Below are 57671 nucleotides of genomic sequence, written 5' to 3'. Positions count from 1 at the left end.
TAGCGAAAATGAAGGAATTACGCGCGGCTCCATGGACGGATATCGGCATTGCAGCATGCCTGATGGCAGTCTGGAGCTATGGAAATCGAACATCGCACGCCTGGGCAGACGATCATCTGTCGACAACTGATAGGTATACATCATTTGCAGCCTGGTATCCATGATATACTGCAGCTGCTCATAATAAGGGCAATCCTCATAAGTCTCGTGCATACACCTTTGTAGCGTATTCAGGCTTATTTCCCATATTTGATTCAGCTCTGGATCCGAACAAGCGAAAGCCCCTTCTATTTCAAGTGGGTACCCCGTATCCCTGAATGTAATCCCAATTAGATGAATTGGTGCATCTCCAGCATGCACTTCAAGCCGTACGAAACGAGCCGTACGGAACGTGAATGGTTCATAAATCTCTGGATTTTGCTCGGTTCCAACTCCAGCCACCGTATACTGATCGTATTCGCCCAGCAAACAGCCACCTTCAGCTTGATCGCGAATTCCTTTTTCTCGGTTACCAGACATCGACGGTAGGGGTTCATAGCATTCTGCACAAAGTAGGCGGATTAGGCTGCTGCCTCCTCCACCCATCGAAAGCTGAATATAGCCGGTTGCGAGCATGCCCACATCGAACTCTGCCCATACCTTGCCTCCAGCTGGTACGGTTAAGACATCTAAACCTTCAATCAGCCGTTGCACTTTCTCAGCTTCGATCCCTTCGACCCGTACAAGCTTTGCCCAGTCAGTATCCGTTTCATAAAGCGGGGGAATTGGCCTTGCTTTCAAATTCCATGGCTGGAACAACCCCCAATTATCCCTCGTGGCCATAAAGGCTACTGCTGGTTTCCAATCACCGTCATGGTAGGCAATCTGCTGCCAGCCATGTGGCAGGTACTGGCCTTCGACACGCTCTAAGCCTCCCAGCCACGAAGTTACCTTCGTAGGCTCAAGATGGAAACCCTGATCCTCCATGCATTTCCATTGGTGGTCCGTATGCAGTGAAGTTACGAGGGTTTCATCCCTCTTAACCAATGCCCCATCCAACCAGAAACCACCTAACTCGGCACGGGTTACAGACATTGGCCCCGCCTTACCCTCGCCATGCCACGGAGATGCGTAGTAATAGTGCAGTACCTTTGCTGCCAGCACGTTTTTTCCTCGTTTTAACTTATCGGTCAGATCAACTGTTTCATAATAATGATTCCAGGTATCCCCTTTGCAAGGACCAACGGAGACCGACTCTCCATTTAAATAAAGACGGTATCGGCTATCTGCTGATATTTGTACGATGAGATTAGCATCTGAAGAATCTTCAACCTCGAATTCACGTCGAAAATAGACGAGTTCATGGTCTCTTATTGATCTGCTTCGCTCCATGCCATTGGCCCAGATCCACATGCCCTGCCAACGTTTGCTTTCTTCCCTATAAGCCATGTTGTTGACTATCCTCCTCATTCATGTGATTCAGCCAATTGCGCTGTTCTCTGTGATGCATCACAGACATGTACCCGAACATTAGAGCCGCAACAAGAGCTAATAACGATCCCACTGCATACAAAGTATTGAAGTTAAAACGATCTATGATCCAGCCCCCACCGTTGCTGGATATCAGGCTTGCCAAATTGACTGAAATAACGGCAAACATCGTTTGTCCCGTCGTTTTAAGTCCATCATGAGTCATTTCATAAATAAAAGTGATACCAGCCGCTGTATATAGTCCAAACGTTATGCCGTGCAGTACTTGATTTATAATCAGCCAACCGAACGTTGGCTCTAGAGACATCACGAACCAGCGCAGAGCGGCTGCGAGAGCGCATAAAGCGAGAATGTTGAAAAAACCAAATCGTTTAAGCAAGTAACCCGATAAAATTAAGAAAGGTAACTCACTGATTGCCGAAACCGTATTGAGCAGGCCAATGTTCTGTGATACTGCACCCCCCAGCTCGCTGACGAGCATAGGGAAAAATACATTGTAAAAGTTGCTTGCGATGCCAAGTAGAAACGCACACACAAGAAATAAGATAAAATTGCGATTTCCCATTAACTGCCGAAATCCGGAAGCCATCGCTTTCGTCTGCGGTGTCCCGGAGCTTACCGGCTTGACGATTAGCAGCGCAGCGTACGAGAGCGCCATCATGAGCATATGGACGACAAACATCGTATTAATGCCATATGTATTGTACAAGATGCCTAATGGCGTCACTGCAAGCGCAAAGCTGATCGACCCTAGCACGCGGATGTTACCGTAGCTTTGTCCATGCGCCTTGGCATGACCTACAGTCAGCTGTTCCATATTCGGTCGAACAACGGAGAACAAGAACGTGTAAAAGGCGGACACGATGATATACAAGTAAAACCGATCCCCAGCCAGCAGGAAACAGAAGGCAACGAGGGGAGTCAATAAAAGACTAGCCAAGACTAATCGCTTGCCAATGTTAAATCGGTCACTTAGTAGCCCCCATACTGGCTGAGCCGCGAGTCCGATCATGGGTCCTAGTGAATATAAAAGACCAATTTGGCTGTTACTCAAGCCCTGTTGGGAGAACCAATAACTCAAAAATGGTTGATAAGAAGAAACCGCCATATAGTACAGCAAAATATAGAGGTGCATGGCATATTTAGTTAAATGGTTGCTCTTCAGCACCGACATCGACGCGGGCCCTGGTGCTGATTGCTTTTCAAGTTTGGATGCCATTAGATTGGGATCATCGTAGATTTGGATTCAGCGAGGATTTCGTCCGCTCCAACTTCTCGACCTAATCGATCGGACATATAAATCCCTTCGCTGATCAGCATCGTCTGCAAAGCAAGCTGCGCCGTCGGAAGCAGCGGTACGCGACTCTGCAGAGCTGCAATCCAATGACTCTGCGAGGAATCGTAAGCATCCTCATTCTCAAATAGCTTGTGACGGCGGAAATCCATCGCATCCAGTTTCACGGTAGAATCGATCTCCAAATCGCTGAGCGTCGTATGATAACTGAATGGCGACAGTCGAATTCCTCCTTGCGATCCTACGATGCTGCTACCCTCGAATTCGTTCATATGAATCGCCCAAGCCTCGATAATATCCAGTGAGGCACCACCAGCGAACTTGATGAACCCAAGACCTAGCTCTTCTACATTGTAGCCGCTCTCCTCACGACGCTTCGGATCCATGTCGGTTTCCTGATATATTTTCCCGCTCACCCGCTCCACTTTTTGCTGACCCAACAAGTACAGCATTTGTGAAATATGATAGATCCCCATATCGAAAAGTGCTCCACCTGCAGATTCCTGCTTGCGCACAAATGTCGGCGTACCATAGCCGTCGACGTAAGGACGACCCCGACGACGGTATCCTGTCGAGCGTGCATGGTACAACCGGCCCAGCTTGCCGTCTTCGATGAGCAGCTTCGCAGCCTTTGTCTCTTTCGTGTACAGCTGTCCGAGCTGCACATGCAGCATGCGACCGGTGTCCTCCGCAGCCTGAAGCATCTTGACTCCGTCTGTGTAGGAGCCAGCTATCGGCTTCTCGCAATAGACATGCTTGCCGGCTTCCAGCGCGGCTATCGTTACGGCCGCATGGTAGTTGTTATGCAGGCATACATCGACGGCATCAAGATCATCGCGCTCCAGCAATTTACGGAAATCGGTATACTTATTCAGAATTTGATTTGCCGAACAGACACGCTCCAGCTCGGTCTCATTAATATCACAGGCTGCGACAATTTCCACATCTGCGATTTCTGCATATCGCTTCAAATGACCTTTGGCAATTTGTCCAACGCCGATCATGCCGATTCTCTTTTTCCCCATGTCGTTGTACTCCTTTCAATTATTGTTGCTTTGTTTTTAGAGCACGCTTAACGGAGGAAAGCAGCCATTCCACTTCGGCATATTGATCCCCTGGTGCATTGTATTCCAAGCCTAAACATCCTTTGTAATCGGCATCTCGCAAAATACTAAGACATTCCTCTAGTCGAGTCACCATATTATTGGCGTCTAGATGCGTATGCATGATGTACTTGGCAACTCTTCGATCACCATTCTCGATATCGCTGCGCCAGCGATTGAAATGCAGCAATATCCCGTATGCTGGATGGTCTACCGCTTCGGAAACGCGTTGCATCACATCTGGGTACAGCTGAGCACCGTAATGATTTTCGGGTCCTACCTTGAAGCCTGCGTTGTAAGCAAATTCGCTGTACTCCTTATATCCGGAAACGATGCAATCGAATTGCTCTTCCGTTAAATCTGTCTGATCACGTACGCCAAAGTCGAGGCGCATTGTACGTGCTCCGAGATACGCTGCCGCCCGTAGATGAGCAAACGCATTACGTCGCAGCTCCTCCCGCTGCTCCCGATCGTCATGCCACAAATCCGCCCAGTCGACGCACAGATTCACAAGCTTAAGCTCCTTCTCTTCAAGCGCTTCTTTGACTTTGCGCAGATAGTCTTCTTCCGTGCTTACCAGCATACCGTTCCAAATATCAGCGGTTTCTAGACCATATCGATATTTACATGATTCCAAGTACCCGAATAGATCCATCTTGCCTTCTTTGCGCAGCCCGTTAAATGAATATGAAGCAATGGAAATGTTTTTCATTAAAATCAGCCTCCCATAAATTTTTGAGTATGAAACATATAACCGGATACCCATCTCGAACCAACGAAGCTGCTTAAGCAAGCGTTTTCACAGATAAGTTAATGGATACTGCTTGCACAGGCAGTTTTTTTATTATATGTTCCTCTTCTGATCCCCATTAGTCCGAAATTACCGAACTAAATTCTGATCTAATTTTCTTAAACACCCGAAAGCTCCGCTCGGCACATTCCGATATCGCAACCGGATGGAAACCTGGAAGATTCGAATACAAGGTATCGTTCAATGGTTGTGTCCATTGGGAGGGGATGTTTTTCGCACCAAGGAATGCCCCCATGATCGAGCCTACGGTTGCGCCATTGCAATCTGTATCCCAGCCTCCAAGTACAGCAGTTGTTATCGCCTTGGTAAAATCACCATCACCATGGATAAGTGCAGCTGTTACAAGTGCAGCGTTATTGTTGGTGTGCACCTCATGATAATGATTGAACGCTATCCAGATTCGCTCAATCATCCTCTGTTGATCCGGTGTGCTTTTGGCAATCTGGACCGCCTTCCGAATATCCTGGGCCAGCCGGCACGTTTGCGGAATTTCACTCAAGCCAATCTCAACGACCTTTTCGATATTCGTTTCAACAAAAGCTGCCGCTATCATTGCAGCAACAAACATTTCCCCATAAATCCCATTCTTAACATGGGAGAAAGAAGCATCTCTCCAAGCTAATTCTGCGGCTAATGCCGGATTCCCTGCAGCTCCATAAGCCAAGCCATTTGCACGAATCTGTGCACCGATCCATTCTCGGTAAGGATTCTGATGATGCCTCACCCAATTCAACTTTTCCTGCCAGTCCTCTGGCTGATCTGCACCGAGATGATGTGTCACATGAGCGAAATTCATATACGCTTGTGTTTCTGCTGTGCATACCGACTGATAGGGCAGCATTTGGTGCCATAGCTTGCCCACATCCCAGGTGTTAAACTCCAAGCCATAGCGTTCCAATAAGACCAATCCTAGTACAGTATAACGGATATCATCATCGGTCGGCATGAATTGGATTTGTTCCAGAGTCGCAGGCAAATGCGACGGACGTATCGATATCTCCCAGTTCTCTTCAACTTTTGAGTGGATGGGTGCATAATTCACGATAGGCCATGCATTCGCTCCTTTAAACCACAGCTCGACGTATTTCCAACCAGGATGCCAGATATCCCCTTTCATAAACGGAGCCGTTTCAAAAGGCAGCCCCAGCGCACAGCCGGAACACCGACCGAGCCATGCGCCTAGGAACTTATCCCGCCACTTGTCATCTGTATAAGACGGCATTCTTCTAATAGGACTTTCCGGTCTCAACTGCTGGATGGTCTCTAAGTCATTCGGCTCGTTGAAAGGGAAATCAGACTGCGGACTTAGCTGAGATAAGACTTGGTAGAATTCCTGCAGCTCAGCTTCCGTCCACTCCATGGATGCCTTCCATCGTGTTTCAAATTCCTTAACTTCGCAGCCCTCTTCTCGCTTCTGCCGAATTTCCTCTCTTACTAAATCTCTCACGTTCATCCAACCAGCCAGTTACATCACCTTCTCCATCATGTCCCTAGCCTTTATTTCATATAACGTGTGTAAGCTGCTTGCTGAACTGCCGTCAACTCGTCTACACCCATATCTTTCATCTTCTTCATGAAGCCATCGTAACTCTTCTCGACATCCTCTGCGCCCATAATCCACTTCTGAACCATTTCTCTTACATATGTGTTGATGGCTACCGATAGTTGATCGAATTTCTTCTTCTCATCTGCTGTATAATTTAAGATCGGAAATGGTTTTTTCATGTATTTGTTCTTGGAGTAATCATCAACGGCTACAATGGAATCTGGTGTAGAGACTACTTTCGTGAACTCCAGGGATTGCACATAACCGAATTCATGCTGGGCACCGAACTTATACATATTTTCCAAAGGCGTTCCTTTCATAATCTCCGGCATCATTTTGATTTGCCCGTTTTCCTTGGTATACGTTTGACCTTCAATTCCGAAATTAGCTAAACGATTGCCTTCTTCGGAGAACCAGAAATCCAAGTATTTGATGGACTCTACCGGATATTTATTTTTCGCGCCAATGCCCCAACCGTGATTACCGAATTTTTGTTGCCATGTCGCCTCAACATGCTTGCCGTTTACGTTCTGAGGAGGTGCAATGACCGCTAGCTCTAAGCCTGGAATTTGCGTAGCTAAAGAACGATTAAAGTTCAATGTACTCGGGAAGAAGTCATGTGTAGATCCACCTTTGTTCTCACCCAATAAAACATCTCTAGCTTTGGCCCCTCTTGTAAAAATCTCAACATCAATAAGTCCCTCTTTATACCATTTGGCAATATTCGTCATCGCGGTTTTGAACTGTGGTTGTGTAGGTCCATATGTCAGTTTGCCATCGGATTCAGCCCACTGGAGCGTTAAATCTCCACCGTATGTAGCATCGAAAAATACAAGGAGATCATACACACCACTAGTATCTCTGCTAAAGTACGGCACTTCATCTGCTTTACCATTGCCGTTTGGATCTTTCTCTTTAAACGCTTTTAGAACGTTATAATATTCCTGATACGTCTTCGGAGTGGAAAGACCAAGCTTCGTCAGCCAGTCCTTCCGAATGAGCCAACCTTTACTAACACCACTTCCATCGAAGACGTAAGGGATGAAGTACATTTTACCATCAGCAGCTTTCGCATACCTTGCGTAGTCAGGGTCCTTTTCCATAAACTTCTTAAGGTTCGGTGCATGTTTATTAATCAAGTCTGTTAAATCCATCAAAGCACCTTGCGGGCCATAAGTTTTCATCGTCTCACGGAAGCCGTGAACAATATCAGGAACTTCATTGGATGCAATCATCAGGTTGAACATTTCACCACTTTTGGAACCGCTACTAGGTCCCGTGCCTTTTAAGGTCACATTCGTTAACTCGGCTGCCTTCTTAAACACCGCCCAATTATTATCAAACGCGAAGCGATCGCCATAATGCATATGTATAGTCAGATCAAGAGGTTTCTCGCTCACCAGGCTGCCAGCTAATTTCTTCGGCTCTGGCGTTGCTGCAGGAGCATTGCTTGCTGCAGGTGACTCACTGCTGTTGTTGCTCGTGCTGCAACCGACTAATCCAGCAGCAAGACCCATAGCTAATACCAACGAAATCCCTTTGTTCATGCGTGTTTTTCTCTTCATCATTGATCGTAAACCTCCCATTATATGTTTATTATATATGAGAAAAACGTCATGCGACGTAGTTCCATAAGTTAACAATCCTGTTTCTTTGACCCAGAATTGCGCTAGCCCTTCAACGAGCCAATCATGACCCCTTTAACAAAAAACTTCTGAACGAATGGATAAACAATGAGGATTGGCAGCGTCGCTACAATGATCGTGGCATAGATAACCGTTTCCTGCGCTGTAACACTTAAATCGCTCAAATTCTTAATTTCATCAGATACTTCCATTTGCACGACTAACTTCTTTAACAATACCTGCAAGGGCATTTTCGATTCTGCCTTTAGCAGCACCATGGCCCAGAAATAGGAGTTCCAATGCCCAACTGCGTAGAATAGACCGATTGTCGCCAATGCTGGTTTAGAAAGCGGGAGATAAATGCTCCAAAGAATTCGCCAGTCGCTAGCCCCGTCCACCTTCGCTGACTCTTCCATTTCCTCTGGTATGGCCTGCAAGAACGTTCTAAGAATAATGACATTCATCGTGGATATCGCAAAGGCGAGTAAAAATCCTGTTCGACTATTGAGCAAGCCCAAATCCTTGAGGTTCAAGTAAGTGGGAATCATCCCTGCACTAAACATCATCGTAAATGCAATGAAGAAACCGATTGCGGTTCTGCCCACTAACCTTTTTTTCGAGAGCGGATACGCCCCCATCGTTGTAAATAGCAAATTGACGAGCGTGCCTGCCACCGTATAAAAGATCGTGTTCGCATAAGCGACCCAGAGCCCCTTCTCTGCCAACACCGTCCTATAAGACTCCCAAGTGATCCCTTTAGGCAGTAAAATGACATCTCCTCTTAGTACATACTGCGCCTTACTAATAGAGGCAGAGAAGACATAAATAAACGGATAAATCGTGGATAATGCAAGCAGTGAAAGAAACAGATAGTTAATAATTGAGAAAATCTTTTCTCCTCTAGAGAGTCTCATGCTGGTCACCTACCACAATCCGTTGCCGGTAATTTTTTTGCTGATTTTATTGCTCAGAAAGACTAGAACTAGACCTACCGTGTTATTAAAAAGGCCTACTGCTGTCGCCAAATCATATTTGCCTTGGACTAAGCCAGAACGATAGGTATAGGTGCTCAACACATCTGCCGTTGCATAGGTTGATGGCTGATATAATAAAATGATGGCTTCATGTCCTACTTCCAGAAAGTTGCTAATTCGAAGCAGCAGCATAATGACGATCGTTGGCAAAATACCGGGGAGGGATATATGCCACATCCGTTTCAGCTTATTCGCCCCATCCATGGTTGCAGCTTCGAACAGTTCTGGGTTAACCCCAGATAAGGCAGCGATGTAGATGATGGCACCAAAGCCGACTTCCTTCCAGATGCCCATCGATATAAAGATCGTTCGGAAGTACTCGGGAATAGTCAGAAAATAAATTTTGTCCCCGCCAAGTTTCTCAATTAGAAGGTTGATAAAACCATTTGTTGGAGCGAGAAAGTTGGTTACAAGCCCAGCGACAATGACAATGGAAATGAAATGCGGCATATAGGTCATCGTCTGAATGATTTTGGTAAACCAAAGTTTTCTAACCTCATTAAGAAGAAGTGCCAAAATTATTGGCGCTGGAAATGCAAAGAGAAGACCATACAGACTAATCAAAGCTGTGTTTGACAGGTTTCTTAAGAAATAAGGACTTTTGAAAAAAACCTCAAAGTTTGCAAATCCTACGAAGGAGCTTCCCTTAATTCCTTTAAATAAGTTGTACTCCTGGAAGGCAACAATTAACCCGTACATCGGCTTATATTGAAACAAGAAGTACCATAATACGAATGGGGCCAACAATAGATATAAAGCATAATCCCTTCTCACCCTACTCGTGATACCGTTTACATTTCTGCCAATCAATTCATTCACTTCCTTCTGCGAACTGGATAGGTGATCATCGTTTGGTTCATAGCTCAGTTATAAAGGCTGAACGGGTTCACCGTAAATCATTAAAATTTGTGATGATCACGATTTTGCAGACCCGCAATAAATCAGTATTTCTCGCCTATTTATCCAAAAAAAACGAGATACATATGAGGGCTAGCCCGCATTCGTATCTCGTTTCTTCATATATTGGCCTGGCGAAATTCCTTCATATTTCTTGAAGATGCGAATAAACGTATTCGCATTGTTACACCCGACAAGCAAGGCCAAATCTTGAATTTTCACGTCTTCTCGCTCTAAGAACTCCTTCGCCTTCTTCACACGATGGATATTCAAGTAATCTTTAAAATTTTCACCGGTATACTGTTTGAAAATAACGCTGACATAACTTGAAGATAGTTGCAGATGATCACTAATATCTGTTAGCGAGATGTCTTTGTCGTAATGATCACGAATAAAAGCAACCATTTTATCCGTTAAGACGTGATCCAGCTCCGCATTTTTCACATCTACTTTATTCAATAGTAAACGGACCAAAACCATGATAGCTTGTCGATATCCATCTACCTGCTCCTGATTCTGAAGCAAGCGAACTTGCCACTCATGGCCAAAGATATCCGAAGACTGTATCTGCAGCTGTAAGCACATTCTATTAATCGTAGTGATGAAAGCAAACGTTAAACTGCTGATATTCCCGCGGAATGAATGCTCATCCTCACAATTTCTAGCAATGAGTTGATGGATCAAAATTTCGGACTCTTTCTCATCACCCGTCATAATGTGCTGAATGAGCTCACGTTCGGCTTCCAAGGGGTAATAGAGATGATTCGCAAGAAGGGAAGATCGATCTTCCTCGGAAATCACGGATTTCCGCGTAAATTCAAAGCCTAACTCAAGCAAGTATAAGCAATCTCTATATGATCTTTCTATGTCTGCGTACGCATTGACGGTTCTGCCTACCACTGCTTTCCACTGTAACGGATAAGTACGATCCATCTCTTGTATGTATTGATTACAGAACTTAGTCATGTCATCAACCGTTTTTCCACAAACTAAGATTGCTAGTCGATGAAAGTCTAAATCTACGACAAAGCCTTTTCCAGCTTCACGCAGGTCCTCTTCTGCCTTAGCGATAAATTGCGACTTCACCGCCAACACACTTTCTCGCTCCATCGTGTCCAACGATTTAATGTCTGACATTTCAAAAACGGCAACGGAGCAAGGCAGCTCAATTACCTGCAGATCATGTTTTGACAGCTCATCCTCCATTGCGGCATAAGAAACCTTGCCTATAAGCAAATCCCTTAAATATTTAGAATGTAAGGAGCCTTTCTGATTTCGAATGATCTCCGTAAGCTCTTTATTTGCACTTTGGAACGTATCTGTAACTGACCTTAGGAATGAAAACTCATCTTCCTTTCCATTCACTTTACGACGATTACCTGCTGCTTCATGATAATGTACCAACGTCCGAACGGGTTTATAAGCGTTTCTTGCTAGCACAGCAGCTATGATTAATCCGGCAGTTAGACAAAGTAAACCAATAATCAGGGAATTACGTAGTACACCGTTGCTTCTCTTCCCCGCTGCACTTTCATTAATAATGTAACTGTAGTTCCAATCTTTCAACACTTTGCTGGATAATAAATAAAAGGTATGATCCGTTTTCACTTGCCGCTCGACTTGGGTAAAGCTTTTCCCCTCATTAAGCGCGTGCAATGACTTATGTATGGGTTCACTATTCGCTTGAAGTTCTTTATCTCCAGTATAGAAGAACATCATCTGTTCCTTATACACAATGGCGATGGCTTCATTCGATAGTTGACCTAACGCTGGAATAAACGAATCTGCCTTGAACGTTACGAAAAAGTAAATTTCTGCTGTACTGGGCAGCTTTGCTTTTACAGCTAACTTCACCGATTGTGAGGCTGAGCTTTCTAATTCATAGATGGAAGTTGGCCTGCTCTCGGATGCCGGACCAAAAAGCTTCTGTGAAATTTGCTCTTTATTCAAGCCTTGCTCTTGAAAATACCTATCGGTATCAATGGTATAGTCGGGTGTTATGACAGTACCTGCGTTGTTCATCGTCATGTCAATGCGAAAGCCAATGTTCGCATACGCATCATTATTTGTCCGCAATTCCCCTAAAGCTAAGGTATTGAAATAAGGATTCACGCCATTCCCACGGCTGTAATCTACGATCTTGTCATTACTTTTTAATCGATTAATACTATTGAGAGAAGACAGCAACATGCCGTCAATTTTGTCACGAACCTGTTCGATCAGCACACGTTGCTGTGCATCAATTCGTTTATCAGCAAATTCACTCTGATTGTAGTAATATACCCCTGAAGTCACGGATGCATAGAGTAACGCAACGATAAAAATGACTAAAAGCAGCTTAAAATAGTATTTTCCTGCTCGCATGTCATTCTCCTCCGGTCATCCAAATATGTTATGTAAACATGGATTGATAACGCTTACCTAAGGATTTTATATGCATTTTTTTAGATTATCAAGTTAAAAAAATAACCATTTTTTTGACTGATCTCGTTTTCATCTACTTTTTGCTCCCTAATTCAAACAAAAAAGCCTTGCAACAGCAAGGCTTCTTTCATTTACATGTTATTTAGTTATTAATATAACGTTCGAAAATGGCACCGAAATCCTTAACCTTTAACTCCGTGTGTTTCCCTTTCAACCAATTGTAGGTGGATTCATTAATCGCATCGAATTGGGTGACCGGAGAAGTCGTCTGTGTGGAGATTCGACCTGTTGCTTCCTTCGCAACAACTACGCTTTGCTTGGCGTATTCGAATAATTCCTCGTTATGCGCGACTGTCTCTGAAATTTTAATCAAAGCTTTGTACAAATCTTTGATTTGTTCAATTTGCTTTTTATCTACATCAATGGAGAAGTTGGTGTTACCGATAATGAATTTAATCTCCACATCAAGGTCGATCGTTCCTGCCGTTTCCATATACACTTGGGAGATCGCATGTGTATGGTAGCTAAAACGTTTCAGCACTCGCTTAGAGCTAATCGCACTATCTCCATCTAAATGGATGAGGGCAAGGTTCGTAAAACAATATTCATCCTTCTTGGACTTAATAATGAAGTAAATCTTCTCGCCATCCTCATGCATCACATAATCATCAGAATCGACCTTATCGAAATCCGCTGGGCTAATTACTTTACCAATATCACTTAAGCCTAATGCATCTGCTGCAAATTTCTTGAACACTGCAATCATCCTCTCATTTTGTAGATTAACCCCTATTATACTTTATTGGTAGAAATTAGATAAGTAGGAGATTATTCGCCATCGTACCGCTTCTCCTTTTGGCGAAACTGACCTGGCGGAAGCTTTTTTTCCATTTGAAATGTGCGTGAGAAATAATGAACTGAGGAAAACCCTGTCAATTCAGCTATTTCTTTAATCGGCAAGTCACTGTTTAGCAAGAGATGTGTGGCTTGTCGGATACGTTCACCACGAATAAAATTAGTGAAATTCTCATGAATCCCTTCTGAAAAAAGGCGAGAGAGATGCCGCTCTGACACACTCAAATAATCGGCAACGTCTTTCAGCTGCAACGATTGCGAGAGATTGTCGCGAATATAGAGCTTTGCACGTCTCATCAAGACATGCGTGCTTTTATGACGAACGACGGAAGATCTCGTACGTGATCCGAATACTGCCGGAAACGATACCAGCAAAGCATAAGCCACAGCATGCACAGCCGCATAAGGTAAACTGCCATGACCTTCGCGAATCAGCAGCGACAACCATAATTGAACCGTAGGCTGATGTTCCGCATCATACAGGATGACATCACCTTGCATAGCAAGTTCGTGATACGCGTCTCGGATCACATCCTCACTCATGCTCTCATCTAATTCAAACGCAATATATACGATGTTTAGTCCTTTGCCCGTACGAATTTGGTGCGTAATGCCAGGCTTAGAGCAAAACAGCGTTCCCCGACACAAGGGATATACGAGATCTCCCTCCGAATATTCACCTTCCCCATCCAAAATATAACAGATTTCGAAAAAGGAATGCTTATGCGGTTGATTATCGTACAGACAGGGATCAGCTCCCCAATAATTCACTTTAAAAATAGCTTCCGCGCCTTGGATGACTGTCAACGCTTCATTCAACATGGCATACGTTTCTTTATACTGATACATGAACTTCACCTTTTCATAAAAATGGCCTTATTGTGCAAAAGTATGTCCTCTGTTGAAAAAGATTACACTGACGCGATCTCCTATAATTATAGATAGAAAGCGGTTTAATGAGCAACCACAAATTGGAGGCATGGTACCATGATACAACCCAAGGATGTTGATTTTTACAAAGAGAATGGATATTTGCTAGTCAAAGGGGTTTTTAATGAAACGGAAGTCGTAGAGATGAGAGATGCGGTTGAGAACATTATTAAACGTGCTGCTCTCGCGAAGGCTGATCGAAATGATGCTTGGCAAGGGGATTATTTGCCTGCAGAGGAATTAAAAAAGCTCGTCCTCAAAGGCTTTCATGATGTCCATTATCACGATTCCGCCTTCATGCGAGCTGTAATTCATCCGAATATGGTAGCGGTTTTGAGACAAATTATAGGACCAAACGTTCAACTCCATCATTCGAAAATGCTGGTTAAACCGCCTGAGAATGGTGCAGCCTTCCCGATGCATCAGGATTATCCCTATTTCCCGCATGAGAAGCATACGATGCTAGCGGCAAGTGTTCATTTAGATCGCGCAGATGAAGAAAACGGCTGCCTCCGCGTTATTCCGGGCTCTCACCTCGCAGGGAGCTTGCAGCATATCGGCAGCCATTATCTGAATCATAAGGAATATCCCATTCATATGGGAACTCCGTGTGAGGCGGAAGCCGGCGATGTCTTGTTCTTTAACTATTTAACGATACATGGTTCATCATCGAATAAGAGCACAAGAACACGGCGAAATGTGTTGTTCCAATATCGGGAGGCTAGTGATTTCCCGACGACACAGGAGCATTATGACTGGGGCATGGGGTTAATGGTCAGCGGTGAGAACCCTAATTTCACGAAGGTGAAGCCTAACTACAAGATTATTAAAGACGCTTAGCGTGCTGTTGATATAAGCAAAAGCCCTACATGTACATGTAGGGCTTTCGTATATGTATTGGGCACCGTCTTCAAGGAGCAAGCCATTTACTTCGCAATAATGAGGACTTGCTTGGCTGCCAATGTCGCTTCATTTTCAAGGAAATCTCCCGATAGTAAGTCCGTTCCCTTCAGATCTCCAAGCGCAATCGTCGCAGCTTGATCATTATGATTTAAAATAAAGACGAAGGCATCGTTATTGTCGTTCGTTCGGATAGAAACTTCTACACCAGGCACTGCTGAAATCGGTGCCGTAATTCCTTTTTCTTGGCATAAATTACCCAACAAGCCTTGCAAAAATGCTGGTTCTGGACTTGTGGCCACATACCAAGCTTGACCCGCTCCGTATGAATTCACCGTAAGTGCTGGCATACCTTGATAAAAATCTTTGCCATACACAGCTTTCACTTCCGCACCCTCCGCATGAATTAAATCACACAGAATCCCACATTGGTAGCTGCCATCAAGCATTCCCCAAGACTCATTCAACTGGATTTCGTTACTTTGATCTGGGAATAACGCGTCGATTTCTTCCGCCCAAATCCCGAGTACCTTTCGCAATTCTCCCGGATACCCACCGAGGGTTACACGATCATGCTCATTGACAATGCCGCTGAAGAAGGTAGTCAGAAAGGTTCCTCCGGCATGAACGAATTGTTCCACGCGCTTCGCATATCCCTCTTTTACCATGTAAAGCACAGGTGCAATGACGATATCATAACCCGTGAGATCCGTATCCGTGCCGATCATATCTGCTTGAATATTTTGCTTAAACAAGGCGTCATAGTACTTATGAACTTCTTTTACATAATCTAACGCAATGGTCGGTCCGCTCGAGAGTCCAACCGCCCAGCGGTTTTCCCAATCAAAAACAATACCAACACGCGCCTTCACTCTTGCATCGAGCACTTTATCTGATAAGCGCACTAGTTCATGCCCTAACTCTGCGCACTCACGGAATACACGCGTATGTTCATGTCCGACATGCTCTATCACTGCGCCATGAAACTTCTCACAAGCACCTGCCGATCGGCGAAGCTGGAAGAACAGAATGGTATCCGCGCCGTGAGCAACCGCTTGATAACTCCATAACTTCATGACACCAGGACGTTTCAATGAGTTGTATTTCTGCCAGTTCTGTTGACTTGGCGTTTGTTCCATTAGCATGAATGGCTGCCCGTTCTTCAAACCGCGCATGAGATCATGTGTCATGGAAGTCAGACTGACCGGTGTATCTAGGGATGGATAGTTATCCCATGAGATCACATCCAAATAAGGCGCCCATTTGAAATAATCTAATTCTTTGTAAAGTCCCATTAAATTCGTGGTGATGGGCACTTCAGAGCAATGCCGTCTGATCGCGTTATACTCTAATTTATAACAATCTAGTAAACTATCCGACATAAATCTACGATAGTCTAGTGAAATAGATTGAAAGAAAGAACGATCACCAGGCGTCTCCTCCGTAAGCGCATTAGGCGGTTCGATTTCTTCCCAGTCGTAGAACGTGTGACCCCAGAACCCTGTATACCACACTTTGTTTAATTGCTCTAATGTTGTATATCTTGCTTGCAGCCATGTGCGAAAAGCAGCGGCGCAGTTATCACAGTAGCAATATCCGCCATATTCATTCGATATGTGCCAAATGAGAACAGCTTCATGATCTTTATATCGCTCTGCTAATTTCGCTGCGATTCGCTCCGAGTAGGTACGATAAGTTGGACTATTCGGACATGAATTGTGTCTCTTACCAAATTTATGTTTACGTCCTTCAAAATCCACACGACAAACATCTGGATATCTCTTAGCCATCCAAGCCGGGTGAGCTCCTGTACTCGTAGCTAGGCACACATAAGTTCCATTCGCATGGAGACGATTAATGATGTCATCCAGCCAAGTAAAATCATACGTATCTTCATTCGGTTGTGACAGCGCCCACGAGAAAACATTGATCGTCGCGACATCAATTCCTGCAAGGTTAAACATGCGTAAATCTTCGTCCATTACCTCTTTATCCCATTGTTCGGGATTGTAATCTCCACCGTACCAAATTTTTGGCAGCTTAGTATGTATCACGATTCGCACCTCTTCGTGTAAATTCATATAAGAATAAGTCCATTATATTAAATTCATATTCATGTTAAAATATAATATAATTGCAATCTCATATAAGAAAATGGAACAGGATGATTCATCATGCATACTCGATTTCTCCTAACGCCTAGTACGGCCCAGCCCTACCCTTTATTTATAGATAGCATTGGACATCATGAAGATCAGGAGAAGCTCAACCGTAAGGATGGCCTCCCTCACTATCATTGGCTGCAGACTTTTTCTGGTGAAGGCGAATATGAAATGGGCAATAAGAAAATTATTTTATCCAAAGGCTCTGGCGTTCTCATGCTGCCCGGTGAACCGCACGCTTATTATGCCATTACGGATACCTGGTGCACACAGTATGTCACCTTCGGAGGTAATAGTGTACATACGATCTTAAGCACATTAGATATGCTAGAATCAGCTGTCTTCCGGTGGGATGAGGATGGTCCTCTCAGCCTAGCTCTCACCCATATTTTGACCAAACTTAAGACACAAGCTGATTATTCCGGCTATGATGCATCGGCTGATTTGTACCATTTCTTGATTCAGATTAAAAAGCATGCCCAAATCAATAATCGCACGTCGATTACGAATCAAATGCTTCATTTGCAGCCACTAACGGATTGGCTAGAGGATTACTATCCGAATCCGGATACTGGAATTGAACAGATGGCCGCAGTCCTTGCGATAACACCACGCCATTTGAATACCTTGTTTCAGCATGCTTTCGGTCTTTCACCTTATGCCTATCTCATTATGATGCGGCTTCGCAAATCCAAAGAGATATTGCTCACTGAACGACATCTCGCCATCAAAGAGATTGCTGCCCGTGTCGGGTTTCGGGATACAAGCCATTTTATTGCGAGTTTTCGCAAACAAATTGGCCTTACGCCGGAGCGATTTAGAGATTTGAATTAGGGGAGTCGGGCAGCAGCTGACTCTATCTGAGAAGGCCACTTTCGACGGCTCAGAGCACGGTTGGTGCTGGTAGGCTGCTGAGACTGCATTTATCGACGGCTCATGAAAGGAATCGCTTCTTTTTGACTAGTTTGTTCTCTGAGAAGGCCACTTTCGACTGCTCAGAGTACGGTTGGTGCTGGTAGGCTACTGAGACTGCATTTATCGACGGCTCATGAAAGGAATCGCTTCTTTTTGAATAGTTTGTTATCTGAGAAGGCCACTTTCGACGCCTCAGAGCGCGGTTGGTGCTGGTAGGCTGCTGAGACTGCATTTATCGACGGCTCAAGAAGGGAATCGCGTCTTTTAGACTAGTCTGTTATCTGAGAAGGCCACTTTCGACGCCTCAGAGCGCGGTTAGTGCTGGTAGGCTGCTGAGACTGCATTTATCGACGGCTCATGAAGGGATTCGCTTCTTTTTGACTAGTTTGTTATCTGAGAAGACCACTTTCGACGCCTCAGAGTGCGGTCTGTGCTGGTAGGCTGCTGAGACTGCATTTATCGACGGCTCAAGAAGGGAATCGCGTCATTCCGGCTAAATTACCTGTACGTTTTACAGTTATTACAAAAAAAGATCACAGACAGATGAACATCTGTCTATGATCTTTTTTCAGTCTTTTAGATGAAAGAAACCACAATACGCGGCGGTACTGGTAATCCGAACCTGACAAACGTGTATCGGTCTACGTACATCGAGACGCCATGAGGGATCCCTTTGTCAGTCCAACCTGGTGTATTGGTGAAACTGGACGGGCCTACTTTGTAAATTTCACCATGAATATGATGATGAGGGCCAAGTAAGTTCCGACAGCTATTCGTGAGCTCTATCTCGATGACATTTTCCCCAGAAATTAGCCATCTATCAATGTCAGCTTCATACGGTTCCCACAAGAATGTACGTACTTCATGACCATTAATCCACAGTTTGCCTACAGCTGCATGAGGTGGCTCTGGAAAGAACCACTTCGCAGAAGCGCCATCGTCCACATTTACAACGATCTGCTGCCGCAATCGAATCGTACCTGCGAAGAAAGGAAGCCCCTGCTGAACAAGTTCGTTCGCGTGCACGACCTGAGGAATCTCGGTAAGGACAAAAGGTCCCTCCGTCTGAACCGCATTTCGTTCACTGTACACATAGCCCGATTGGGATTCAACACCAAACTCACCAAGAAGATAGATGCTCTCAATTTCGGTATCAAAGGTTAACTTATTGCCTTCTGATTCGAATTTTTTCGCATTCTCAATCGCTCGATACGTTTCAGGCGAGTTATAGAACTGCCTTTTCATCCAAATGTGATTTTCCCCGCTATGTACGCTGCCACTGATATCGACCTTGTGAAAAGAAACATCTCGCCAAGTTCCGCAGCTTTCAGAGGAGACCTTACTGCCATTAACTTCTATAGCGAAAAGCTCCGGGCTTTCCATCACAACAAATAACTCCCTGTTATATCCGGTTTCCCATCCAACATGAAATGGAAAGTCTAATTCGATATCAACAGAACGACCAAGTGCTAGTAATTGCTCCTGGATAAGAATCACAGGCTGCAGTTCAGACCACTCGCCATCCTCTACACGTAATCGGCACGTATCCAAGGTGAGGCTGTTTGCGGTGATGGAGACAACGTCCCAATAGGAACTCAGTATCGTTGTTTCTGTAGATTGACAGTTACTCTTATTTTGTACCCGCCTAAGCTCCTTAGCCTGTTGTCCGCTCCATGGCGCCAGCCGCAACATATAGGATTGACCAGGATGCAGCGGCAGCTGAACCCGAATACCATCTGCTGTTTCCTCTTGCTCCAATTGAGCTAACTCATCGCCGTTTGTAAGATCAATCAAGCTCACATTGCCTTTGTGAAGCAGCTCAATCTCAACCCGAGCATAGTGTTCCTCGCCGGAATTGACGACATAATACAAACGTGATCCTTCCAGTTCCAAGGTTTGCACGTTGACGGTGTCCGCAGCGATCGTAACTCCGCGCTCATCCGTCATCCGAATGGAAGGTGCACTTACCTTCGTTATGGCATCTACTACGGCAGCGGATGACCACTCCGGTTTGTTCGCTTGCAGGAACAACTCCGCAAGTTCAACCTGCAACACCCCATCAACTAGCTGCGGATAAGGTGCACATGCAATCAGCTGGCCACCTTGCTGCACGTATTGTTGCAGCAACGTGAATGTCGTCCGGCTCATCGTCACACTTGGCGGTAGAACCACCACACGATAGGCCGCCTCTCCGATGATGAACTGGCCGTCTTTTACATGGCCATGCCCCTCCATAATGGTTTCACTGCCATAATCATGTTCGATAAAGGATTGGCACATCCAACGCGATAGTTGAGCAAACGCCGCGTGGAACCGCGGAATATCTGAGCGATCCTCGCCACGCTGCAAAGTCCACGCGCTGCGAATCGGGTGCAAGAGCAGCACTTCGACTTGTCTTGTACCTTCTGATAGAAGCATCGACAATCTAGCGAAATAATCATTGAAGTCCTTATAGTCCTCCCACCATGGCTGTTGGACGAACAAGGATGGCGGATAATCCCGCTTCCGCAGGCCTTTCAAGCTATAGCTTTGCAAATGCTGGCATATCATCGTAATGCCATGGACGAACTGCCACTCACCAATTCGCTTCAAATCAGCGAAGCTAATATCCCAACCCGAACAGCCGAAGCTTTCGGTAATCGTTTGCTTTTTCCCAAGCTGATGAGCGACAGATCCGACCTGCTTCGGGACAATCGGTTCATCTCCAATGAAACGACCGAGCCAGTCACACCCTGGCATATGCAAATGTTCATAAAACGCCATGGGATCCCCAGTTGACGTTACTTGAATCATCAGCGCTTGTTCATCGACCACATGTCCCGTAAATGACCATCCTTTGCTTTGGCACCAGTCACCGATTTGCTTCGCATACGCCTTCGTGAACATCGCTGTTACACATGCCCAGTAGTCGTATCTGGCTTTCGCAGAGTCGTCTAATTGCAGGAATAATGCTGGCAATACTTCCTTCAACGCATACCCATTCGCGGCTTGAAAAGCCTCTTCTAATTCAAAGGACCACGGTAATTGACCACGAGCAAACTGAGGCTCATCGGTAAAAAAGCCCTTAATCACATCGCCGAACTCTTCCCCGAATCGCTCCCAATAGACTTCATAGGTGGACTCAATAAACGCTTGAACGGCTTGCATACTTAGCGCATCTATATAGAAGGGATTGACTTCGTAGTAGATTCGCAACTGAGCATTCGTCTCGTCCTCCTGTCCTAGCAGCTCATACCCGCTCTCCGTCTGCTCGTAGTAAGCAATGGTATGATCAGTTGGACTCTGAAAAGGAGCATGTTCAACCATCAGCTTCTTTTGCTGAAAGGCTACCCCTTTGGCAGGTACTTGTCCGTCTGCGAAACCGCTTGGCCACCCATTTTCATCATATAGCCATGGCGACATGCCTAATTCTTTGCCTTTTACAAGACAAGCATGAATTGCCTCCATCCACTCCTCCCCCATATAGGGGGTCTGAAGTCCACCTCTCGCATGCATAAAAAAGCCGCCAATCCCCGCTTTATGCATCTCTTCAATTTGCCGTTCTAATTCTGCGATCTCTAATTGATCATTCCATGACCAAAAGGGAATCGTCCGGTAATCATTTGGTGGATGAAGCAATTGTTCCCATATATTTGACATAAAAACCTCCGAAAGTAGTTGTAGGTGAAAGGCAACATTGCGGTCACTTTTCACTCACTTTACCTACTTCGGAGGTTCTCTTCAATCTACATTTCTTTGCCCAATTAACATGCGTGCCGATCCTATTGATGCACCTTCCGATAATCCCCTGGCGTTGTACCGATCATTTTCTTAAACGCGCGAATAAAAGACATCTGATGTAAGTATCCTACACGTTCCGAAATTTCTTGGATAGGCAGCGGAGTCGTTCTTAGCAATTCCTTGGCATGCTCCATCCGAATTTGGCAGAGATAGACGACGAACTTCTCACCGAAATCTTCTTTAAAAATCGTACTTAGGCTGGACGAATTCATATTAAATTGTTCACTTAAGCTCGATAAAGATAGATCCGGATCACTGAAATTAGCTTCTATGTACTCTTTTACCTTTTGTACCACACCGTGATTTCCCTTGCTGACACGAATGTCTTCCATTTGCTGTGCACAGGACGAAATCGTTTTTAAATAAAAGGTTTCAAGCTCATCTAACGTTTCAAGTGTCTCCATATTCTCATCCCATGGTGTGCGGAATTCACGATTCCACAATTCTTGATAATCCGGAGGCAGCTCCATCATTTCACGATAAAAATAGTAATTCATATAACTTAGAATGCCGCTGATCTCCTCTTTTGGAAGCAAAAGCCGACGCATACCCTCAAATAGCAACTTCAGTTGCTCCTGCCACCCATCGTTACCAACACGAAAAGCTTGCGCAATCGTCCGTACATACTGCAGGTAGACGTACAGATCATCATGCGATAACAGCTCGATTTCCCAATGGCCGATTACCCGATTGCTGCCAAGCGCAGACTTATAGTCCAACGCCCTTGCCGATGATTCATAGGAGCGGTGTATCGCCTGAACTTCATGTACCGTAAAGCCCAAACCGAAAGTTACTGTCAGCTTTAAATTGTTCTGCATCCATTGACGGACTTGATCCGTCAGCGTTAACATCATGGACTCCAGTGGCATCTCATGTTGCTCTTCAAGAAAAATAATACACAACCGATGATTCGTGACCCATTCCTGCCAAATGCGCAGACCACAGGCTTCTGCCGATTCTTCTACTACTTTTTTCAAAATATACTTAAAAAGCCCCTGATCCTCACGCGAATGCATACTAATAAACTCGGTATATTTATCAATTTCGACGATGCTGACGGCGGCACTTCCCAATTGTTTCATGCCAAGATCCATCATTTCGTTGTTCCAATCTGCTTGAACTAGCGGGCGACTTCCATCAATAATCTCGTGGAACAACTGAATTCGTCGATACTTCTGATTAACGAGACTTTGATTCTGATACGCCTGACTAACTTCAATGATGTTGCTCAACGTGTAATCAATATAACTAAGCTCATCGACTGTCGGTCCTTGAATCGGATGCTCTTTGTGCACCTGATTGTACTTCTCAATACGCGACATAATCGTTTCAATTGGTTTGTAGTTTTTACGGGTAATATACACAATCCACCCTATCGCTAGCAGCAGTCCTAGGAAGCCAACAATAAACCAACCGCTCTTCATATAGTTAAAAATATTACCCAGCTCTTCCTTCTTCAGCGAGCTCGTGTACATCCAACCTGTATAGTTGGATATGATCGTAATATCATCAACCTTTGGATCCTTACCTTTTTGCTCAAAAATCATCTGACCATGACTATCTTTAAGCGCAATCTGATTCACTTCAGATATCCCATATTTGCTCAGAAACTCTTGAATACCGCTCACTTTCACGTTAATAACGAGCATGGCGATCCCTTTACTTTGCAAAGGAATACCTTTGGCAATTGAGATAACTGAACCTTCTATATTCCCATCTTTGAACATCCGGTAGGGACGCGGAAGACTCCAGCTATCTAATTCAGGATTATTGATATGACTTTCTATAAAAGGCTTATCGGCAAATTGTTCTATGTTCAGCTTTGTTTTATCACTCAGAACCGTCCCATCGCCCGTCCGATACAAGTAGACCGAATCAATCCATGGATTAGTAGCCGTTAGACTCTGAAGCAATTGAGAAAGCTCGATGAAGAAGACGGTATCACTTTGCATCCCAGCAAAGCTCGTTATTTTCATATTGCGTGTTATCGATTCCAGCATCATCATTTCAATCGAGTTCAGCGACATGTCGATGCTGCTCTGAATATTTTGCACATACACGCCACTGGATTTAAGGGCTTCTTTACGGGACAAATCATTGAGCTGAACAACCCCGATAAATACGAATAGGCAAACGATAAGAATAAGCACAGGAACGTAGGAAAGTAGCAAGCGATGGAACCAATTTCTTCTCAAGTTGGGCTCTCTCCTTCATGATAAAAGGGTGTTTATTCTACCATTCTATCCTTGAACGGATGGCGGAGCAATATACAACCTTTCGCGGAGTTAACATGGATTTATCTGGAAGCAAAATGAGGTTAGTGCGACGAGTTAGGGAGCTTGCAGGCGCTCGGTTGGGTTCCCTAACTCGATTTTTTCGAGTTAGGGAGGGCGCGGGCTTACTTTTGGGCTCTCTAACTCGATTTTTTCGAGTTAGGGAGAGCGCGGGCTTGCTTTTGGGTTCCGTAACTCGATATTTTCGAGTTACGGAGGGCGCGGGCTTGCTTTTGGGTTCCGTAACTCGATTTTTTCGAGTTAGGGAAGGCGCGGGCTTCCGTTTCATCTACCTCTCGAGTCAAACTCCGCCAAAAAGCCCTCTCAGCAACTAAACTGCGAGGGCTTTAAATCAAGCATCAACCTAACAAAGGAAACTCAAACTCATTATGCCCATCATGCAAAGTGTAGCTTTCTTTACCCCAAACCAATGTGCCCGGCAGACTATCCGGTAGTACAACTTCGACGTGCCACTGGCTGCCCCGACTCGCGACGCACACTTCGATAAAGCCGTTCGGATGCGGCAACTTACCGTGCAGACTGGTTAATGGTCCTGGCTGCGGACGAATCACGACAGAGGTAAAGCCCATCGAGGCCGGTCGTATACCCAGCAAATTTGTATATAAATGGTAAATAGGATGAGCACCCCAAGCATGACAGTCTGAGCGCGTTGAATCCAGGAAAATTTCCGGTGTCGTCTTCAGCCCATTCGCCTCCATGCCAAACCATGGCTCGAGTCGACCCAGTAGCGCGTCAATCTGACCTGCAGACGCCAACGCTTCGAAGGTATAATGGTCAAAATAAATACTTGTACGCATCAAGTCGTCATCCGTTTTGAGTATTTCAGTTACGAGGCGACGGTTGTGTTCTGGTGCAATCGACTCGCACAATAAGGACAGCACCTGAGGATGCTCCGAGTAATACAGGTGAGCGGTATCATCGGCAAAAAGTCCCCGCTCCTCATTCCAGAACAGCTTTTCGACTACGTTTGCCAATTCTTTTGCCTGCCGTTTCGCGCGAGATTCCAGCTCCGTTTCACCTAAGTAAGCTTCGATCTTGGCGACCAACTCCAGCGTATGAATCATCTGCATATTGTAAGCTGCATTCAAGCGATCCGCTCCATGAGGCGGCACCCCCTGGCTCCAAGCCTCAGAAGGCGCGGTCTGCCAGTCCATAAAATTCCATGAAATCGGCAGCTTTACCGCCCCATTCACTGAACGATGGAGCAATAGCCGATCCATTTCATCACGGACGCTGCTCATCGTGAAGCGCACCCATGCCGTGTCATTTTTCCACAGAGCATAGTCATAGACCATCGCCACCCACCACAAGGAGAAGGAGGATATATGTTTGCCACCTTGGTCTGGATAGGCACAGTTCACAAGGCCAAGATGATTGTTACGCGAAGCTCGGAACATATCCAAAGCTTTACGTGGTAATCGATCATCAAGCGTGCTCACAAAGGTAACAAGCGACTGAATGCGAGTGTCCCCCACATACATCAGCTGCTCCCAATAAGGGCAATCCATGTACGTTTCGTGTGCACACATTTGCAACGTTCTGAAAGCTGGAGTTACGATTTGATTTATACGTTCATCACTGCTCTGAATCGAACCTTGCATGTCCAACGGATAACGCGTTTCGAACAGTTTAAATTCATTTAAGTAAAGCGCTTCGCTATCCGTTTCCACGATCAGCTCGCCATATCGTCCTGCGTGCCACCACAGCGTATCAAAGCTTCGACCCAATCCGCCATCTGGACGAAACGACTCACCGATACCTTTGAACCATTTGCCCTCAATCTCGTTCCGATTCGTCTTGCGTCCACCTTGCGCTTCGTCATATAAGGATTCCTCCCAATGAAGTCGGATGACGGAACCTTTCCCGCCCGAAACAACAAGCTCAGGATAGAAACAATAGTAATTACCTAAATCGATAATGACACGTCTTTGGGTAAAAGCTGGAATGTACATCGGTTGTCCGGTAATTAGATCCTGCCAACTGTCATGCTCATCTAGGAGATCGCGACTTGCGTCTATCGGTTGACTCTCCGAATCGAGGATGCCAGCCTGCTCCACAAAGCGAACAGCTTGCGGCGTAAACCGAACCTCTTGCATCGCAGGCAAGGTAGCTGGGCTCATAAGCCGCTGCACCGATGTAAAATGATAATTATCTGTCCTATGGTAGACTTTCTCCGTCACTTGTACCGGAAGCCAATTGTCGCCTCCCCCAACTAGGGCATCCCAATCAAAAGCTGCACCATCAATAGCTAGCTTTGCGCCTGTACCGATGCCGGAGTGCGTCGGGATAAAGCGATAGCCCGGCATTGGCTTCGCTTCCCATTGCGCAACGCCAGTCCCCATCAAAGGGGCGAGCGCTTCATCATCCGGGCTTAGCAGAAAGCCTGGTTGCACACTAACCTGCGCCCACGGTTTATGCTTGCCAATCGCCCAACAGCGGGCAATCCATTGATGTTCTCCTGCCGGAAGCTCGACTTCATACGTCTCATAGAACCAATTGGTGCGATCTCCACGTTCGCTGCCTCGGCCAATCCTTATTTGATTCAGATACAGCTCATATCTTTCGTCGCCAGATACGTGAACCCTTAATCGACGAGCTTCACTAAGCGTGAACTTACAACGATAAACGATGGCATGTGGCGGTTTAACTGCCTCTGCGCAAGTCACCCAACGACTTGGCCAACCTGTCGCTTGCTCCCACGGTTTTTGCGATTGATTTTGTGCGATTTGTTCGCTATAGGGTAAGTCACTCAGCAGTACGCGCAAACCGTACACTTCCTTCCTTATCGGATATCATTCAAAACGTAAAGCTCGATGTTGCAGATATTCATCTCTTCCAATGTTGTTGCTGGCTTCGTACTGCCCGGCATATAGATTTGATCAAAGGTCACATTTTGGATCTGGAACGGACCTGTTCCACGCAGCATGGACGGCAGTCGACCTTGATCGCGCACCTTTATATTTTTCAAGACCACTTGGTTAACAGGCCCAATCCCTCTTCCACTGTCTTCAATTTCTAGATGCAGCCAAAATGGGCCATTTCTTGTATGAATGACTTGTTCAATATCGATGTTCTCAAAGGTAATATACTCCGCAGCGAACGTCCCGAAGCGGTGGTGAATCGCTAATGCACGACTAGCTTGATAGACGTATGAATTTTTAAAAACAACATGCCTTTGCGCTTGCTCGACACCCATCCCGACCTTAAAAGCTGCACAGCAGGTCCATGCTACGCAATCGTCAAACACCACATCCTCAAGGACTTGAGGCGATCCAAGCCACTTTCGGGCAATATCGGTCGCTTCATTCCATGTCTTGGTTGAGAACGGGTCATCCTCCGAAATGGCAATCGTGTGTGTAACACGCACGTGTTGGGACTCTACGATATCAATAGCGTCATCCTCGTAATCGACAAGTGACTGAAAGCCCTTATAATTCGCAATCTTGACATGATTAGAGCGAGTCGGAATGAGCGCCCAGAGCCCCGCATCACGACCAATAATGCCATCAATCGTAAAATGGGACGTAGCTATCGGCACGATTAAATTGCTAACAAAGTTTTGATTCGCTCTCAGCCAAGAACCATTCCCATCAATCGTCCCTCTGCCAATAATCGCAATGCTGGTGGAATTGGCTTCTGTCTGGATAAACCAAGTTCCGTCCAGTTTCAAACTATCTTTATGAAAATCGACACGGTAATCTTCTTGGCGATCGGTCGCCCTAAGCACGGCCCCCCCTTGAAGATAGAGGGTAACATGGCTTTTTAGAATCAAATTGCCGATTAAGTATACGCCTGCGGGCACATAGACAACGCCACCACCAGCTGAGTTTGCAGCATGAATGGCTGCTTGAATCGCCGTTGTAGCCATTAACTTGCCTGTAGGGTCTGCGTCATAATCAGTGACCACATGATAAATATTGTCGCCAGATGAAGGCGGAACGTTCACTTCCAAAGGATCTGCGACGATAACGAGCTCCTTCAAATGGTTGATTTTCACAATGAGGTAACGCGATTCTTCCAAATTGAACGTAAGCTGATTCCCAGCTACCGTTCCTTGTATTTCAAACGCTAACGGACTTATCGTATACGTATCTATTGGCTCGCACACCGTGATGGTAATGGTCACCACGCCGGAAAAAGAGAAATGAGCGTAATCATAATCACGATCCGTCAAAAAAGAAATGACCGGCACGCCGACCTGATCGGCTTTTACGCTGTAATACGTGGATTCCGAGTAAATGGAAGGTACGGAATAGGTCTCAATCGTTGCAGGCATACAAATCCTCCTATGCTTCTTAAATAACAGGTTTACCATACCGACTTTGCTGCGCCTCATCAATCTACATTTCTTTGTAGGATTAACATGTAGGCAGGTAAACAAGAGAACCTGAGACTTTGAGCCTCAGGCTTCTTTGTTACCGATTATGGAATATAGCTCACCTTAGCATCATCTACGCTCATCGAGCTTGCGTTTCCTCCGATCGATGAACCCAGCTTGTCGACCTTGGTCACCCCGGCATACCGATAGCTCCACTGCGAGCCTCGCAGCTCACCATTTATATAGACATCGAACTTTTTCGTTGTCGTGTTGATAATGACTTTGAGATGGTACGACTCTCCGTTCGTGGTCGAGGTCTGTATGTTCGTTGCCGTACCGCCGTTGTAGCCCCAAATTCTGCCTGCTTGCATAATCAGATGAGCAGCACTGTTGTTCGAGGTGAGGCTGCTGTCTGAGACAACCAGTGCATTTTTCCAGTTGTCATCATCGGCAATGACAGTCGCTTCTGCAATGACCGTGCTGTTTGCAGGTGCGGTAAATACCTTATACGCTTCCGCTTTGCCACTAGTGGACGTAGTCGTCAATTTGAGGGATTTGTTCAATCCGCTCACCGTCTGTACCACGCCTGTGTTCCCAGTCACGCCGCCGTTATCAAACACCCAACCGCCTTGCCCGTTCACATTACCCAGTACAAGACCGTCAAACTTTTCATCAATAAGTGAAGTTAACGTAAGCGGCTTATACGACACTTTCACATCGTCCACGCTCATTGAGCTTGCGTTGCCAGCAATGGATGTAGTGAACTTGTCGAGCGTAGCCACGTTGTAACGGTAGTCCCAGCCCGTTGCGAGCAGTGCATCGTTGACGTAGACGTCGAATTTTTTCGTTGACGCGTTGATCACGACCTTTAGACGATACGGCTGACCATTCGTAATCCCGGTTAACACGTCGGTTTTGATAGCGCCGTTATAGCCCCAAATCTTACCGCCTTGCATGACAAGCTGAGCGGCATTGTTATTGGAGGCTATGCTGCTATCTGCGACGATGAGTGCGTTTTTCCAATTGGCATCATCCGCTATCACAGTCGCTTCCGCTGTGATGTACCCGTTTTGCGGGGCATTAAACAGACGATACGCTTCGGCACTTCCGCTTGTTGAGCCGGTTGTTACTTTCAACGATTTTTCTGTGTTATCTGCATTGAGCGGTTGCACAACAACGGTATTCGCAGCAACCCCAGCGTTGTTGAAAATCCAACCGTGTTGTCCGGTCAGCGAACCAGGCAGCATGTCATTAAAATCTTCGTTTACCGTATAACCGGTAATCGGTACGCCAGTAGGCGATGCAAAATACGCCTTGATGCTTTTGCCGCCAGCACCGTTCACATTGATGGTGAGGGTAGTCGTACCACCGCTTGTGCTCGTTGTGACCCGTGAATCCTTATACACAACAGGTCCCAGATTTTGAGCAATTGTCAGCTGAATCGTGCCTGTATTGGACAGTGTCGGATCGGATACGGAAACTTCCGTACCGTTTTCAGTTGTGTGTACCATGACGGAAGCTTTTTTGTTGCTAGTTACACCGCTTACTGTTTTGGAAGCATCATTCCAGAAGTTAATGCCTAGCATGCCCAACGTATTTTCTCTCACAGCCTGTGCATCACCTGAATTTTCTACCACCGTGATGTCAGAATTTGCGGCGTAGGTGTCCACTTGACCGCTAGTCTTGCCTGGCAGCAGTACATAAGCGTAAGTACCGTTTGTCGGATTCGTGCCATGATCAAACCAAAGATTCATGTAGTTGCGGGTAAAATTCGTCGTGTATTCGGTGCCAAGGTTGTAGAGATTGATGCTCGACCATTGGTCTGTACGCGCTTCGCGCAATCCTTTAAGCGTTGTTGACGTAGGGAAATAGTAACCAACATCCGAGCCAGCCACACTTCCGGCTAAATGAATGCGATTAACACCCGTCATTGACTCGCTCCAGCCGAGTGTTGACGATTTAGCTGCCCCGTTTACCGTGAGCGCATTGTTTCCGCTGCTGTTCAGCTTGCGGTTATCGACTATCGTTTCGACAACTTTGCTATCCGTAGACGTAATGCCTGCGCCAAGATTCACGATTTCATCATCAAACATAAACCAAGATTTCTTCGCTGTGAGATTGTAGCCGTTAGCCGTGTATTGCATGCCTGTTGCTCCGTACAAACCTGCAACTTCTGTGCCTCCAACCCAACTATTCGGATTTTTGGCATTGGCAGCAGCCGTGGTATTCTGATTGACGGTCGTACCTGGCATGCGATAACTATTAACGGTTGGCCAGAAGGAATCTTTATATTGTGTCAAGTCCGAGTTATACAGATAGGTCATCCCGTCTCCGGTATGCCAACCCCTCAGATTAACATTATTAATAAGCTCATAATTCCCGATTCGATTGGAAGACATGCTGATACCAAAGGCAAATCCCGGTCTATGATGTACAGCTCTAGCCATACTAGGGTATTGTTTGTTCATGATCAGCGGTGCTCTTGGGGTAACGGATGTATCCCCTTCGATTAGCTTCGCTTGAACGATATCACTCATCATGACCAAATCCGCATACTTCGTAGGCGAAGTCGCTTCCAGCAACCATTTCCTAACCATTGATTTATAAGCCGCACGATCGCTGGGATTGGGTGCGGACAGTGCCATCCGAACCACGGCAGGCCCAATCTCTTTTATCGAAGTTAATCCTTTATCATCGTCTCTAAAGCCAGCAATCCCTCTTCCTCTGACATTATCAAACATGGAGTTATTGTAATAGAGCGGTTCGAAAGCTGTATAAATCCATTGATAGATGTTATTCACATCCGTATCCACGATATCCCAAGTGGACCCAGCTACGACATACATCAATTTAGTCAAATTATCGAGCAAAGCTGTGCCGTATCCCCCGTTGTAAGGAATAAGTGCGGTATGCTGAATGAAGGAACCATCGCTGTACACACCTTCTCCGGAAGTCACGTAATCAAATACCGAGCTAAGTTGGTCTCTGCCCTCGATAATTTTGGCGCTGTTCTTAACGATAATTCCGCTTTGAATTTTAATGTAGCAAGCCCATACGCGATTGGCTCCCGTTAAGCCGGCTCCCCACGCAAGCGCTTGCCAATCGATAACGGCATGCCAATTACTTATTTGCGTAGGGGTTAAACTGTCATACAACCACGTCGTGATGTTATTGATAGCTAGCGGTGAAGTCACCTGCCAGTCAAACCAATTGTCGTATCCTCTTTTCGGAATGCTCGTATTGTATCTGTTCGTATACATCCAATCCATGGCGCTGATAATATCCGCACGCAATGTGGCATTGTTTTGCAGGGATGAGCCTCTCGTTACATAAGCGAGCGTCATGGCCTCTAACCGTTGGTAGCTTTGGGAAACGTGCTCCGACTCCGTTGTCGTTGCCAAGACACTCCACAGATAAGTTCTATTTGTACTCTTATCCATCCAATCCCAGTAGTTCTGTGCTTGGGTCGTAATATTCGTGATCTTGACGCTGATGTCCGGATCAGCCGTATCGTACGTAGATCCTCCTGTTGTAAAATCGTACATTTTCGCGCGCAAGGTGTCATACTCATCTGCGGCTTGTGCAGGTTGAACAGGTAGTGCCACAACGTTGATGACCAGAGCTAATACCAATATAAGCGCTTTCACAACAAGTGCTTTACCTTTTAACATAAATATCTCCTCTCATAAATAAATGGTCTATTCGCTTGAATTATAGGTGGTTATTTAACGTTAGAACAATATACAAGATTCCTGTTAATGAAAAAAAGCTCCTCTTCATGGTTGGAATATGATTAACCATTCCAACCATGAAGAGGAGCTTATGACTGAACAAGATGTTAGGCTAACTCTAAGTGAAAACCTTATGGCATATAGCTTACCTTAGCATCATCAACGCTCATCGAGCTAGCGTTGCCGCCAATGGATGAACCCAGCCTATCGACCTTGGTCAACCCGGAATAGCGATAGTTCCATTGTGAGCCTCTCAGTTCGCCATTCACATAGACATCGAATTTTTTCGTCGCTGTGTTGATGATGACTTTCAGACGGTATGGTTCACCGTTCGTAGATGAGGTCAGAATGTTCGTTTGCGTGCCACCGTTGTAGCCCCAGATCTTGCCGTTCTGCATGATGAGTTGAGCGGCAATGTTGCTTGAAGTGAGACTGCTGTCCGAGACGACTAACGCATTCTTCCAGTTGTTGTCATCAGCCGTCACAGTCGCTTCTGTAATCACCGTGCTGTTTGCCGGTACGGTAAAGGCGTGATACGCTTCGGCTTTTCCGCTGGTGGACGTTGTTGTTAACTTAGCGGCTTTGTTCGTTCCACTCACCGTCTGCACCACACCTGTATTTCCAGTGACGCCGCCGTTATCGAACACCCAACCGTCTTGCCCGTTCAAATTACCGAGGGTCAAGCCGTCAAATTTCTCATCGACGAGGGAAGTTAACGTCAGCGGCTTATACGCTACTTTCACATCATCCACGCTCATCGAGCTCGCATTGCCAGCGATAGAAGATGAAACTTTGTCGAGCGTGGCTACCGTCGAGAAGCGATAATTCCAGCCCGAGGCGAGCAGCGCATCATTGACATAGACGTCATATTTTTTCGTAGTCGGATTAATGACGACCTTCAAGCGGTACGGCTGACCACTCGCAATCCCCGTTAACACATCGGTTTTGGTGCTGCCGTTATAACCCCAAATTTTTCCGTTTTGCATAACTAATTGTGTAGCTACGTTATTGGAAGTCTGGCTGTTGTCTGAAATAATAAGGGCGTTCTTCCAATTCGTATCATCGGCTGTTACTGTTACTTCTGCTGTGATATAGCCGTCTTGAGGAGCATTAAACAGACGAGAGGCTTCGGCGCTTCCACTTGTAGAAGCTGTCGTTACTTTCAATAATTTGTCCGTGGCAGAGCCATTGTCTTTCTGCACCACAACGGTATTCGCAGCCACGCCTGCGTTATTGAAAATCCAACCATTTTGACCTGTCAGATCGCCAGGCAGCATGTCGTCAAAATCTTCATTCACCGTATAGCCTGCAATTGGAACTCCGGTTGGTGTTGCAAAATACGCCTTGATGCTTTTGCCACCAGCGCCGTTCACATTGACAGTGAGAGTGGTCGTACCTCCCACAGTGCTGGTTGTAATCCGGGAATCCTTATAAGCCACGGGTCCCAGAGGTTGTGTAAGCGTAAGTTGAATCGTTCCCGTATTGGATAGCGTTGGGTCGGATACGGAAACTTCAGTACCGTTCTCTCCCGTGCGTACCATAACGGATGCCTTCTTGTTGCTAGTCACTCCGCTCACCGTTTTGGAAGCATCATTCCAGAAGTTGATACCTAGAATGCCCAGCGCATTTTCCTTCACAGCTTGCGCTTCTGCGGAGTTCTCAACGACCGTGATGTCCGGATTTGCCACATACGCGTCCAACTCCCCGCTGGACTTGCCTGGCAGCGTTACATAAGCATAGGTACCGCCCGTCGGATTCGTGCCGTGATCGAACCAGAAATTCACGTAGTTGCGTGTATAGTTCGTCAAGTAGGCTGGATCTGCAGAAAGGTTAACGCTATACCAATTGTCTGTTCGTGCCTCGCGCACGCCTTTGATTGTCGATGCTGTCGGGAAATAGTATCCGACATCCGATCCTGCCACACTTCCAGCCAAGTGAACCTTGTTCACGCCAGTCATCGTTTCGGTCCAACCTAGCGCGGTTGATTTAGCCGTACCATTGACCGTCAGCGCATTGTTGCCGTTGCTGTTCAGCTTGCGATTTTCAACGATGGATTCCACAACCTTGTTGTCTGTGGATGTAATGCCTGCGCCTAGACTGACAATTTCATCATCAAACTGGAACCAAGATTTCTTCGCTGTGAGATTGTAGCCATTGGCGGTGTATTGCATCCCCGTAGCTCCGTACAACCCTGAGATCTCCGTACCGCCAACCCAAGAGTTCGGATTTTTCGCATTGGCAGTTGCCGTTGTGTTCTGATTAACGGTCGTACCAGGCAAGCGATAGCTATTTACGGTAGGCCAATAATTATCCTTATACTGGGTCAAATCGGCATCATAGAGATACGTCATTCCGTCACCTGTATGCCAGCCTTTTACATTCTCATTGTTAATGAGTTCATAATTCCCGATTTTGTTCGAAGACATGCTGATACCAAAAGCAAATCCTGGTCTCAGGTGGATCGCTCTAGCCATGTTCGGGTATTGTTTATTCTTGACAATCGCATCTCTTATCGTAACCGAAGGATCGCTCATGATTTGTTTCGCTTGCACGATAGAGCTAATCATCACTAAATCAGAATACTTGGTTGGTGACGTAGCCTCCGTCATCCATTTTTTAACCATCGATTTAAACGCTGCGCGATCATCGGCGGAAGGGGCGGACAACGCCATCCTAGCCACAGCAGCACCTAAGTTCCCCATCGACGTTAATCCCAGATCATCGTTTCCTTTTCTTGACATGTTGCGTCCTTTGACCATATCGACCATAGATGTATTATAAAATAGCGGTTCAAAAGCATTATAGATCCATTGATAAATGTTATCGACATCCGGGTCTGTAACATCCCATGTAGAACCCGCGATGATATACATGACCTTCGTCAAATTATCAATCAAGTTAATCCCATAGCCACCGTTATAAGCAATGAGGGCCGTATGTTGTAGGAACGATCCATCGCTATACATGCCTTCACCAGAAGTCACATAATCGAATACCGAACTAAGCTGGTCTCGACCTACAATAATCTTTGCACTGTTCTTCGTAATAATGCCGCTCATAATTTTAATGTTGCAAGCCCATACACGATTTGCGCCAGTCAGACCTGCACTCCATTGAAGCGCCTGATAATCGATCACCGCATGCCAATTGGCAATCTGCGTTGCAGTTAAACTGGCATAAATCCAAGTTGTAATGTTGTTGATTGCGAGTGGTGAGGAAATTTGCCAGTCAAACCAATTGTCATAGCCTCTATAAACGACGCTCGTATTATATCTGTTCGTGTACATCCAATCCATGCCGCTAATAATATCAGCTAACATGGCGGAGTTGCCTTGCAGAGAGGAGCCTCTCGTTACATAAGCTAGCGTCATCGCCTCTAAACGTGCGTAGCTTCCGGAAACATGCTCTGATTCCGTCGTCGTGGCCAAATCGCTCCACAGATACGTTCTTCCCGCGCTTTTATTCAGCGTATCCCAGTTGGTTTGTGCAGCCGTCGTAATATTCGTGATCTTGCCGCTAATGTCTGGATCCGCTGGATCGTAGCTCGGGCCACCCATCGTAAAATCATAAAACTTCGCTCGCAACGTGTCATACTCGTCTGCCGCATAGGCAGGGTTCATTGGCAGTGCATTTAAGGTAACCATCATAGCCAGAACCAATAAAAGCGCTTTCAATAAACGTGATTTAATCATTAATAATCCCCTTTCATAGTAAGAAAATGCTTCCTTCCCGAACAGAGTTGCTGCAGGAAGGAAGCTGATAAAACACATGATGATTAATTCATTTCTAATTTCTTATTTCGTCAACAATTTGTAGTAATCTTTCGTGTAAATAACGTCTTTTTTGTTATCTGTGTAGGCTTTTGTTAAGAAGTCATCGACTTTCTTACCGCCGCCTTTTTCCCAAGCATCTTGCGCATCTTTCATCGCTTGGTCAACGGTGTAACTTGCTCCACCTACAACAGCTTTTGTATAAATGTTGATGAGTGTATTTTTCAATGTGTTCTTAATTACTGTCAAATCATCTGGCAATGTAACTGGCAGCACGATCTCGGAAGTTGTTGGACGATCTGGCGTGATATAAGCTTCTCTACCTTGCTTAACTAAGTCGATATACGCTTTATCGTTCGGTTTGGAAGGATCCAATGTGTTCGTGTAGTCCACACATTTGCCCATTGTGCCTGTTTGAGACATCATTTGAAAATCGCCATTCCAGTTCAACTCTTTTTTGTTTTTCTCAGCATCAATTGGTTTCGGGCAACCATCTACCATCTTGTAGTGAACGCCTTCTGTACCATACATTAACGTCTGTTGCACTTCTGGCTTCATCAACCAATCCACATATTGAACAACAGCTTCTACGTTTTTCGCAGTTGCATTAATTGCGGATGTAAATTGCATTGGAACAGCACCAGCTGGTGAGAATTGACCGATTTCAGACTTCGGAAGCGGTAGGATCGTTACCTTCGCATCTGGATTATTTTTCATCAACGTGGTGTAAACGTCGAAACCTTTAGCGCCTTCCAACACGTCAGAACCATAAATACCAAGTTTGCCGTTAACCCAATCCTGTTTTGCTTTTTCCATGTTTTTATCTGTGAACGTATCTTTATCAACAGTGCCAGCATCATAAAGTGCCTTTCTAAATGCTAGATCTGCTTTTGGACGATCCCATGTGCGAACATATTGATCGTTGATCAAGTGATAGGATGTAACCATCCCTAATGTCTCATCACTCGCTTGACCTAATTGATAGAAATAATCTACGTCAAAGAAAGTCGAACCAAGTGTATCCTTCTTACCATTGCCATCGGGATCTTGATCTGTGAACGCTTTCGCAACTTTCAAATACTCTTCAGTCGTTTTCGGCATTGGAAGCTTCAATTTGTCTAACCAGTCTTGGCGAATCATCACATAGTGATTAGCTGAGAATGGCAACGTACGACCCATGAAGAACGTTTTCCCATTATATCTCGTTAATTTTTGCAAGGACTCGTTGCCCGCGATCATTTTTTTGTAGTTCGTGGAATATTTCGAAATCGCATCATCCAACGGGATAATTTGCCCTTTGGACGCCAAATCCTTCATGTAAGGATTCGAGAATTCCATGATTAGGTCAGGTGCTTGACCAGCTGCGAACAGCACGTTCCACTTCTCCGAAGAGTTCGTACGCGGAACAGGGATAAACTCAACTTGTACAGGTGCATTTTCATTGATCCACTTTGTCCAACGGTTATTGGTAATCGTACCTTCACCCTCAGGTACGTTGTTACGATCATAAATGGAAACCGTAATTTTTGGCTTAGGGCCAGCCGGTTTCGCACTTGCCGCAGCTGTGCTTGCAGCGCCTGGCGTCGTTGTAGCGGTATCTGTCTTCTTATCGGATGCACAAGCTGTTAGAAGTGCTGTGCTTGAGAGTACTAGAGCTAAAGATACGGACGTTGCTTTCATTTTGCTGATTTTCTTCATATGAATACGTCACCCCTTATGATATGTACGTGCAATTTTTAGATAACCCCAATATTTTCATATCCTAGTACAACTTAGCCTACCATGTTTAGCGCTGCACATCACCCCTTTCAAAGAATTACCATTATCCTTTTACAGCACCAATCATGACACCTTTGACGAAAAACCGTTGCAAGAATGGATACACAATTAACATTGGCAATGTCATCACAATGACACCTGATGCTTTTACACCTTCCGGCGTAATCATTGCAGCCATTTCAGGCTGTGTGTTGGTCAGCTCTTGCATCAAACTTTGGTTCTGAATCATTTGCTGAACGAGTACCGCTAAGTTCAACTTACTGGAATCATTAATGAAAATCAGGACGTTCATAAAGGCGTTCCAGTGAGCAACTCCGTAGAATAAAGTTAACGCAGCTAGAACTGGCAATGACAATGGCAATACGATTTGAATGATTAAGCGCCATTCGGAGCAGCCATCAATACGCGAAGCTTCCTCCAACTCTTCCGGCAAACCTTCGAAAAAACTTCTCAAAACCAAAAGATTGTACACCGTGATTAAGCCAGGCAGCCACAGAGCGCCGTAACTATTGATAAGCCCTAATTTTTGGACCAATAAATAGGTAGGAATGAGACCCGCTGAGAAGAGCATGGTGAAAATAATGGCGAATGAATAAAATTTGCGTCCGATAAAATAACGTTTCGACAAGGGGTAAGCTGCTAGGATCGTGAACACCATGTTCAAGCAAGTTCCTACAACTGTAATAATTACGCTATTGGTGAAATCCTTAATGATTGGGCTTTCCTTAAATAGTGCTCTATAGCCATCTAAGCTAAAGTTTACTGGCCAAAAGCTGACCATGCCCGACATTAGCGCATGCTTATCACTGAGTGATAACGCAAAGATATGCACAATTGGCAACAAACAGCTGAGACCGATGATGAATAACACTATATAGTTGAGGGTGAAAAATACGTTCTCTCCTCGTGTATGTTTCATAAGCTTCTCCTTCTTAACTTAGTCAGTATGTTGTTCGTATTCTGCGAATTTGCCTACCATAAGCCTTGGCCGAAGTGGCGTGCAATGCGGTTAGCTGCCAGTACCAAGATGAGTCCTACTAAAGATTCAAACAATCCCATGGCAGTTGCAAGGCTGAAGTTCGCTTGCTGAATACCAATTTTGTACATAAAGGTACTAATGACCTCGGATATATCAAGGACGGCATTATTCTGGAGAACGAAAACTTGATCAAAGCCTAATTCCATCAAATGTCCGATTTTCAGGATTAACATAATGATGATCGTTGGCATAATGGCAGGCAATGTAATCTTAAATGTTTGCTGCCACTTATTCGCGCCATCTATGCTTGAAGCTTCATATAAGCTTTGGTCAATCGCTGTAAGCGCTGCGAGATAAATAATCGCGTTCCAACCCGCTTCTTTCCAAACACCCGCTGCTAGAAAGATCGCAGTCCAGGAACCTTCTTTATATAAGAACGGGTACGATTCGCCGAAAATCCTTTCAACCACATGGCTGAGTGTACCTGTACTTTGCGAAAATACCGTTACGACGATGCCCCCAACGATGACCCAGTTGAGAAAGTGCGGCAGATAGACCAGCGTCTGTACCAGTCGCTTAAAGGCCATCTTCCTAACTTCATTAAGCAGCAGCGCTAGTATAATTGGCATCGGGAAACCAATAATGATGCTTAACCCACTCAGTTTTAACGTGTTCCACACGATAGCGAATATTTGTTTCGTCTGGAAAATCATTTTAAAGTTATCGAAAGCTGCCCATGGGCTGCCCCAGATCCCTTTAATGAAGCTGTACTTCTTAAAAGCAATTACGAGTCCTGTCATCGGATAATATTTAAAAATAAGGAAGAAAGCGATGACTGGCACAAACATGATGTACAACGGCAGGTTCTGTTTTAATATGCGTTTGCCATACTTCCTTACTAACCAATTACTTTTGGTTTTTTCTGACGTCGCCTTCTGACTAACCATGGCGGATGTTGAAGGCGGGTTCGCTTGACTCATCGGTGTCACTTCCCTGCTCTGTAATTTGAACTCATCGTACCTGCTCTTCCGTCATCTGTACAATATACATGATTTCGATCAGTTAACAGGCTGATAAACCGCGGTTTTCCGCTGTCCGATATACATTTTTTTGGCGATATACATGTGTAAAATGCTTGATATATCTGGGCTTTCATTCATCGTCAAACAAAATATTTTCTTACAAAATACGTGGGTGTGCAGCTCCAAGCATGGCAATAACTATTAATCAAATTACTTCCATAAGGAGAAAATGATTTATCCGAAGGATTATACAACTCCCAGAAGCAGTCCGCTCCATCCTCGATCATACCTCCCCAATAGTCATGCATTCGTTCTAATGCTCGTTCGCTATTGCCACTCGAAATTAACGCCTCAATGAGATGATGGTACATGTAAGGTGTGTTAATCGGAATTGCGGTTGGAAACTTATTCATGTTCTCCAGCAATGCCGCATTCTTCTCTTGGCTTTGCACCTCAGCAAGGACCATCCAGATCTGTGAAGCCCACGAGACTTGAGCGTCACTTCCACTAATAAAGACCATTTTCTCCGTATCCCATAAATACATCAATGCAGCTGAGGTTGTAGCCTGGATGTAACTTTCCAATTGGTTACATTCATCAAACATCATCAGCTCATTAGCTAATGTTAAGCCCCGTTTTAAACAATAGATCAGCACCGCTTGTGCGGATGCCTGTTTGTTCAAATCTTGGTGCCAATCAATGAAGCACCACCCGGTTGCATCATCTTTTACCAAGTTATTTTGATCCAGTCGACGCAATCCGATTCGAAGCTGCTCCCACGCAATAGGCCACAGTTGTGAAAGTGTTTCTTTATCACCACTCGCGAAATAATAATCATGGAGTGTCGCTACAAACAACAGCGAATAATCATACAGAAGTGTGTCATCCACATGCGGATGTGGCTTCTCGAACACACAGGCGCCAACCTCGCCTCCGTCCAGTCTCATCCCAGCAAATAAATATAAGCAGCGTTTAACGAGATCGTTATTTCCAAAAGTCTCATAATTAGCTAACGCTTGCAGCCGCAAATCTCCTATCCAAAGTCTGCGATCACGCTTAGGACCATCTTCGAAAACAGTTTGCATGCAATCCGCAAGTGTCCGAATGCCAATATGATCCAATTTCTTCAATTTCAAACTCACGTGATCCGGCAAAGGCATTAGCCTAGTGACATCCGCAGAAGTTACTGTCCTACAACTAATCTCTGTAAATGCCACTTTATATTTCGGAGAAGTATCCAGCACCATCACCTTCATATAGCGGAAACAATATCGTCTAGGGAGTTTGATCACCGCTGGAAGTATATCGACATAGAAAGTTTCTTCCTGCAACCACGTGCGACTTAACCAACCTTGATAGTTCTCGAAAGGCTCTGCCACTTCACAAGGCATTTCGCCAAAGATGAGCTTCAATCCGAGCGGTGCATCTGGAGGGCTGCCAACAGCTGATATTCCTAATGTAATATATCCCACTCGATGATCGCCAAAGTCCAAGGTAAAGCTGTCATCTTTAACAAAAGTCATAGCCTTGATCTCTTCGAAGCTCTGTACATTCCGAACGCCCCACCCTTGAAAGGCATTGTCATCTGCGTAAACCTCAACAGACGCCTCCGGTATGACCTCAGCTTCATAAAGCTTCGGTTGTAATGCTTCTGCAACATCCACAAAATTCTGACTGATTTTCAATTCCAGTAGACTCCCTTCTTTCCCTATACTGAGCCAGACGTCATGTCATCGGGGGAGTATTTAAATAGTACAACTCAACGTACCTGCTGCCCCTCGCTCCCAGAAAGATGCGTATCCTCTAAGTTTCGCCAGTGCTTCCATATAGTAATAATCTCCGTAAATGAGCGGTTTATTGATATTCTGATTCATCGGCACGTTGCCCGTACCAGAGAGTAAGATCGCTTCCTCGCAATCGTCAGCAACATAATGATTGGATAGAGATTGCAAGATCGCACACGCCTGTTCCTTATAAAAGAGGGCCCGGTCGCTATCGCATACTTCTGCAAGATCGAGCAGTCCGCTTGCCGCAATCGCTGCGGCACTAGTATCACGCGATGCCCCCTCAAAGGTAGGCAATCGGAAGTCCCAATATGGCACCTTATCCTCAGGTAAGTGTGAAAGGAAAAATGCGGCCGCATGCTCCGCTGCTGCCAGCAGGTCTGCACGGCCCGTATGACGGTAGCTGAGCACCGAGCCATAGATTGACCATGCCGACCCCCGTGCCCATGCGGACTCTTCCGCATAGCCTTGGCCGCCCAGAGCGCCGGTGCGTTCACCCGTCTCCGGGTCGAAGCAGACAATATGATACGCGGAGCCATCCGCGCGAATAAACTGCTTCGCAGCCATTCCGGCGTGCGCCTCTGCCACATGTTTAAAGCGCGGGTCGCTCGTTTGTTGTGACGCCCAGTAGAGCAACGGCAAATTCATCATGCAATCGATGATTGCCCATCCTACACGTTCCGAGTTGTTCCATGCGCGGATGAAGCTCCCCTTGATGTTGAATCGCCCCGCCAAGTGGCTGGCAATCTTCAAAGCTCGACGTTTGGACTGCTCGTTGCCGGTCAAGTGCCAATTCGCGATCGAAGTTAGCGTCCACATGAAGCCCATATCATGATCGAGAGGTTCATACGCCTCGATGACCGTATCCATTTGTGCTTCACAGCTCTCTGCCAAGAGGCGCAATTGTTCATCTTGGCGATCTTGATAGATGAGCCACAAAATACCTGGCCAGAACCCTGCCGTCCAGTAATGCGGCGAAGTTAATTGAAATTGACCCTCGTTCGAGCCGTGAGGAAATGCTGCACCTACTCGAAGGCTTGTGTTCTTTACTTTGCGGACACCTTGTTCCCAGGCGTCTCCTATCCATTGTTCTTGTGTCATTTTCTCTACACTCCCTCTTCGTTGAATGTCCCAAGCATATCTATAGGAGGCCGCTAGCTCAATATACATGTTTTCGTTGGATTAACAACAACATGAAACAGGCGCCATACAAGGGAAATACCCTTGCGTGGCGCCTCATGGCAGGTGGGATTTTCAAATAACTGGATAACATACAGTTATTTTCAGCTGAATCTTATCATTACCTATACTAGCTGGAAAATATACATCTATTTTCATGAATAATTGCCGATTTCGGCAACACCAATCAAAACAACTACATAATTTCCATCAAATACTAAAATTTAGCTTGAAAGATTGAAATTAACATCAGGTTTTCCAGTTAATTTTTTTAGCTTAGGTCAGTTAGGAATGCTGGTTGTTCATGCGCTCTACTTAACGTTTTCTCTTTGGCGACAATAGTCTGTTCATATCTAGAAATTTTATGATCTAACCGTTCAAACACGTTCTTCATTTCTTCCATTCTTGTAAGTAGCTGCTCCCGCTGCTCGATCAAGAGTTCTTTTCTAGCCTCTAGGGTTTCATCGCCTTGCTGAAATAATCCAACGTACTGAATCAAGGTTTCAACGGGGAGACCTACGCCTCGCATACATTTGATAAATTCAACCCACTTGCAATCTTCTTCCAAATAATCTCTTATCCCATTCTTATTGCGGTTCACTCGTGGAATAAGCCCGATTCGTTCATAATAGCGAAGCGTATCCTGAGATAATTCATACTTTTGGCTTACTTCCGCGATCAGCATTTAGACTGCACCCACTACCCGATGCGGAACGTACTGTTCTTCTAGCGAAGCAATTTCCTCCGGGGTTAGCGTAACGGATAGCGCATCTACCGCATCATCCAGATGGGAGTTTTTCGTAACGCCGATAATCGGAGCCGTGACTGGTTCCTTCTGCAACAACCAGGCAAGTGCAATTTGTGCCCGAGGAAGGCCTCGTTTTTCAGCAATGGCTGCAAGTCGCTCTACAATCGGGAGATCCTTGCTTGCAAACGCATCATATTTGGATTTCTGCGCTTGGTCGGTTTCAGAACGATGCGTCGTTTCCGACCAATCACGTGTTAACCTTCCTGATGCGAGTGGGCTGTAGGGGATCACACCAATCTTTTGATCCTTACAAAGCGGCATCATCTCCCGCTCCTCTTCGCGGTAAATAAGGTTTAGATGATTCTGCATCGATACAAACCGGGTCCACCCATTATTTTCAGCGACATGTAAAGCTTTCTGAAACTGCCAAGCGTACATCGCAGAAGCACCAATATATCTTGCTTTTCCAGCTTTCACAACATCATGCAGAGCTTCCATCGTTTCTTCAATAGGGGTATGGTAATCCCAGCGATGGATTTGATAAAGATCTACATAATCCGTACCTAGTCGCTTAAGGCTCTTATCAATCTCACTCAGAATTGCTTTTCGGGAAAGACCAGCCCCATTGGGACCTTGATGCATACGGAAATGAACCTTCGTCGCGATGACTTGCTCATCCCGATTCGCATAATCCTTCAGTGCTCGTCCAACAATTTCTTCGCTAGTTCCGTCCGAATAAATATTAGCCGTATCAAAAAAATTGATACCGAGCTCTAATGCCCTTTTGATAATAGGCCGACTGTTCTCCTCATTAAGGACCCAGGGATGCGTCCACCGCTCAGCAACACCAAAGCTCATACAACCCAGACTGATTCGCGATACGTCCAAGCCCGTATTTCCAAGTTTCACATAGTCCATCTTCGTGTTCCTCGCTTCCAATAAATCGTTTTTTCTACCTCTTCAGTCTACTCCTTGGAGTTAACTCCAAGTCAAGATAAGGTTTACCTCGTTCCTATCCTCATGACAATGAACGCATCATGGTAAACTGCTTTGCAAGAAACTCCGGTGTATAGGGCATATCCTTTCGGAGCCAAGAAACAATCGTTCCAATTAAGGCCGAAGAACCGTACCAGATGGCAATATCCTTTTGAACACCATTCGTAGTTAACGCAGAGTCTCCACCCATTCTTTCTATTCTTAAAGTAATTAAGTCCGTCAGCAAATTTAACAATCGCTCCGTAAAGATTGGCGTACGTCTGGACGCAAGGATGACTTTATAAAACTTAGCATTCTCTGCAAAATGCTCAAGCAAGTTCACCAGCATCGACCAATCATCTTCTTCGGTCATAGGTTGAATTTCTGAGGATATGTTCAAACTACGATGAATGTCCTCGATCATGTCATCTGCTATTTTCTCCATCATGTCCGGGATGTCCTTATAATGAAGATAAAAAGTAACGCGGTTGATTGTGGCACGCTCTGCGATCCGATTCACGGAAATTTTCTCAATATCCATCTCCTGAAGTAACTCTACAAAAGCATCTTTCAGCAATTGACGTGTGCGAATGACTCGCGGGTCTGTACGTGTTGTTCGATTATCCATATATCTAATGTCCTCTACTCTTACATGATTATTGGGTGAAACATGTATTTATTTACGCCATTTTAAAACATGTAAATTATACTACAATCTGTAAATTTAGTCTAATGAGCACTTTATTCACATCAATTAGTAAGCTTACATGACATGTAAATTTTGATTGCCCAATTGGCCGGAATAGGGTAAAACTATACTAATAACTTTTTACTCTATTTTAAAATTGTGAAGGTGGATGACAGCGTGTTAGTTCAAGTGGACAATGATGTAGCAGCAAGAGAATATGTAAATCGCATTTACGAAACTGTAGTCAAAAGAAACCCCAATGAGACAGAGTTCCATCAAGCTGTGAAAGAGATTATCGAGTCATTGATTCCGGTTCTCTCCAAGCAACCGAAGTATATCAAACACGGCATTCTTGAGCGTCTTGTAGAGCCTGAGCGTTTAATTACGTTCCGAGTACCTTGGGTAGATGACCAAGGCGTTACACAAGTGAATCGCGGTTTCCGTGTTCAATTCAACAGTGCAATTGGACCTTACAAAGGTGGCTTGCGTTTCCACCCATCCGTTAATGCCAGTATTATCAAATTTCTTGGATTTGAACAAACATTCAAAAACTCCCTTACAGGTCAGCCAATTGGCGGCGGTAAAGGCGGCTCCGATTTCGATCCCAAAGGCAAGTCTGACAATGAGATCATGCGTTTCACCCAAAGTTTCATGACAGAGCTTTATAAATATATCGGTCAAGACACAGACGTGCCAGCTGGCGATATCGGCGTAGGCGCTCGTGAAATTGGTTACATGTTCGGACAGTACAAGCGCATTAGCGGCGTGCATGAATCTGGCGTTCTGACAGGCAAAGGTATCATCTATGGCGGAAGCTTGGGTCGTACCGAAGCAACTGGCTATGGTTGTGTGTACTTTGTGAATGAAATGCTGCAAGCCCAAGGACTAAGCTTTGAGGGTAGCACTGTCGTCGTCTCCGGTTCCGGTAACGTTGCCACTTACTCCATCGAGAAAGCGGTTCAGCTAGGTGCGAAAGTCGTCGCATGCAGCGACTCCAACGGCTACATTTATGATCCAAAAGGCATTTGCCTTGAGACGGTTAGACGTCTAAAAGAAGTTGAGAGATCCAGAATCAGCGAGTATGTCAAAGAACACCCTCACGCATCCTACCATGAAGGCTGTAATGGCATCTGGACGATTCCGTGCGATATCGCGCTTCCTAGCGCCACACAGAACGAGATTAATGAGGATGCTGCTAAGATTCTTGTTCGCAACGGCGTCAAAGCTGTCGGTGAAGGTGCAAACATGCCATCGACTCTAGAAGCCATTGACGTCTTCCTACAAGCAGGCGTGCTATTTGGGCCGGCTAAGGCAGCTAATGCAGGTGGAGTTGCCGTATCCGCGCTTGAGATGTCACAGAACAGCATGAGATACTCCTGGCAGTTCCATGAGGTTGACGATAAGCTTCATGCGATCATGAAGAATATCTACAGAAGCGCTGTCCAAGCTGCTGAGGAATATGGCCATCCAGGTAACTTTGTCGTTGGCGCTAATATTGCAGGTTTTACCAAAGTGGCAGATGCTATGATCGCTCAAGGTGTTGTTTAAGAAGCGAAAAGCTAGCCATAGTTAAAGTACCTAACATGTCTTTTGTTGCTAGGTACAACTAATAGACATCGCATGGGAACTTTAGTACCTTAAAGTGATAGGGTGTCCCAAAGTAGGTGAAACTACTTTGGGACACCCTATTTTTGTATGTGAGATGCGTGACAATTGTACCTGTTGCACACTTCAGACATTACTCGATTATTTCGAGTTATGCAGCTGCTTTTGCTCTTTCTCTCGCGCGTAACTCGATTTTTTCGAGTTACGCAGCTGCTTTTGCTCTTTCTCTCGCGCGTAACTCGATTTTTTCGAGTTACGCAGCTGCTTTTGCTCTTTCTCTCGCGTGTAACTCGATTTTTTCGAGTTACACAGTTGCTTTTGCTCTTGCTCTCGCGTGTAACTCGATTTTTTCGAGTTACAGTGCTGCTTTTGCTCTTGCTCTCGCGTGTAACTCGATTTTTTCGAGTTACGCAGCTGCTTTTGCTCTTGCTCTCGCGCGTAACTCGATTTTTTCGAGTTACGCAGCTGCTTTTGCTCTTGCTCTCGCGTGTAACTCGATTTTTTCGAGTTACACAGTCGCTTTTGCTCTTGCTCTCGCGTGTAACTCGATTTTTTCGAGTTACAGTGCTGCTTTTGCTCTTTTTCTCGCGCGTAACTCGATTTTTTCGTGTTACACAGCTGCTTTTGCTCTTTCTCTCGCTTGTAACTCGATTTTTTCGAGTTACGCAGCTGCTTTCGCTCTTTTTCTCGCGTGTAACTCGATTTTTTCGAGTTACGCAGCTGCTTTTGCTCTTTCTCTCGCGTGTAACTCGATTTTTTCGAGTTACACGGCTGCTTTTGCTCTTTCTCTCGCACGTAACTCGATTTTTTCGAGTTACAGTGCTACTTTCGCTCTTTTTCTCGCGCGTAACTCGATTTTTTCGTGTTACGCAGCTGCTTTCGCTCTTTCTCTCGCCTGTAACTCGATTATTTCGAGTTACACGGCTGCTTTTGTTCTTTTTCTCGCCTGTAACTCGATTATTTCGAGTTACACAGCTGCTTTCGCTCTTCCTCTCGCATGTAACTCGATTTTTTCGAGTTACACAGCTCCATACGCCTCCCGAAGCTTCTCCAACACGCAAAAAAGAGCCACCTCCCGGCAGCTCTTACTTTCCTTCTCAAACCCTCTATGTCGCTCGTACCCGCAGCTTGCCCTCAACCTCTTCAATCTCAAGAAATAGCGGTCGCTCATTCGGCGTCTGGTTCGGCGTGTGAATCGCGAGCATCAATGCTCCGTCAAAAGCATGGAACATCATCGCATGTCCGCCATCGCTTTGGAATAGTGCCTCTTCCTCCTGCTCCCACGGTCCCAACACATGGCCTGAAGCAGATTTCGCAACACCTAATGCATAGGTGTTATGAATGAAGCTTGCCCACAACATGAACAATTCCCCATTCGCTGCACGATAGAAGGAAGGGCCATCCGTTACGTAGTTGTCCTGTCCTGGGTAACGGGGATGCTGGAAGGAAGTTGGCCATTTCGCATGTGATGCGGAAAAGAGGACAACTGGCTCGCCAACGATATCCCTCAGATCCGTAGTCAGTCGTACCGCACAAACTTGGCCATCACCTACCTGCTGCCATTCACGGCAAAACACAATCCAAGGCAACCCTTCCTCATCGACGAACAGCGTTCCATCCAGCGAACACCAGTCCTTCGGCGTAACGGGACCCTCACTATGAGGCGTAAAAGGGCCTAACAAGCTGTCACTGATCAAAACAGCCGTTCCTAGTAAATTATTATCCTTCCGGCGGAAGGTTGCGAACATATAATAACGGCCCTCGTACTTGTGCACTTCCGGTGCCCAGAAATTATTCTCGGAATAGAAATCCTCACCGGGCCTAAAAACCGTGTAAGGTCCTTCCCACTCCTGCAAATCTCGCCCTACATAGGCATTAAATCCCGTTCCCTTGCCCCAGATATTCGAGTCCGTGCTGCCGAATAAATAATACTTCCCTTCTTCTTTTACAGGGACAACGAAGGGATCCCTTATTTGGATATCCCTATTTTTTAGCATAGACATACTTAATTACCTCCCATTTTACCGATACGTTGGATAAATAACGCCCACATCGCGCACACTAACAAACTGCCCTTCTGAAAGCTCAACCTGCTCGTTCCCTTTCACAAGAAGCGGAATATCGTGACCTTCATAAGTGACAGTCCCCTCGATGGTCCGCACACTCATACCAATAATCGCTTTCAGTTGACCGCTGCGATCCGTCACTGCTCTAGTGCCGAACGGTATCTGCAAATAAGCTTCCCCGTACCGATACACAGTGCTGCCTTCTCTCGTCGTGACGAACTCAAACGTGATTCCATCTATGATTCGACTATATCCCGTCTCTGCTGCCATGACCTCCCCATGATCTTGCGGATACGGTACCAATGAAGTGAACCATAGCGCTCCATCCGGCCTTGGCAAAATACCGCAAAACCGCTCAACAAAGTCAATCAGGCACAGGATAGCCGGAGAGTAAGACTCCGTAAACCCTTCTTTTCCCGTCCACGGGCTTACCGTTTGGGCAAATCGAGTCATCTGCGCTAAGGCTGTAATGATCGGGTTCAATACCCAGGTCAACTCCACATACCGATGATGATGCTCGAACGCATGCGGCGTACGAATCAAACTCAAAAAATTTGACGTCCCTGCCCATGTATTGTAGCTTGAAAACGGATCGAAGCGCGGATCATCCATCGCAATGGATGTGAAGGGATATTTGGCGAAAAACTTGCTCGTGTTGAGCAAATATTTCCGCAGCGAAGCTGCGAAGAACTCCCCATCGCCTACTTCACACGCCAAGACTCGCAATAAGAGATCAGACTGAACACGAACGAATTCATCATTCCGATCGCGATCATAGAAGAAGGCATCACCTTCATCGAAACAATGAGCGAACAAACTGTCTAAGCTTATCCCCGCCTTTACATTCCACTCCGATGCTGCTTGCTCGTCCCCTAGCTCTTGCGCCATCCGTGACAAGTAGAGACGCTGACAATACACATTCGCTGTCAGATCAGGCGCTAAGAAAGGCAAGGTTGGTGAATCTGGATTATACTGCCGAGCATCATCCAGATGCGCTGAATCGGGTACATGCCAGAATCGTGGAGACAAGTCATGCCCTGTATCGAACGTACAGAATGCCTCTACACAGCCGGTATTCCGAGTATTACGATACATCGCTAGCCATTCATCATGACGTACCATCGCTTCATACATTTTCCTCAAAAACGATTGATCTCGCCCATTCAATTCATAATGATTCCACACACTTCTCGCCAGCGGGGTAACCATTTGAATCTGTCGAAACGCCGGGCCATTCTCGGTCACTTTATATGGAAGCTGACCATCTTCCTTCTGATAATCGGCGAACAACTGGAAAGTATCCTCCGACACCGTAGGAAGAAACCTGGACAGCAGTTCATTGTTGATCGTCCCTGTGCTTTCCATCCAACAACCTAGATAAATGCCACCCTCGTGCAAAACAGGCGCATCCCCCATCGTAGGTACGATGCAATCAAACAACCTGCTCAGCGCATTGTAATACGTTTCCTCCAACCGACCACCAGTCGATGTAAATTTAACCCCTGATTGGAGCCACTCGTTCAGCACATCACGATCTTTCGCCTTTTTCAGTTGACCTAATTGTTCCTCTACGGACATCGCCCGAAGACGATTTAAGATGTTCTCACTCATCATCATTGCCTCCCCAAAAGAAATGGACTGCCTAAGGCAGCCCCTGTATTAACCTTTCACACTGCCCATAACTAGGCCCTTCATGAAATATTTCTGTAAAAATGGATAAAATACTAAGATCGGCAATGCCGCAAGGAAAACTTGTGCTGCCTTGAAAGTACGGTCGGATACCTCTGACATGTACAGTTCCGTTGATGAAAGCGTACTGGAGTCAGGATTGACAATGATCGTTTGCAAATAGCTTTGCAGTGGATAATTCGAAGGCGAGTTCATGTAAATTAAGCCATCGAACCACGAATTCCAATGCATGACTACGGTAAAGAGCGTGATCGTTGCCAACGCAGGTTTGGACAATGGAATATACATACTCCATAGCACCTTCCAGTGACCTGCTCCGTCGATGTACGCTGCTTCTTCAATTTCTTTAGGTAAATTTCGAAAGAAGTTCAATAATAAAATCATATTGAATACATGTACGGCCCCAGGAAGGACTAATGCCCAAATGGTATCGAGCAAGCCGAGTGCTTTCATCGTCATATAGCTAGGAATTAATCCGCCATGGAAAAGCATCGTTATAATGAAGAACCAAGCATATACATTTCTTGAACGAAGCGTCGTTGTTTCTTTCGAAAGCGGATAGGCAATCAGGATGGTAACAACCATATTAATCGCATAGCCGAGCGCTACTCTTTGAATGGAAACGAACAAGCCTTCAAGGAATTCCTTCTTCGTTAATGCATGTTTATAAGAGGCGATCGTGAAATCCACAGGCCAGAGCTTGACGAAGCCTCCTGCCGCAGCGCTGCTAGAGCTGAAAGAGACAGCTAGTACGTTAATCAGCGGCAATAGACATAGGAATGCTATCAAACCCAACAAAATATAGTTGATTAACAGAAATAATTTTCTGCTTGTTGAAACTTTTTGCATAGCCTTTCCCCCTTACTTTAAAATATCCGATAACCGGTATACCGATTGGCAAGCTTATTCGAAATGACAATCAAAATGAAAGCAATCACGGATTTAAACAATCCTACCGCCGTTGCTACACCGTATTGCGCATCCACTAACCCGATCCGGTAAACCATCGTATCAATAATATCTCCTGTACTGTAAACCATTGGACTGTACAGATTGAACACTTGGTCGAACCCTGCGTTCAGTACATTTCCTAAGCTCAGAACAGTCATCAGCGTGACAATAGGCAGCATGCCGGGAATTGTAACGTGGAGTGTTTGCTTCCAACGATTAGCTCCATCTACAACCGCAGCTTCATACAAAGACTGATCTATTGCCGTCAGGGCAGCTAAATAAACGATCGTGCTATATCCGAATTCCTTCCACGTGTCGGAAGCGACAAGTGTAAATGGAAACCAGTTTTCGTTACCAAGGAAAAAGATCGGTTCGATACCTAGCAGGCCAAGCATCTGATTCACAATGCCGCCTGAAGGCGAGAGAATATCAATGAGAATGCCGCCTAGGATGACCCAGGACAGAAAATAAGGGAAGTAAATAATGGTTTGAACAGTCCGTTTGAAGGCCGTGCTGATGACCTCATTTAAAAGCAGGGCAAAAATGACGGGCACAATCAAGTGTACGATGATCTTCATAACAGCAATGAATACCGTATTCCATACCACACTACTAAAATTGGGCATCTCCAGCATATAGCGGAAATTATCAAGCCCGATCCATTTGGAATGAAAGATTCCTTTGGAAGGTACAAACTTTTGAAACGCAATAACGATCCCCGCGATCGGGACATAACTAAAGATTATCGTAAGAATAACACCAGGTAACAACATAAGATGCAAAGGAATTTCCTGCAGTTTTTTGTTCATCTCCGTTTTACTCCTCTCCATTTGCATAATGGTACAAATAACGAAGGGGAAAGCAGTGTACGACCGCTTCCCCCTAAGCTCCAATCCGTATTAAGCCGCCAACTTCTTATTTACTTTTTGCATACCAGTCGTTGACTTCCTTCGTAATTTGCTCTCCGCCAAGCTTCTTCCAGTCTTCAACGAATTTATCAAACGTATCGATGGATTGGCCCATAATAATCTTTGTAAATACTTCTTCTTCCAGTTTCAGAAGCGATGCATTTTTCTCAACCATCGTTGGTGTTGCTGCACCATAGAAAGCATCTAGCATGTAGTTATCGTCTTTTACGTACTTGCTAATAACGTCGAAGCTGCTCGGCGAACCGAATACACGCTCCGTACCCCAATTCGCATTGTTTCCTTTACGGTAATCTACGATTTTGTCGTAGTAACCCTTCTCTTCCGTCGTCAGCTTGGATGCATCGTTCGCAGCAATCGCACTCAGCGTATTGTTATGCGCGTTCAAGTTTTTGTTTGCTGGCTCTGGGTTCATAAGGCTGTACAAATACACAGGTACGTTCGTAGGGCTGAAGCTCATCTCTGGTTTCGGCTTCTTGCTTTCGTCATATCCATCCATTGCGAAGTTCAGAAGCTTAATAATTGCTTCCGGATTTTTGCTTTTTTTGCTAACAGCATAATAACGTTGAATTGGCATTTTACCGATTGGTGTAGCCTTCTTATCATCGACAGACACCAAAGGAATCGCTTTCCAATCTGCTTTTGGATCGTTATCGATGTTCTTCTGGATGATTGACAATGGGGCAGACATGCTGCCGTAGAAGATACCTACTTTGCCGCCAACAACAGATTCCGTTACTTTCGCGCGGTCTTTAACTCCGAATTCCTTATCGAGCAAGCCTTGCGCGTACATATCTTGGAGCTGCTTCAGTGCCGTCTTCACTTCTGGCAGTACACTTCCGTAGACAAGCTTGTTACCAGACGCATCCTTCACCCATTTACCCGCATAAGCATGATAGCCTGAGAAGAAGCCCGTAGTTCCAAAATGCGTATCCGCTAAAAATGATTTGGTAAATGCCATTCCGAAGGTATCATCTTTACCGTTTCCGTCAGGATCCTTCTTCGTGAATGCTTCCGCAACAGCCAGAACTTCCTTCATCGACTTCGGCTCCGTGAGTCCAAGCTTTGTTAACCAATCTGCTCGTACGTACAAAAGTGGCAGACCGTCGATTGCCGATGATGTCTGAGGAATCGCCATTAGCTTGCCGCCAATCTTAGCTGTATCGAAAGCCTTCTGATCCTGCTGCAGAATACTCTTAGCCATCGGGGATGCATACTTCTCATACAGCTCCGTCAAGTCGTAGAGCATATCATTATCAGCCAAATCCGTAAGTTGCTTGTTTTTCAGCCACATGACATCAGGAAGGTCCCCTGCTGCGATCGCCACATTCAACTTTTGATCGAATTGCTCAACAGGCACGGTCCATTGATATTTCAAGTTAATGTTCAGGTCGTTTTGATACGCTTTGGTATAAATATTATTTTCAATCGTGTCGCCATTCTCGTACTTGTAGGTTGCTTCTGTGTAGCGCCAAGCTGTAATATCCACCGGTTTTTCATATTTCGCCATCAAGTTCGCTGCAGACGCAGAAGTTGCAGGCGTCGCTGTTGAATTACTATCCTTTGAACCCTCTGAACTACAAGCAGAGAGCACCAATAGTCCTGCTGCAGAGAGAATAACGGCCGATTTAGCTTTATCTCTTTTTCTCATGTGAACCTCCCCGAAAGATCTGAATGTACTAGAGTTGCTACATCTCTAATGGTAATGCGCAATCAATCGGCATTCAATATTCATGTCTTTACATTTGAATCACTTGTTTACTTGTTGAAAATGGAGGTCCGATACTCCAGTGGTGTCATGTGCGTAATCTTGCGAAAATAGCGGGTAAAGTTCGTCGCTGTTCCATAGCCAACCTGTTCAGCAACCTCTTGGATTTTAATATTCGGATTCTCCAGCAAGCTCTTGGCTCTTGTCATACGGGTGGCGGAGATGTAATCAGATAAATTGGTTCCTGTGACTTGTTTAAATAATCGTGACAAATAGGACGGATTAAAATACACCAGCTCCGCCAACTTCACCAGTGACACCTCATCTGGGTTATGAAGATGATCCTTAATGTGCTTTTGGATCAAAGAAATAATTGCATTTGCCCTTCTCTCTTCTTCTTGATTCTGAAGATTGAATAGAATTTCTTCTACACGGGTCAGATACTCAAATGCCGCCCGCCATGACTCATGCTCGCCTGGCTGCATAAGCTTGTGCAGGCCAATTTGGGTCGCAACAGTCTCTACCAGATTCCAACGGTTCATATAGGATAAGAAAACAAGTCCAATGGAATAATAAAGCTCTTGTGCAGGAACATCATGCATGCTGTCGATATTCTTCAACGAATCCGCACAAGCAAGTAACGTATTGCGGAACTCTACACGTTGACCATGCTCCAATTGATCGGCTAGTTGGTCCAATTTGGCTTGCCGGATCTGCGACTTCTCACGCTGACTTCCATCCGACTGCTGAAGCTCATACTCCACCATGTGTTTATCTAGAAGCAGCATGCCACCACCTTGGCCAATTCGATAATTCATCAGCATCGTAAGCGTCGCGAACCGCTCTGCTGTGCCGCCCCATGCTACCGTACTATCATCCAAAACAAAGGAAAGTATTTCACCGACTGATTCGCGACAGGCTGCTTGAACCAACTCCAAATTCCCTTTTACGAACGTCAGCGTGCGCTCCCATCCCTCTTGCTCCAAGTTATCTTCTAGGGGCTGAATTAGCCAAATAAGATCCATATGCTCATTCACTGCATCGATAAAAGAGACATGAGATGACATATATTGTTCAGCGATTTTCTTGATCCTGTACAGCTGCCTAGACTTCTCCGAATACGTCGTCTTGTTAGACAAACTATTGCTTCTTCCCAGCATAATGAGGACAGGCTGATCCGCTTTCAGCGGTATTCCTAGCTCATCGAATTGCTCTTGATTAATTTCCCGCACATCGAGCTGCTCATTCAGAATCTGCTTCACATAATCGTTCTGGAGCATCCCCCGCATATCGTCCAACTGCTCCTGAGCGATCTTCAGCAATGACTGCGCCCTCAACTCTGTTTCAATCTCAGCAACAGTATGTTCAACCATTTGTATGACTTTCTCGTAGCCTTCGGTCTTCAGTAAATAGCTGACTCTTTCATACTGAATAGCCGAGTAAATATAGGAGAATTCATTATAGCCCGTGAGAAAAATAACCCTGCATTGCGGCCATCTTTCCCGTATTTTCTCCAGCAGCTGCAAGCCATCAAGTCCTGGCATCCGAATGTCCGTAAGCACGATATCAAAGCGTGTCCGATCGAATTGCCGCATAGCCTCGATACCCGAGTAAGCTTTATACACATCTAACTCCAGCTGAGGAATGCTCTGTAGAACCTCATATACCCCGTCTGCAATAATCATCTCATCGTCTACGACTAGCACCCTGTACATTTATACGCCTCCATTCGTGTAATCGATCTGAATCGTCGTCTTCAAGCCGCCCCATTCACTGCGTTCCACCACTAACCCGCTGGTCTGTCCGAATTTCAATCGAATTCTTTGGTGGATGTTCAAAATGCCTGTCGTCTCCACCCCATCTTGGTTGGATAAGGCAGCTCTAAGCAGCTCGATTCGTTTCTCATCGAGTTCCTCGCCGTTATCTTCAACGATCATATGAATCACATTGGCGATCTTAAGAATACGAACCCGCAAAATGCCGTTAGCCGGCTTCCTTTCCAGTCCATGTTCAAAAGCGTTCTCAATTATCGGTTGGAGAATTAACCTCGGCACCATGACATGTCCAACATGCTCAGGCAGTTCATCGAATTCAACTCGCAGCCGATTCGAGAATCGCATAGCTTGAATATCCGCATACACTTTGGCATGATTCACTTCTTTCCAGAGCGGCACCTCATCTGAACTATTCCGCGTAACGAATTGGAAATATTCCCCCAGTTGATTCGTAAATTGCTCCAGATTCTCATAGTCACCAAGCCGTGCCATCGTACTCAGAATAAAAAGGTTATTGTACAGAAAATGAGGATTAATCTGGGATTGAAGCTGCTTCAATTCCGCCTTCTGTGTTAAGATTTGCTGTTTATAGACTTGATCAATTAAGGATTTCAAATTTCCTAACATGACATTGAACCGCTTATAAATATACTGAAATTCATCGTTAATCGTATGATCAATCTGAACGTCTAGATCACCATGCTCGATTTTACGGAAAGCTTTAACCAGCTTATCCAGCGGTTTGTGAATATATTTGTACACATATAACGAGTATATAATAATAATAAAAAGCGCTACTATGGCTAGTAAAACAAACCAACTTCTATACTTCTGCAGCGGTTGAAATACAGCATTTTCCGGTACATATTTGCTTAGCACAGCGCCAAAAAAATGAGAAGACGCGTATACAGCGAGGTAATGCTTGTCATTGATGATGAGCTTCTGCGCCTTGCCCATATTCACGTCGCTCGTCATGCGGGCAGTGATCTGTTGATCAAAAGCCGGATCATTGCTAGTTGTGATAACAAACTGAGAGCTGTTAAAAATCAGTCCCTCATCCTGCGAATTCACCATAAATTTCAAATGTTCTTCTAGCTTTTCCTTCGACAGTTCGATGGCTACAATAAAGAGAGGACCTCTCTTACTACTTGGTGTAGAGAAAGGATACACAGCGCTCAAATACATTCGACCGTCAACATTCATCACTTGCGAATCCAATGTCAGCGGAATGTTTCTTAATTTTTGAAAGGCTTGCTGATCAAAAGAAGAGATCGTTAGCGCCGACACATTCTTCTGAATGGCCGGGATGTAAGCGTACACATCCTTTATATATGTGCTGCTGTTCCGAATGGCATTGAGACGCTGCTGGAGTCGCAGAATACTTTGCATTTTCTCAATATCATTCAAGGAATCCGGAATCGCTCCTAAGGCATTCAAATTGTCATCACTTAACACATCGTACTGCAGTGTTTGAATGCGTCGAAATTCCTCTTCCAGCCCACTGAAATACCCTGAAACTTGCGAGATCATCGATTTGGATATTTCGTCTTGCAGCGTTCGAATTCCCCAATTGTAAATTATCATGCTAAGCAGGTAGAGTGGCAAAAGAATGCAAATAAATGAAAGAATTAATCTTCTGAGTGCATTCTTCTTCCAAGGATGTCTCGTTAGATTCAGATTCATAGTAGTCCCCCTTTTGTGGAAAACTTATCCACTTTTGTGATACTTCGGATCATTCACGCGATGACCGAAAGATAGTTTAGTAACAATACTAACATGAACAAAGCCAAGAAAGAAGTCAACGCTCCGTCTCGTGATCCGTATTCTAGCAGTTAAGCTTCAATTTCCCAAACAAAAAAGACACCCTCTCATAAGAGAAGGTATCTTCCGAAGGTCTCTCCTTATTTGGCATCCGTAGCTGGCTCGATCAATCGATGA

General features: G+C 45.3%; 38 protein-coding genes (2 of these 38 cut by a window edge). 3 read left to right on the top strand and 35 right to left on the bottom strand.

Translation table 11 applies throughout. The annotated features are described in order from the left end of the window. From AC58QM_RS12240 to AC58QM_RS12190, 11 genes are all read right to left on the bottom strand, one after another. Positions 1-1428: the 5' portion of an alpha-L-rhamnosidase-related protein gene (locus AC58QM_RS12240; RefSeq protein ID WP_497284240.1), read on the bottom strand. 969 nt of this gene lie to the left of the window's left edge; 1428 of the gene's 2397 nt are visible here — the first part of the coding sequence; its start codon is at positions 1426-1428; the stop codon falls past the left edge of the window. Continuing rightward, the gene (locus tag AC58QM_RS12235; RefSeq protein WP_497284239.1) at positions 1418-2689 is read right to left on the bottom strand and encodes an MFS transporter; all 1272 of its coding nucleotides are present in this window, start codon (positions 2687-2689) and stop codon (positions 1418-1420) included. The genes AC58QM_RS12240 and AC58QM_RS12235 overlap by 11 nt, the downstream gene beginning before the upstream one ends. Next, complete coding sequence (locus AC58QM_RS12230; protein WP_497284237.1) at positions 2689-3789, bottom strand: Gfo/Idh/MocA family protein; 1101 nt, start codon at positions 3787-3789, stop codon at positions 2689-2691. Before AC58QM_RS12230 ends, AC58QM_RS12235 begins: the two co-directional genes overlap by 1 nt. Positions 3790-3808: 19 nt before the next feature. Then, a complete protein-coding gene (locus tag AC58QM_RS12225) occupies positions 3809-4579 on the bottom strand; it encodes a sugar phosphate isomerase/epimerase family protein (RefSeq protein WP_497284235.1) in 771 nt (256 codons plus the stop codon). A 157-nt stretch (positions 4580-4736) separates the two neighbouring features. After that, positions 4737-6143: an ADP-ribosylglycohydrolase family protein gene (locus AC58QM_RS12220; RefSeq protein ID WP_497284471.1), complete on the bottom strand. Its 1407-nt coding sequence runs from the start codon at positions 6141-6143 to the stop codon at positions 4737-4739. Positions 6144-6175: 32 nt separating this feature from the next. Then, positions 6176-7792, bottom strand: coding sequence for an extracellular solute-binding protein (locus tag AC58QM_RS12215; RefSeq protein WP_497284233.1), 1617 nt, complete (start codon positions 7790-7792; stop codon positions 6176-6178). 101 nt (positions 7793-7893) lie between these two features. Next, positions 7894-8763, bottom strand: a complete 870-nt coding sequence (locus AC58QM_RS12210) for a carbohydrate ABC transporter permease (RefSeq protein ID WP_497284231.1) — start codon at positions 8761-8763, stop codon at positions 7894-7896. 9 nt (positions 8764-8772) lie between these two features. Continuing rightward, entirely contained in the window at positions 8773-9693 is a 921-nt protein-coding gene (locus tag AC58QM_RS12205) for an ABC transporter permease (protein WP_497284230.1), read from the bottom strand. 180 nt (positions 9694-9873) lie between these two features. Next, the gene (locus AC58QM_RS12200; protein ID WP_497284227.1) at positions 9874-12144 is read right to left on the bottom strand and encodes an AraC family transcriptional regulator; all 2271 of its coding nucleotides are present in this window, start codon (positions 12142-12144) and stop codon (positions 9874-9876) included. Between the two features lie 202 nt (positions 12145-12346). Beyond that, positions 12347-12961, bottom strand: coding sequence for a PH domain-containing protein (locus AC58QM_RS12195; protein WP_497284226.1), 615 nt, complete (start codon positions 12959-12961; stop codon positions 12347-12349). Positions 12962-13032: 71 nt separating this feature from the next. Then, on the bottom strand, positions 13033-13908 hold the full coding sequence (locus tag AC58QM_RS12190) for a helix-turn-helix domain-containing protein (RefSeq protein ID WP_497284224.1): 876 nt from the start codon (positions 13906-13908) through the stop codon (positions 13033-13035). A gap of 138 nt (positions 13909-14046) precedes the next feature. Here AC58QM_RS12190 and AC58QM_RS12185 point away from each other — a divergent pair, with 138 nt between their 5' ends. After that, the gene (locus AC58QM_RS12185; protein ID WP_497284222.1) at positions 14047-14829 is read left to right on the top strand and encodes a phytanoyl-CoA dioxygenase family protein; all 783 of its coding nucleotides are present in this window, start codon (positions 14047-14049) and stop codon (positions 14827-14829) included. 86 nt (positions 14830-14915) lie between these two features. Here AC58QM_RS12185 and AC58QM_RS12180 read toward each other — a convergent pair whose 3' ends face one another. Beyond that, positions 14916-16943 carry a beta-galactosidase gene (locus tag AC58QM_RS12180; protein WP_497284220.1) on the bottom strand — a complete coding sequence of 676 codons (2028 nt, stop codon included), beginning with the start codon at positions 16941-16943 and terminating at the stop codon, positions 14916-14918. A gap of 120 nt (positions 16944-17063) precedes the next feature. Here AC58QM_RS12180 and AC58QM_RS12175 point away from each other — a divergent pair, with 120 nt between their 5' ends. Further along, positions 17064-17885 carry an AraC family transcriptional regulator gene (locus AC58QM_RS12175; RefSeq protein ID WP_497284218.1) on the top strand — a complete coding sequence of 274 codons (822 nt, stop codon included), beginning with the start codon at positions 17064-17066 and terminating at the stop codon, positions 17883-17885. 657 nt (positions 17886-18542) lie between these two features. Here AC58QM_RS12175 and AC58QM_RS12170 read toward each other — a convergent pair. The 14 genes from AC58QM_RS12170 to AC58QM_RS12105 all read right to left on the bottom strand — a co-directional run bounded on the left by AC58QM_RS12170 (position 18543) and on the right by AC58QM_RS12105 (position 44953). Then, positions 18543-21605: a glycosyl hydrolase gene (locus AC58QM_RS12170; RefSeq protein ID WP_497284216.1), complete on the bottom strand. Its 3063-nt coding sequence runs from the start codon at positions 21603-21605 to the stop codon at positions 18543-18545. Positions 21606-21727: 122 nt separating this feature from the next. Then, entirely contained in the window at positions 21728-23941 is a 2214-nt protein-coding gene (locus AC58QM_RS12165; RefSeq protein ID WP_497284214.1) for an AraC family transcriptional regulator, read from the bottom strand. 437 nt (positions 23942-24378) lie between these two features. Next, positions 24379-26805: an alpha-L-rhamnosidase-related protein gene (locus tag AC58QM_RS12160; protein WP_497284212.1), complete on the bottom strand. Its 2427-nt coding sequence runs from the start codon at positions 26803-26805 to the stop codon at positions 24379-24381. 17 nt (positions 26806-26822) lie between these two features. Next, entirely contained in the window at positions 26823-28316 is a 1494-nt protein-coding gene (locus AC58QM_RS12155) for a glycoside hydrolase family 28 protein (RefSeq protein ID WP_497284210.1), read from the bottom strand. Between the two features lie 146 nt (positions 28317-28462). Beyond that, positions 28463-32029 (bottom strand): polysaccharide lyase 8 family protein, encoded by a 3567-nt coding sequence (locus AC58QM_RS12150; RefSeq protein WP_497284208.1) that lies wholly within the window; start codon positions 32027-32029, stop codon positions 28463-28465. A gap of 191 nt (positions 32030-32220) precedes the next feature. After that, on the bottom strand, positions 32221-35781 hold the full coding sequence (locus AC58QM_RS12145; RefSeq protein ID WP_497284206.1) for a polysaccharide lyase 8 family protein: 3561 nt from the start codon (positions 35779-35781) through the stop codon (positions 32221-32223). Between the two features lie 102 nt (positions 35782-35883). Continuing rightward, the gene (locus tag AC58QM_RS12140; RefSeq protein ID WP_497284204.1) at positions 35884-37557 is read right to left on the bottom strand and encodes an extracellular solute-binding protein; all 1674 of its coding nucleotides are present in this window, start codon (positions 37555-37557) and stop codon (positions 35884-35886) included. Between the two features lie 124 nt (positions 37558-37681). Continuing rightward, positions 37682-38557 carry a carbohydrate ABC transporter permease gene (locus AC58QM_RS12135; protein WP_497284202.1) on the bottom strand — a complete coding sequence of 292 codons (876 nt, stop codon included), beginning with the start codon at positions 38555-38557 and terminating at the stop codon, positions 37682-37684. A gap of 53 nt (positions 38558-38610) precedes the next feature. Continuing rightward, positions 38611-39597: an ABC transporter permease gene (locus AC58QM_RS12130; protein ID WP_497284200.1), complete on the bottom strand. Its 987-nt coding sequence runs from the start codon at positions 39595-39597 to the stop codon at positions 38611-38613. A 182-nt stretch (positions 39598-39779) separates the two neighbouring features. Beyond that, on the bottom strand, positions 39780-41324 hold the full coding sequence (locus tag AC58QM_RS12125; protein ID WP_497284198.1) for an alpha-L-rhamnosidase-related protein: 1545 nt from the start codon (positions 41322-41324) through the stop codon (positions 39780-39782). 60 nt (positions 41325-41384) lie between these two features. Continuing rightward, positions 41385-42524, bottom strand: coding sequence for a glycoside hydrolase family 88 protein (locus AC58QM_RS12120; RefSeq protein ID WP_497284196.1), 1140 nt, complete (start codon positions 42522-42524; stop codon positions 41385-41387). A 349-nt stretch (positions 42525-42873) separates the two neighbouring features. Continuing rightward, positions 42874-43287 (bottom strand): MerR family transcriptional regulator, encoded by a 414-nt coding sequence (locus tag AC58QM_RS12115; RefSeq protein WP_497284194.1) that lies wholly within the window; start codon positions 43285-43287, stop codon positions 42874-42876. Next, on the bottom strand, positions 43288-44268 hold the full coding sequence (locus tag AC58QM_RS12110) for an aldo/keto reductase (RefSeq protein ID WP_497284192.1): 981 nt from the start codon (positions 44266-44268) through the stop codon (positions 43288-43290). 100 nt (positions 44269-44368) lie between these two features. Next, on the bottom strand, positions 44369-44953 hold the full coding sequence (locus AC58QM_RS12105) for a TetR/AcrR family transcriptional regulator (RefSeq protein WP_497284190.1): 585 nt from the start codon (positions 44951-44953) through the stop codon (positions 44369-44371). Positions 44954-45190: 237 nt separating this feature from the next. Here AC58QM_RS12105 and gdhA point away from each other — a divergent pair, with 237 nt between their 5' ends. After that, positions 45191-46561 carry an NADP-specific glutamate dehydrogenase gene (gdhA, locus tag AC58QM_RS12100; RefSeq protein ID WP_497284188.1) on the top strand — a complete coding sequence of 457 codons (1371 nt, stop codon included), beginning with the start codon at positions 45191-45193 and terminating at the stop codon, positions 46559-46561. Between the two features lie 198 nt (positions 46562-46759). On the opposite strand, the gene AC58QM_RS12095 is transcribed toward gdhA, so the two are convergent. From AC58QM_RS12095 to AC58QM_RS12055, 9 genes are all read right to left on the bottom strand, one after another. After that, a complete protein-coding gene (locus tag AC58QM_RS12095; protein WP_497284186.1) occupies positions 46760-47413 on the bottom strand; it encodes a hypothetical protein in 654 nt (217 codons plus the stop codon). Positions 47414-47724: 311 nt separating this feature from the next. After that, entirely contained in the window at positions 47725-48615 is an 891-nt protein-coding gene (locus tag AC58QM_RS12090; protein WP_497284469.1) for a glycoside hydrolase family 43 protein, read from the bottom strand. Positions 48616-48639: 24 nt separating this feature from the next. Then, complete coding sequence (locus tag AC58QM_RS12085; protein ID WP_497284184.1) at positions 48640-50295, bottom strand: MGH1-like glycoside hydrolase domain-containing protein; 1656 nt, start codon at positions 50293-50295, stop codon at positions 48640-48642. Positions 50296-50343: 48 nt separating this feature from the next. After that, on the bottom strand, positions 50344-51222 hold the full coding sequence (locus AC58QM_RS12080) for a carbohydrate ABC transporter permease (protein ID WP_497284182.1): 879 nt from the start codon (positions 51220-51222) through the stop codon (positions 50344-50346). Positions 51223-51239: 17 nt separating this feature from the next. After that, positions 51240-52133 carry an ABC transporter permease gene (locus AC58QM_RS12075; protein ID WP_497284180.1) on the bottom strand — a complete coding sequence of 298 codons (894 nt, stop codon included), beginning with the start codon at positions 52131-52133 and terminating at the stop codon, positions 51240-51242. Positions 52134-52239: 106 nt separating this feature from the next. After that, a complete protein-coding gene (locus AC58QM_RS12070) occupies positions 52240-53901 on the bottom strand; it encodes an extracellular solute-binding protein (RefSeq protein ID WP_497284178.1) in 1662 nt (553 codons plus the stop codon). Between the two features lie 107 nt (positions 53902-54008). Beyond that, positions 54009-55673 carry a response regulator transcription factor gene (locus AC58QM_RS12065; RefSeq protein WP_497284176.1) on the bottom strand — a complete coding sequence of 555 codons (1665 nt, stop codon included), beginning with the start codon at positions 55671-55673 and terminating at the stop codon, positions 54009-54011. Then, on the bottom strand, positions 55674-57416 hold the full coding sequence (locus AC58QM_RS12060) for a sensor histidine kinase (RefSeq protein WP_497284174.1): 1743 nt from the start codon (positions 57414-57416) through the stop codon (positions 55674-55676). Positions 57417-57634: 218 nt separating this feature from the next. Then, positions 57635-57671: the final stretch of an MATE family efflux transporter gene (locus AC58QM_RS12055; RefSeq protein WP_497284172.1), read on the bottom strand. Its footprint extends 1370 nt past the window's final position; 37 of the gene's 1407 nt are visible here — the last part of the coding sequence; the start codon falls outside the window, past its right edge; it ends in the stop codon at positions 57635-57637.

The sequence above is a fragment of the Paenibacillus sp. J22P165 genome (genome assembly GCF_059692015.1).
Note: the sequence above shows the minus strand (reverse complement) of the source record. Positions and strands in the feature narration are given on the sequence as shown.

What these genes read in the sequence shown, in the direction of transcription:
- AC58QM_RS12060 (WP_497284174.1), bottom strand. Translation starts at nt 57,416, where the DNA reads ATGAATCTGAATCTAACGAGACATCCTTGGAAGAAGAATGCACTCAGA.
- AC58QM_RS12080 (WP_497284182.1), bottom strand. Translation starts at nt 51,222, where the DNA reads ATGCAAAAAGTTTCAACAAGCAGAAAATTATTTCTGTTAATCAACTAT.
- AC58QM_RS12140 (WP_497284204.1), bottom strand. Translation starts at nt 37,557, where the DNA reads ATGAAGAAAATCAGCAAAATGAAAGCAACGTCCGTATCTTTAGCTCTA.
- AC58QM_RS12145 (WP_497284206.1), bottom strand. Translation starts at nt 35,781, where the DNA reads ATGATTAAATCACGTTTATTGAAAGCGCTTTTATTGGTTCTGGCTATG.
- AC58QM_RS12190 (WP_497284224.1), bottom strand. Translation starts at nt 13,908, where the DNA reads ATGTATCAGTATAAAGAAACGTATGCCATGTTGAATGAAGCGTTGACA.
- AC58QM_RS12120 (WP_497284196.1), bottom strand. Translation starts at nt 42,524, where the DNA reads ATGACACAAGAACAATGGATAGGAGACGCCTGGGAACAAGGTGTCCGC.
- AC58QM_RS12090 (WP_497284469.1), bottom strand. Translation starts at nt 48,615, where the DNA reads ATGCTAAAAAATAGGGATATCCAAATAAGGGATCCCTTCGTTGTCCCT.
- AC58QM_RS12210 (WP_497284231.1), bottom strand. Translation starts at nt 8,763, where the DNA reads ATGAGACTCTCTAGAGGAGAAAAGATTTTCTCAATTATTAACTATCTG.
- AC58QM_RS12225 (WP_497284235.1), bottom strand. Translation starts at nt 4,579, where the DNA reads ATGAAAAACATTTCCATTGCTTCATATTCATTTAACGGGCTGCGCAAA.
- AC58QM_RS12110 (WP_497284192.1), bottom strand. Translation starts at nt 44,268, where the DNA reads ATGGACTATGTGAAACTTGGAAATACGGGCTTGGACGTATCGCGAATC.
- AC58QM_RS12150 (WP_497284208.1), bottom strand. Translation starts at nt 32,029, where the DNA reads ATGTTAAAAGGTAAAGCACTTGTTGTGAAAGCGCTTATATTGGTATTA.
- AC58QM_RS12105 (WP_497284190.1), bottom strand. Translation starts at nt 44,953, where the DNA reads ATGGATAATCGAACAACACGTACAGACCCGCGAGTCATTCGCACACGT.
- AC58QM_RS12130 (WP_497284200.1), bottom strand. Translation starts at nt 39,597, where the DNA reads ATGAGTCAAGCGAACCCGCCTTCAACATCCGCCATGGTTAGTCAGAAG.
- AC58QM_RS12115 (WP_497284194.1), bottom strand. Translation starts at nt 43,287, where the DNA reads ATGCTGATCGCGGAAGTAAGCCAAAAGTATGAATTATCTCAGGATACG.
- AC58QM_RS12070 (WP_497284178.1), bottom strand. Translation starts at nt 53,901, where the DNA reads ATGAGAAAAAGAGATAAAGCTAAATCGGCCGTTATTCTCTCTGCAGCA.
- AC58QM_RS12200 (WP_497284227.1), bottom strand. Translation starts at nt 12,144, where the DNA reads ATGCGAGCAGGAAAATACTATTTTAAGCTGCTTTTAGTCATTTTTATC.
- AC58QM_RS12170 (WP_497284216.1), bottom strand. Translation starts at nt 21,605, where the DNA reads ATGTCAAATATATGGGAACAATTGCTTCATCCACCAAATGATTACCGG.
- AC58QM_RS12175 (WP_497284218.1), top strand. Translation starts at nt 17,064, where the DNA reads ATGCATACTCGATTTCTCCTAACGCCTAGTACGGCCCAGCCCTACCCT.
- AC58QM_RS12075 (WP_497284180.1), bottom strand. Translation starts at nt 52,133, where the DNA reads ATGAACAAAAAACTGCAGGAAATTCCTTTGCATCTTATGTTGTTACCT.
- AC58QM_RS12135 (WP_497284202.1), bottom strand. Translation starts at nt 38,557, where the DNA reads ATGAAACATACACGAGGAGAGAACGTATTTTTCACCCTCAACTATATA.
- AC58QM_RS12085 (WP_497284184.1), bottom strand. Translation starts at nt 50,295, where the DNA reads ATGAGTGAGAACATCTTAAATCGTCTTCGGGCGATGTCCGTAGAGGAA.
- AC58QM_RS12215 (WP_497284233.1), bottom strand. Translation starts at nt 7,792, where the DNA reads ATGATGAAGAGAAAAACACGCATGAACAAAGGGATTTCGTTGGTATTA.
- AC58QM_RS12185 (WP_497284222.1), top strand. Translation starts at nt 14,047, where the DNA reads ATGATACAACCCAAGGATGTTGATTTTTACAAAGAGAATGGATATTTG.
- AC58QM_RS12235 (WP_497284239.1), bottom strand. Translation starts at nt 2,689, where the DNA reads ATGGCATCCAAACTTGAAAAGCAATCAGCACCAGGGCCCGCGTCGATG.
- AC58QM_RS12155 (WP_497284210.1), bottom strand. Translation starts at nt 28,316, where the DNA reads ATGCCTGCAACGATTGAGACCTATTCCGTACCTTCCATTTACTCGGAA.
- AC58QM_RS12230 (WP_497284237.1), bottom strand. Translation starts at nt 3,789, where the DNA reads ATGGGGAAAAAGAGAATCGGCATGATCGGCGTTGGACAAATTGCCAAA.
- AC58QM_RS12065 (WP_497284176.1), bottom strand. Translation starts at nt 55,673, where the DNA reads ATGTACAGGGTGCTAGTCGTAGACGATGAGATGATTATTGCAGACGGG.